This is a genomic window from Paraburkholderia sp. FT54, from assembly GCF_031585635.1.
In the GTDB taxonomy this organism is placed as follows: Bacteria; Pseudomonadota; Gammaproteobacteria; order Burkholderiales; family Burkholderiaceae; genus Paraburkholderia.
Genome location: NZ_CP134195.1, coordinates 685986 through 743270, shown reverse-complemented (window position 1 = coordinate 743270; position 57285 = coordinate 685986). Strand labels below are relative to the sequence as shown.

Here is a 57285-nt window from a genome sequence, read left to right as displayed (position 1 = left end):
GAAACCGGTCGACGCCAAGGTCGCCGAGCTGCATGGCCGCTACGCGGGCGCGCCGGTCACGGCCACCGAGCCGGTATTCGGCTACATGTCCGACGCGGTGGGCCTGACGATGCGCAATCTGCGCTTCCAGCTCGCCACCATGAACGACACTGAAGCCAGCGCGGCCGATATCGCCGCGTTCGAACGCGATCTGCGCGAAAAGCGCGTCCGTGTTCTGATCTATAACAGCCAGGCAACCGAGGCCTTGACCAAACGCATGTTGAAGCTCGCGCAGCAATCGAAGGTGCCGACCATGAGCGTCACCGAGACCGAACCGGCAGGCAAGACCTATCAGACGTGGATGCTGACGCAGCTCGACGCGCTGGGCACAGCGCTGGCCGCGGGCGATGCGAACGGCGCAAATGCGGCCGCGGCTTCAGGCGCGAAAGGAAAAACCCAATGACTCAGACTGGCCGCAGCGCGCCAGCGCGTGTGCCCAGCACCGCACCCGTGCTCGAACTGGAGCACGTGACGCTCGAACTCGGCGATCGCACGATTTTGCGCGACACCGGCTTCGTGGTGAACCAGGGCGAATTCATCGGCGTGCTCGGGCCGAACGGCGCGGGCAAGACGACGCTGATGCGCGCCGTGCTCGGTCTCGTGCCCGCCGCCCAGGGCGCGATCCGCGTGCTGGGACAACCGGTCGAGCGCGGCAATGCGTCGATCGGCTATATGCCGCAGACGCGTAGTGCCCTGGCCGGACGCCGCGTGCGTGGCCGCGATTTCGTCGCGATGGCCGCCGACGGTCATCGTTGGGGCTTGCCGCATGCAGACGCGGCCACGCGCGCCGATGTCGAGCGCGTGCTCGATCTGGTGGGCGGCCGCAAGCTGGCCGAGCGGCCGTTGTCGGAATTATCGGGCGGCGAGCGTCAGCGGCTGTTGCTCGCGCAATGCCTGCTCGGCAACCCGAAGCTGCTGCTGCTCGACGAACCGCTGATCAGTCTCGACCCGCATCATCAAAAGAGCGTGGTCGAACTCGTGCGGCGTGTGCAGCAGGAGCTCGGCATCGCCGTGCTGTTTTCGGCGCATGAACTGAACCCGCTGCTGCATGCGCTCGACCGCGTGCTGTATCTCGGCAGCGGCGTGGCGGCGCTCGGCACCGTCGACGAAGTAATCACCCGGCCGGTCCTGTCGCGCCTGTACGGCTCGCCGATCGACGTCATGCGCGTAAATGGCCGCATCTTCGTGATGTCGGGCGACGTCGAAGTGGAAAAGCACGATCACGAGCACGAACACGACGAAAACGGCGGCCACAGCCACTCGCATTCACAGTCGCATGGCCACTCACATCAGCACGACTCACGCGACGGACACACGCACGATGTTTGAATACGATTTCATGGTGAACGCATTCGCGGCGTCCGGGATCGTCGCGGTGCTGGCCGGCGTGGTGGGTTATTTTCTGGTGATGCGCGGACAGACCTTCGCGGGCCACGCGCTTTCGCACGTCGGCTTCACCGGCGCAACCGGCGCGGTGCTGATCGGCATCTCGCCGATCTGGGGGATGATCGGCTTCACGCTCGCGGCGGGCGTCGGCATGGGCGCACTCGGTGAGCGCCTCGCCGGACGCGATGTGGCGATCGGCGTGATCCTCTCGCTGTCGCTCGGCTTCGGCTTGCTGTTTCTACATTTCTTCACCGCGTACGCGACCCAGGTCACCGCGCTGCTGTTCGGTAACGTGCTCGGCGTGAATGCATCGACGCTCGGTGTGCTGGCAGGTCTGGGGGTCGTGAGTCTGCTGGCGCTCGCGGCGATCATGCGGCCGCTGCTGTTCGCCTCGTTGCAGCCGGAGCTGGCCGAAGCCAAGGGCGTCTCGTTACGCCTCGTGTCCGTGCTTTTTCTCGCGATTGCCGCGCTGGCCGTGGCGGCATGTACGCAGATCGTCGGCGTGTTGCTGGTGTTCACGCTGATGGTCGGCCCGGCCGCCGCCGCGCAAAACATGACGACGCGGTTGTCAGCGGGCCTTGTGCTCGCCGCTGTGTTCGCGCTGCTGCAGGCATGGCTCGGTCTGACGCTCGCCTTCTACACCGATTGGCCGACGAGCTTCTGGATCACCGTGCTGTCGGCGGTGGTGTATGGCGGGAGTTTGTTGAAACGGCATTGAATCTTCAGGGACGATGACGGCATCGCATCTGCACACCGCCATCGTCCTGTGAGACTTCAGCCCAGCAGCACCTTCGCGTGATGCGCGAGATGATCCTCGATGAACGTCGAGATGAAGTAATAGCCGTGGTCGTAGCCTGCATGACGGCGTAGCGTCAACGGCTGACCCGCGGCTTTGCAGGCGGCTTCGAACACGTCGGGATTCAGTTGCTCCGCGAGGAACTGATCCGCGAGCCCCTGATCGACCAGAATCCCCGCCGAAAACTTGCGCGACACATGCGCGACCAGTTCGCTCGCGTCGTACTGCTTCCACGCTTCGCGGTCTTCGCCCAGATAGCCGCCGAACGCCTTCACGCCCCACGGGCATTGTGAGGGCGCGGCAATCGGCGCGAACGCCGACACCGACCGATAAATCTCCGGATTGCGCAGCGCCAGCATCAACGCGCCGTGACCACCCATCGAATGCCCGAAGATGCCCAAGCGCGCGCCGTCCACCGGCAGATTCGCGAGCACCGTTTCGCGCAGTTCGTCCCGCACATACGAGTACATCCGGTAGTGCTGCGCCCACGGCTGCTGTGTGGCGTCGACGTAAAATCCCGCGCCCACGCCGAAGTCCCACGCCGCGCTTTCGCCCGGCACGCCCGCACCGCGCGGGCTGGTATCCGGCGCGATCAGCGCAATGCCGTGCCGCGCCGCGAAGCGCTGCGCGCCGGCTTTGACCGGAAAGGTCTCTTCCGTGCACGTGAGACCCGCAAGATAGAACAGCGCGGGCACGTTCGCGTTGGGCTGCAAGGCCTGCGGCGGCAGGTAGATGGAGAAGCGCATCGGCAGACCGATGGTCTGCGAGTCGTGCCGATAGATGCGCTGCTCCCCGCCATGACAGGCGTGCGACGACAGAAGTTCAAGCATTGCCATGCTCCTCGCTGTGCCGCATTAGTAGAGCACGACCGAGCGGATCGACTCGCCCTTCTTCATCAGATCGAAGCCTTCGTTGATGCGCTCGAGCGGCAGACGGTGCGTGATCAGATCGTCGATATTGATCTTGCCTTCCATGTACCATTCGACGATCTTCGGCACGTCCGTGCGCCCGCGTGCGCCACCGAACGCCGAGCCCTTCCACTCGCGGCCCGTCACCAGCTGGAACGGACGCGTGCTGATCTCCTCGCCCGCCGCCGCCACGCCGATGATGAACGACTGGCCCCAGCCCTTGTGCGTGCACTCCAGCGCCTGACGCATCACCTTCGTGTTGCCGATGCACTCGAACGAATAGTCCGCGCCGCCATCGGTCAACTGCACGATGTGATCGACCACGTTCTCGACTTCGTTCGGGTTGATGAAGTGCGTCATGCCGAATTTCTTCGCCAGTTCGACGCGGCCCGGATTGATGTCGACGCCGATGATCTTGTCCGCGCCCACCATCTTCGCACCCTGGATCACATTCAGGCCGATGCCGCCAAGGCCGAACACCACGACGTTCGCGCCCGCTTCGACCTTCGCCGAATACACGACAGCGCCGACGCCCGTTGTCACGCCGCAGCCGATGTAACAGATCTTGTCGAACGGCGCGTCTTCACGCACCTTCGCGACCGCGATTTCCGGCACGACGATGTAGTTCGAAAACGTGGACGTGCCCATGTAGTGAAACAGCGGCTTGCCGTCCAGCGAAAAGCGCGAGGTCGAGTCGGGCATCAAACCCTTGCCTTGCGTCGAACGGATTGCCTGACAAAGATTGGTCTTGCGCGACAGACAGAATTTGCACTGACGGCATTCCGGCGTGTAAAGCGGAATGACGTGATCGCCCTTCTTCAACGTGCCGACGCCAGGACCGGTATCGACGATCACCCCCGCGCCTTCGTGGCCGAGAATCGCCGGAAAAATGCCTTCGGGATCAGCGCCCGACAGCGTGTAGTAGTCGGTGTGGCAGATGCCCGTGGCCTTCACTTCGATCAGGACTTCACCGGCGCGCGGACCTTCGAGGTCCACTTCTTCGATCGTCAACGGCGCGCCGGCTTTCCATGCGATTGCTGCTTTGGTCTTCATCGTGAATGCTCCTGTGAGTCTGTCAATGCAAAGCGCGTCGCGGCGGACCAAGGTGCGGCGCGCATGTGTTGCGATTCGGTGCTGCGGTTGATTCGCGTGCCTCAATGAGGCGCGTCATTGTCAATCGGCGCAGTACGCCGGGTCATACGTTAGCGGGCGAAAAACGTCATGGTATTGCAAAGTGCGTCAAGGCATTGTCTGAGCCTGACATGGCTTCGCTTACCGCGACGACGTGTCGGCGAACCAGGTCTCGACTCGTCCGTAGAGATCGAGAAAACGCGCGTAGCGCTCGGCGAGCGCCGCGTCGCCTTGCGGACCGGCGACGCGCGTCGCTCCCGGCGCGAGCGCGGCGAGATCGCGCGCGTGCCAGTGTCCGCTCGCAAGGCCGCCGAGAATGGCCGCGCCACGCGGCGCCGCGTTCGGACAATCTACCGCATGCAACTCGGCGTTCAGCGCATCGGCGAGCAACTGACGCCAGCGGGCGTCGACGGAACCGCCTCCTGCCAGCTTCAATGCCGTTACCGTCGCGCCGCTCGCGCGAACCGCGTCGAGGCCGGCGCGCAGCGAAAACGCGACGCCTTCGAACGCGGCGCGCATCATCGTCCCGCGCGTGTGATCGAGGGCAAGGCCGAGCCAGCCGCCGCGCGCCATCGGATTGAGCCAGGGCGTACGTTCGCCCGTGAGATACGGCAAGAACGTGAGGCCGGATGCCGCAGATGCATCGCCGAATGCGTCCTGATACGCGTCAGCCCACTCATACGACAGCCACCCGCGCGCACGTTCGAGCGCGATGCCGACGTTCTGCATCGCCGCCATCCGATACCAGTGATCGCTCGCCGCCCGATAGCGATGCAAGCCCTTGACCGCCGCGGGCGCCTGCTCGGCCAGCACGACGATCTGTCCGCCAGTGCCGGTGGTGAGCAACGCGTCGCCATCGTGCGCGAGGCCACTGCCGAGTGCGGCGCAAGGCGTATCGGCAGCGCCGGTCGCAAGCACGATGCCGGCGCGCAAACCCAGCGCCTGCGCCGCCACCTGCGACAACACGCCGCCCGCGGCATAGGATGGCGCCAGCGGCGCGAACCACTCATGGGGAATTTCGAGCCGCGCGAGCAGCGCCTCGTCCCACACGCCCGCTGGATCGGCGAGCGCGGTTGCGCAGGCGTCGGACGGATCGGTCACCACCGCGCCGCCTAACGCAACGCGCAGCCAGTCTTTCGGTTGCAGCGCCCAGCGCGTGCGGCTCGCGGACTGCGGTTCATGCAACACGATCCAGCGCAGCAGCGGACCGGCCATGCCCGGCGCAACCGGATTCGGTTGCGGCTCGGGCCACGCGTCGAGCAAGGCGAGCGCGCGCGTGTCGGGCCATAGCATGGCGGGCCGCACGGCCTCGCCCGCTGCGTCGATCAGCACGACGCCGTGCATCTGTCCGGAAAAGCCGATGGCCCGTACGCCGCGTCGCATTCCATCAGGCAAACGCGCGGCGGCTTCGCATAGCGCGCGCCACCATGTTTGCACCGAGGTCTCCGCCCAACCCGCATGCGGCGTTTCGATTGGATAAGCGACGCTCGCCACCGCCTGCTCGCGACCGTTTTCGTCGACGATTGCTACTTTGAGGGAACCGGTGCCGAGGTCGATGCCGAGAAAACTCATGGGCGATAGAGCGTCAAATTGAGGATGGTATGACCAGGCGAAAGCTGTCCGAAAAGCGTATTTGTCCGCGCCCGGCGCAGCGCTTGGGAACCGCGCCCAAGCGCACGCCAAAAATCGCGAATCGCGGGTTAACCCGCTCGCGCCGCGAGCCACATCAAAACAGGACTATGCGGTGAGCGAGATACACCTCATCGATTCTCACACATATCGCGTCAAGCTGGATTCGCGCGCCGCACAGCCTTACATCGCCACTGCAAGGGGCTGTCCGCCGATGGACGTGGTGCGCACATTTCTTTTGGCTTTCAAACGGCCCGCACGCATATCGTTACCGGGAATGCCGGAATAGGCCCCAGTGGTCTTGTTGTGCTTTTTCGTCCCCGATACCTTGGAGCCATCCCAAATACCAGATGGTGGAGACAGACGATATGCAATCGAACACGGTTCACCCGTGCGACGAGCGACTGCCCGCAGGCCAGTTGCTCACGCTCGGCATTCAGCACGTTCTGGTGATGTATGCCGGCGCAGTCGCGGTGCCGCTGATCATCGGCGCGGCGCTCAAGCTGCCGAAAGACCAGATCGCGTTCCTGATCAGCGCCGATCTGTTTTCCTGCGGCATCGCCACGCTGATTCAGACGCTCGGATTGTGGATGTTCGGCATTCGTCTGCCGGTCATCATGGGCTGCACGTTCGCGGCCGTCGGTCCGATGGTCGCGATCGGCACCAATCCCTCGCTCGGTATTCTCGACATCTTCGGCTCGACGATCGCGGCGGGCGTGGTCGGCATTCTGCTCGCGCCCGCGGTCGGCAAGTTACTGCGCTTTTTCCCGCCGGTCGTGATCGGCGTGGTGATCTCGGTGATCGGTTTGTCGCTGATGGAAGTCGGCATCAACTGGGCGGCCGGCGGCGTGGGCAATCCGGATTACGGCAATCCGGTCTATCTTGGCCTCTCGCTGATCGTGCTGATGCTGATTCTGCTGATCAACAAGTTCGCCAAGGGCTTCCTCGCCAATATCTCCGTGCTGCTCGGTATCGTCGCGGGCTTCGTGATCGCGCTGGCGCTCGGGCGCGTCAACATGGAAGGCGTGACGCACGCGCCTTGGGTCGGCTTCGTCATGCCGTTCCACTTCGGCCTGCCGCACTTCGATCCGCTGTCGATCGCGACGATGGTCACCGTGATGTTCGTCACCTTCATCGAATCGACCGGCATGTTCCTCGCGGTCGGCGACATGGTGGACCGTCCGGTGGATCAGAAGACGCTGGTGCGCGGTCTGCGCGTCGACGGCCTGGGCACGTTGATCGGCGGCATCTTCAACTCGTTCCCGCATACCTCGTTCTCGCAGAACGTCGGCCTGATCGGCGTGACCGGCGTGAAGAGCCGCTTTGTCTGCGCCATGGGCGGCGTGATCCTGGTGCTGCTGGGCCTGTTTCCGAAGATGGCGCAAGTGGTCGCCTCGGTGCCGGCGTTCGTGCTCGGCGGCGCGGGCATCGTGATGTTCGGCATGGTCGCGGCCAACGGCATCAAGGTGCTGTCGAAGGTCGACTTCGTGAAGAACCACCACAACCTGTTCATCGTCGCGGTCAGTATCGGCCTGGGTCTCGTGCCGGTGGTGTCGCCGCACTTCTTCTCGAAGCTGCCGCCCGCGCTCTCGCCGCTGTTGCATAGCGGGATTCTGCTGGCTTCGGTGTCGGCGGTCGTGCTTAACCTGATCTTCAACGGCGTGAAGAGCGAGAAGAAGGCGCAGTGCGAAATTCGCAGCGCAGGGCATGATTTCGACGGACGCGGCGGCAACGAACCGCGCGGCGACGAGATGTTGCGCGCAGCGGATCTGCACTGAGCGGCACGCAACTCTTCGGCGCCCGCGCGAAAGAGATCGCGCCGGCGCTGCGAAAAAAAACGCCACGGCATGCCGTGGCGTTTTTTTACGACCGGCTGCACAAGGCGGTTTTCGTTGAAACTGAAACCGCCCTACGCACCTGAAGCTACGACACGTCTTAACCCGCCGTGGCCGCCGAAGCCGCCACCGGCGCGCTCGCCGCACCGTAGTCGACCGGTGCGTCGGCCGCACGCGGCTGCTCTCCGTTGTGTTCGATCCAGCCGCCGCCGAGTGCCTGATACAACGTCACGAGGTTCTGCAGACGTTCCATGCGGGCAACCACCAGCAACTGCTGCGCCTGATACAGATCGGTCTGCGCGATCAACACCGCCAGATAACTGTCGACGCCGTTCGTGTAACGCAGATTCGACAGATCCAGCCGGCGTTGTTCCGCAAAGGTATTGCGCTCCAGCGCCTCGATCTGCTGATCGTACGTACCGCGTGCCGCCAGTCCGTCTGCCACATCGCGGAAGGCCGACTGGATCGCTTTTTCATACGTGGCGATCTGGACTTTCTTCTGGATGTTGGCGAGATCGAGGTTGGCGAGATTCTGTCCGCCCTCGAAGATCGGCAACGTGATCGACGGCGCGAAGCTCCACGCCGCCGAACCCGGCTTGAACAGACCGCCGAGCGTCGGGCTCAACGTACCGAAGCTGCCCGTCAGCGAGACCTTCGGGAAGAACGCCGCGCGCGCCGCGCCGATGTTCGCGTTGGCGGCCAGCAGATTCTCCTCGGCCTCCATGATGTCCGGACGACGCGTCAACAGATCGGACGGCAGACCCGCCGGAATATCCGTGAGGAGATTCTGGTTGTCCAGCGACATGCCCGGCGGCAGATCGTCCGGGAACGGCTCACCGATCAACAGCACGAGCGCGTTATCCGCCTGAGCCCGCAGACGTTGCTGCTGCTGCAGGTTGGCCAAAGCCTGCTCGACCACGGTTTGCGACTGACGCAGATCCAGTTCCGAACCCGTGCCGTTGTCGAACTGCAGCTTGGCGATTCGATACGATTCCTGCGAGGTCCTCAGCGTGTTCTGCGTGACCTTCAACAGATCTTCGAGCTCGAGCACCGTCATGTACTGGTTCGCCACCTGCGAGACCAGCGAGATTTCCGCTGCCTTGCGCGCCTGAGCCGTGGCCAGGTACTGCGCCAACGCCTGATCCTTCAGGCTCTGAATCCGCCCGAAGAAGTCGATTTCCCACGACGCGTTCAGACCGACGGAATACGAGTTGGTAATCGTCTGGTCGAAGAACGACAGGTCTTTCGGCGTACGCGATTTGCTTTGCGAAGCGGCGGCGTCGAGCGTCGGCAGCAGACCGGCGCGAACGATTCGGAACTGCGCCGCCGACGCCTGCATGTTCAGCACCGACACGCGCAGATCGCGGTTGTTCTTCAGCGCGATTTCGATCAGCCGCTGCATGCGCGGATCGACGAAGAAATCGCGCCAGCCGATATCCGCCGCGGCCTGGCCGTTGGCGCTACGCGCGGCATTTGTCGCACCGGGCGGTTGGTTGCCCGACTGGGTCGCGTCCGACTGGCTCGCGCCCGGTTGGGTCGCGCCCGGTTGCGTGTCGTACACGCCGCCGGTCGGGAAGGTGCTCGTCGTGGGCACGGCCGGGCGCTCGTACTTCGGCGCCATCGTGCAACCCGCGGCGAACAGCGCGACCGCCACTGCAATCAGAGAGTGTTTTTGCATCTCAATGTCCGTCCTTGCCCGAGCCTTCGTCAGCAGAACCGCCGCCCTGGTCGTCATGCGGATGGTGCTGGTTGTAGTGTGCGAGCGCCTCATCCGGATCTTCCTTCTCACCGCCGAATTTCGCGCGGATCACGACGAAGAACATCGGGATCATGAAAATGGCGAGGAAGGTCGCCGTCAACATCCCGCCGATCACGCCCGTACCGATTGCGTGCTGGCTGGCCGAACCCGCGCCGTTACTGATGGCAAGCGGCATCACGCCGAGAATGAACGCGAGCGAGGTCATCAGAATCGGGCGCAGCCGCAGACGCGCTGCTTCCAGCGCGGCCTCGATCGGCCCCATGCCTTCACCCTGCTGCAGCTCGCGGGCGAATTCCACGATCAGAATCGCGTTCTTCGCCGACAGACCCACCGTGGTCAACAGACCCACCTGGAAGAACACGTCGTTCTCGAGCCCGCGCAGCGTAGCGGCCAGCAGTGCGCCGATCACGCCGAGCGGCACCACCATGATCACCGAGAATGGGATCGACCAGCTTTCATACAGCGCCGCGAGACACAAGAACACGACCAGGATCGAGATGCCGTACAGAATCGGCGCCTGCGAACCGGACTGGCGTTCCTGCAACGACAGGCCCGTCCATTCGTAGCCGACACCCGCCGGCAGCTTCGCCACGAGCGCTTCCATGGCGGTCATGGCCTGACCGGTCGACTTGCCCGGTGCCGCCGCGCCCTGGATTTCCACCGCGGAAATACCGTTGTAGCGTTCCAGCTTCGGCGAACCGTAGGTCCACGTGCCGCTAGCGAACGACGAGAACGGCACCATGCCACCCGCGGTATTGCGCACGTACCACGCGTTCAGGTCTTCCGGCTTCATCCGGAACGGAGCATCGCCTTGCAGATACACCTTCTTGATCCGGCCATCGGTATCGAGGAAGTTGTTCACGTATTGCGACGCCCACGCGATCGAGAATGTCTGGTCGATCGCGGCCAGCGACACGCCGAGGGCCGAAGCCTTCTCGTGGTCGATGTTCACCTTGAACTGCGGCGTGTCGTTCAGGCCGTTCGGACGCACTTGTGCCAGCGTCGGATCTTTCGCCGCCATGCCCAGCAACATATTGCGTGCTTCCATCAGCTTTTCGTGACCGATGCCCGCGCGATCCTGCAATTCGAAGTCGAAGCCCGCGGCCGTTCCGAGTTCAGGAATCGACGGCGGATTCACCGGATACACCAGCGCGTTCTTGTAGCTGCCGAAGTGCATGAAGAGACGGCCCACCAGCGCCTGCACCTTCTGATCCGAGTGCTGACGTTGCGAGTAATCCTTCATCCGCACGAACACGAGACCCGCGTTCTGGCCGCGACCGGCGAAGCTGAAGCCGTTCACCGTGAAGGTCGATTCGACGATGCTCTTCTCGGTATTGAGCAGGTAGTCGGAAACGTCCTTCAGCGCGCGCGCCGTGGTTTCCTGGGTCGAGCCCGACGGCGTTTGCACCAGCACGAACATCGTGCCCTGGTCTTCGTCAGGCAGGAACGACTTCGGCAACTTCACGAACAGCAGACCGACCGCGAAGATCACCACCATATAGATGATCAGCCAACGGCCCGAGCGCTTGATCACGTGGTGCACGCCCGAGTGATACTTGTCGCGGCTCCTGTTGAAGGTGCGATTGAACCAGCCGAAGAAACCGGTGGTCTTTTCCTGGTGGCCCTTTTCGATCGGCTTGAGGATCGTCGCGCACAAGGCCGGCGTCAGAATCAACGCGACCAGCACGGACAGCACCATGGCCGCCACGATGGTCAGCGAGAACTGCCGGTAAATTGCGCCGACCGAACCGCCCGAGAACGCCACCGGCACGAACACCGCCGACAGCACGAGCGCCACGCCGACCAGCGCGCCGGTAATCTGGTCCATTGCCTTGCGGGTTGCATCACGAGGCGATAAACCCTCCTCCTGCATCACCCGCTCGACGTTTTCCACCACCACGATCGCATCGTCCACCAGCAAGCCGATGGCTAGCACGAGCCCGAACATGGACAGCGTGTTGATCGAGAAGCCCACCAGACCCATGATCGCGAACGTGCCCAGCAGCACCACCGGCACCGCGATCGTCGGGATCAGCGTGGCGCGCAGGTTCTGCAGGAACAGGTACATGACCAGGAACACCAGCACGATACCTTCGAGCAGCGTCTTGACCACTTCTTCGATCGACAGGCGCACGAACGGCGTGGTGTCGTACGGATACTGGACCACCAGACCGTGCGGGAAGTACTTCGACAGTTCGGCGACCTTCGCGCGTACCGCCTTGGCGGTGGCCAGCGCGTTCGCGCCGGTGGCGAGCTGAATGCCGAAGCCTGCCGTCGGCTGGCCGTTGTACTTGGTGTCGAAGTTGTAGTTTTCGCCGCCCAGCTCGATGTGCGCCACGTCCTTGATACGGACTTGCGAGCCGTCCGGGTTCACCTTCAGCAGCACGTTGCCGAACTGTTCAGGCGTGTTGAGCAGCGTGGCTTCCGTGATGGTGGCCTGCAGCACCTGACCCGGCACCGACGGCGTGCCGCCGAGCGAGCCGCCCGCGACCTGGACGTTCTGCGCCGTCAGCGCGGCTTCCACATCCACCGGCGTCAGGCCGAAGTTGGTCAGCTTGTTCGCGTCCAGCCAGATCCGCATGGCGTACTGCGAGCCGAACAGCGTCACCGTGCCCACACCGTCGATACGGCTGACCGGATCCTGAACGTTCGACGCGACGTAGTTCGCCAGGTCGTACTTGCTCATGCTGCCGTCTTCGGACACGAACGCCATGACCAGCAGGAAGCTGCTGCTCGACTTCGTAACCTTGGTGCCCAACTGCTGCACGGCTTGCGGCAGCAGCGGCGTGGCGAGCTGCAGCTTGTTCTGCACCTGCACCTGCGCAATGTCAGGATTGGTGCCGGCCGCGAACGTCAGCGTGATGGTTGCCGTACCCGAGTCGTCCGAGGTGGACGACAGATACAGCAAGTGGTCGAGACCACTCATCTGCTGCTCGATCACCTGCGTGACGGTGTTTTCCACCGTCTTCGCCGATGCGCCCGGGTACGTTGCGCTGATCTGCACGGCCGGCGGTGCGATGGTCGGATACTGCGCGATCGGCAACGTGAAGACCGACGCGATACCCGCGAGCATCAGAATGATGGCGATCACCCATGCAAAAATCGGGCGATCAATGAAGAACTTTGCCATGAGGCGGGCTCCCTGTTATTACGCGCCCGATGCGGCGGAGGCAGGCTGTGCCGTCTGCGCAGGACCGCTGGCGGCCGGCGCGTTCTGAGCAGCTGCGCCGGAAGCGGGGGTGGCGGGAAGTTGCGCGGCAACGGCCTTGACCTGCATGCCGGGTTTCGCCTTGTCGGTGCCCTGCACGATCACGCGGTCGCCCGGGTTCAGGCCGCTTTCGACCACCCAGTTCGAACCGTACGTGGCCGAGGTGGTCAGCTGACGCAACACGACCTTGTTGTCGTTACCGACGACCAGCGCGGTCGGCTGACCCTTCTGGTCATGCGTGACGCCCACTTGCGGCACGACGAGCGCGTGGTCATTGACGCCTTCTTCAATGCGCGCGCGCACGAACATGCCCGGCAGCAGCACGTTGTCCGCGTTCTTGAAGAGCGCGCGCACCGTGACCGAACCGGTGCCCTGGTCGACCGTCACGTCGGTGAACTGCAGCTTGCCCTTCTCCGAATAGGTGCGGCCGTCTTCGAGAATCAGCGACACTTTGGCGGCGTCCGGCCCCGTGGTCTTCAGGCGCCCTTCCTGCATGTCGCGGCGCAACTTCAGTCCGTCGAGGCTCGATTGCGTCAGGTCCACATAGACCGGATCCAGCGTCTGCACGGTGGCCATCAATGTGGCGGCGCTTGCTTGCACGTAAGCACCCGGCGTGACCTGCGAGATACCGACCTGGCCGCTCACCGGCGACACCACATCCGTATAGCCGAGATTGATCTGCGCCGTGTCGACCGCCGCCTTGCCCGCGGCGACGTCAGCCGCGGCCTGGCCTTGCGAGGCCACCGCGTTGTCGTAGTCCTGCTTGCTGACCGCGTTGGCGGCAACCAGCACCTTGAAGCGATTGGCCTGCGCGGTGGTCGACACGAGGTTGGCCTGCGCCTTCGCCAGCGTCGCCTTGGCGTTATTCAGCGTGGCGATGTACGGTGCCGGATCGATCTTGTACAGACGTTGACCCGCTTTGACCTGGCTGCCTTCCGTGAACTCGCGGCGCAACACGATGCCGTCGACCCGTGCGCGCACTTGCGCGACGAGGAAGGCACTGGTGCGGCCCGGCAGTTCGGTGACGACGGGCACGGCCGTCGGCTGGACGGTGACAACCCCAACTTCGGGCGTTTGTTGCGGCGGGGCAGATTGTTTTGGTCCGCACGCTGCCAGCAATACGGCAGCCGTCGCGGCACTGATTAAGCGGAATGGAATCCGTTCGACGCGCATGGAGCGACCTCTGTCAAAGACTGAGAATGAAAAAGTGCGCGCATCCCTACCCCGGGGATGACAGCGCACACATGCGTCTTGCGACGCGTGACCGGACACCCGCGGACGCAAACCGGACCTGCAGGGCATCCTGAGAGAAATGCGCCATACCGGGGAAATGCCGCGCGGCGCCGCCCGTCTGGGCACGGCGCGAAGAGCGTTTTGAAAGGCAACAGTGACGGATATTAACGTTTCGTCACGGCTTGGGCTATCCGATCGTGGGATGCTATTATATATACATTCACGAATGCATGTAAAAGTGCGTTTATATCTCTTGCTGGCGGGGGGCTTGCAAGATCGCTTCGCAAATCGATCAAAGGTAGACGGATTGTCATCGAGCGTACTTAAAAACGCTCGGGAAAACCCCACAATCAGAGCAGGTCATTCCAACATGGTCAGAAGAACCAAAGAAGAGGCGCTGGAGACGCGCAACAGCATTCTCGACGCGGCCGAACGGGTCTTCTTCGAGAAAGGTGTGTCGCGCACGTCGCTCGCCGACATCGCGCAGGCCGCCGGTGTCACACGCGGTGCGATCTACTGGCACTTCGCACACAAAAGCGATCTGTTCACTGAAATGTTCGACCGCGTGCTACTGCCGCTGGACGAACTCAAAGCCGCCTCGCAAGATCCCAACGAGCCTGATCCGCTTGGGCGTCTGGTGGAAATTTGCACAGTCTGTTTGCGCGACACCGCCAACGATCCGCGTCGCCGGCGTGTGTTCGACATCCTGTTTCTGAAATGCGAGCTGGTCGAGGAAATGGGCCCGGTGATGGTCCGCTATCAGACCAACATGCGCGAAGGGCTCAAGAAAATCGAAGGCGGTCTGCGCAACGCCATCTCCAAAGGGCAACTGCCCGCGGAGCTGGATACGAAGCTGGCGGCGGCCATGGTGCATGCGTTTGTCAGCGGTTCGCTGCGCGACATGCTGTTCCTGCCCGACGCCACGGATTTCGGCGCCCATGCGGTGCGGATGGTCGAAGGCATCTTCGACGCGCTGAAGCTGAGCCCGGCGTTGCGCAACGGGCATGCAGAGCGGACATCCGGCGGTTAGCAATCTGTCTGCGGAGGACGCTGACGCATAAAGGCGGACGGGATCGGCAGCCCGGTCGCCTTTGTTTTATGCGCAGTGGCGCGGGCCGCATCGTCATACAGCAGCCACTCGACGCAACCGCCGCCCGCCACCTCTTTACGCAGCGGCCCGCGTGGCCCGCGCCTTCTGGTTTGACGCATAGATATTGCCGCGCTCCAGCGGCGCCCCGCTCTGCACCGCCGCAATCCACTCGTCCGTGCTCGCCACCGCCGCGAAGCGCGACTGCAGCACCACGCTGAACACCCGGTGGATGTCCTGCGCGCTGGCGAAACCCGCGCTGTTCTCATACGGCACCGAACCCGTCGCATCGTGCAGAAATTCCACCGCAAGCCCTGAGTGAACCGCGTGGTTGATGGTGGACGCGTCGCAGTTGTGCGTCATGTAGCCGGTGACCGTCAGCGTGTCGATCTGGCGCGCGGCGAGCCAATCAGCAAGATCGGTGCCGGTGAAAGCGCTCGGCAGGGATTTCTCCACGTAATGATCGCGAGCCCGCTCGCTTACCACCGGATGCAGCTCCGCGCCGTGGCTGCCGCGCGCGAACAACGGCGAACTGGCCGGCGCGAAGTTCTGCACGACCACCACCGGCACGCCGGCGGCCCGCGCCGCGTCCATCGCGCGGCCGACGTTGGCGAGCGAGCTTTGCACGTCCGGGTATTCGATCGGCAAGTCGCCGGTGACGTATTCGTTTTGCACATCGATGACGATCAACGCACGGCGCGGTGTGGTCATGGCAAGACTCCTCGGTTCGAGTAAAGGGGATGGCTGGATGCCCGGACTGATCCGGGTTGGCCGCCGAACGAGTCACGGCGATGACTGCATTGTTCGCCCGCGGCCCACTTCACGACAGCGACCCGAATGACAAGATTCGCTAGAATCGGGCCATCGTCGTATTTCACAAGGTGACCGATGGCCACGACCGCTTCCCCCGCCGCGGCACGCGGCGAACCGCCCCGCCACGTCGTCGCGGTGGTCGCGTTCGACCGCATCAGTCCGTTCCATCTTTCGGTGCCGTGCGTGGTGTTCGGCGAAGACCGCAGCGGCAGCGGCGTGCCGGACTTCGACTTTCGCGTCTGCGCCGCCGAAACGGGAGCGCTCACCACCACCGCCGGCTTTTCGATCGCCGTCACGCATGGACTCGAAGCGCTCGCCGATGCCGGCACGATCATCGTGCCGAGCTGGCGCGACCCGGCCGAAACGCCGCCCGCCGCGCTGCTCGACGCGCTGCGCGCCGCCCATGCGCGCGGCGCGCAACTGGTCGGGCTCTGTCTGGGCGCGTTCGTGCTAGCCGCCGCCGGCATCCTCGACGGCCGTCCGGCCTCGACGCATTGGGCGTGGGCCGACGACTTCGCGCGCCGCTACCCGCGCGTGCGCCTGGACCCCGACGTGCTCTATGTCGACGACGGCAACGTGCTGACCTCGGCCGGCACCGCCGCCGGCCTCGACTGCTGTCTGCATGTGATGCGCAAGATGTGCGGCGCCGAAGTGGCGAATCACGTGGCACGCCGGCTGGTGGTGCCGCCGCATCGGCAAGGCAATCAGGCGCAATACGTTCAGCAGCCGCTGCCGCCGAATGTGCGCGGCGACCGACTGTCGGGCCTGCTCGATTGGGTGAGCGGCAATCTGGCGTTGCCGCATACGCTCGACACGCTGGCCGGGCGCGCGCTGATGAGCCGCCGCACCTTCACGCGACGCTTCCGGCTCGCCACCGGCACGACCGTCGGCGCATGGCTGCTGGCGCAGCGGCTCGCTCGCGCGCAGCAATTGCTGGAGAGTACCGACGAGTCGGTGGAAGCGATCGCGGGGATTGCGGGCTTCGGGTCGACCGCTTCGTTACGGCAACATTTCACGGAGGCGTTCCGCACGTCGCCGTCGGCATGGCGTAGGGAGTTTCGCGGCGTGTGAGTGCGCGAGGGCGACGCTGCTCAGTCGACGACGTTTCGTAGCAAGCCACCGGAATTTCGTAGTCGCATCGACGCGACAGCGGCGCAAGCCGACGCACGCGCCCTGACGACGAAATCACGAAAATCAATGCTCGCTGATCCAGCGCGCCACATACAACAGCAGCGCGACCAGAAAGATCATCGCCGCCCAAGCCCAGTTCGGGACCGCGTGCGGACTAGGCTCGTGATGCGGGACCCCATGCGACACACCTTGCGCGGCTCCGTGCGACGCGCTCGCCGCGCGCCCGGGCAGCGCATTGCCGTGATCCGCACGCACGCGCCGCGCCATGCTGCCGAGCGTGATCGGTCGCAAGAACACATGCTGGCGGCGCACCGCCGAGCCCCGCGCACGGTTCGGACCTTGCCCATGCTTGGCTCGCACGACAGCGTCGAACTCGGTGAAAAAGTCGTCGGCCAGTTGATGCAATGCGTTTTCGAGTTGACGCGTCGGCAGTTCGGCGAGCGGACCGGACGAGGTCGCCCAGATCGTGTAGTCGATCCGCGTGCCACGCTCCCTGTCGGCGCCGTGCGCGCTTTCGTCCGCGCGCAAGCGCACTTCGATCTGTCCGCGCAATGCGCCGATGCCCTCGGCCCGGGCCTTGAAGTTGATGGTGCGGCGTTGCGCGTCCGCCGGTCCGGAATCCTGGCCGGCCACGTGGGCACGCGCCTGATAGCGCGCGCGCAGCGGACCGAGCGGCACCGTCATGATCAGTTCGTATTCGCCGTGCGCAAACCGCGTGAACGACTCACAGTTGTCGAGGCTGGCGCGCAATAGCGCGAGGTCTTGCAACGCGTCCCAAACGTCGGACGGCGCAAGCGGAATCCGTAACGCGTCGTTCAGTTCCATGGCAGCCTCCCCGATGAACGCGCGACAGCGGGATCAGGACGTCTGATCGATACGGTCGACGCGCGATGCGTAAAACGCGAGATACCCTTTGATCTGGATCGCCGACTCGAGCGGCGTTTCATAACTCCACACGGCGTTCTCGACCAGGCCGTCTTCCGTGCGCAGATGGAAGTACGACGCGACGCCTTTGAACGGACAGTGCGAAGTGTGTTCCGAGCGTTCGAGCCGGGCCATGTTCACGTCCGAACGCGGAAAATAGAACACATCCGGCAGACCGGTTTCCGACAGTGTCAATCCCGCCTGCGTATCGGCCATGGTCACGCCGCCATGTATCACGCGCACCCGGTGATTGTTGCCGGTGATTCCGATGATGTGCCCGCCCGTGCTCGCGCCGGGGCTCCCGTGAGGTGTCAAGGCATCGCTCATGTCTCGGCTCCGTGATGGTGTGCGGTCGTGCAAACAGTAAAGCCACGGGGTACGCCCGTGGCTTCATTATCGGCCAAAGTCCGGCCGAGTGCGCGGCCTTCCTGCACGGAGTGCGGCGTGGACCACAACGCCGCGCAGAACGGCGCCGCGCTTATTGCGTGTTCCAGTAGAACGCGGCCTTGGCGGTGCCCTTGGCCGGGATCGTCACCGGTTTGGACTGGTCGCGATCCTTGTATTGCGCGTGCACCGTGTAGCGGCCGGGGCGTAATTTCACCAGCATGTACGGCCCACGCGACGTGGTGCTCAGCACCTCGCCGTTGTGCGCGTCGACCACGCGCACGCGGACGTCGGCGAGAAAGTCGGAACCCGGTCCCGTGAAGCGCAGCGACAGCGGCCACTGGCTTTGTGCCTGCTGCAATGCCTTCGATTCGTCGAGACCGACGCCGCCCGATACGAACGAGACGTCGCCTTGCTGCTGGATTTGCGGCAAGCCGCCGCCATTGGCGTTGCCCGCACTGGTTTGATCGGTGGTCGTGCCGCCGGTCGTATCGCTTGCCTGCTGTGCAGACGCACCACCCGCCAGACCGAGCGTGAGCGCTGCGCATATCGCAGCGGCTACGATCCTTCGCTGATTGCGTTGGGTTTTCATCGGTTCGCTCCTTATTGAGGTCTTATCCCTGCTGATCCGGTATCCCGCGGTGGGCCCGGATCAAGGCAGACGCAACCTGCGTGCCAAGCCGCCGGCCGCGTCATCCGGAAACCGCCGCAGGCCACGCCGGGTGGCGCACAACGCCCTTCTTCGTTGCCAGGATCCAAATGAGAAATGCCGATCCGCTGGCAGTAAATGCAACGGACCGGCAAGCATTACTTCAATTCGCGGGCGGATCAGCGGACCGTCGGCCAAACTGCCAACGGACCGGGCGATGGAGCCGTTCGCCCCGCATAACTCGTCAGCCGAGATCGACCGGTACGAAGATCTGCGCGTTGTCGCGCTGGATCAGCAACGCGATGCTGTTGCCGGCGCTGGCGATCATCTGCTTCAACTGATCGACGCTCGAAATGGGCCGGCCGTTGACGGCGAGAATCACGTCGCCCGGCTGAATGCCGGCGCTTTCCGCCGCGCCGCCCGATTGCTGCACCAACAACCCGTGCGACACCGACGCGCCGCTCTTCTCTTCGGGCGTCAGCGGCCGCACCGCCACGCCGAGCCGGCCTTGCAACTGGGTCGGCTGATCGGCCTTGTCCGAAGCGACCTTCGCATCCGACAACGAGCCGATGGTCACCTTCAGGTCCTTGGTGGACTTGTCGCGCCAGACCTGCACGGTCGCCGAGCTGCCCGGCGCCAGACCCGCGACCTGCGCCGGCAGATCGGACGAGTCGCCGACCGGTTCGCCGTTCACCGACAGAATCACGTCGCCCGGCTGCAAACCGCCCTTGGCCGCCGGGCCGCCCGGATCGACCGAGCTGACGAGCGCGCCTTGCGGCTTCTGCATGCCGAACGAATTGGCGAGCGTCTGGTTCATGCCCTGCACCGCCACGCCGAGACGGCCGCGGCTCACGTGGCCGGTCTTGACGATGTCGTCCTTGACCTTGATCGCCTCATTGATCGGGATGGCGAACGAAAGGCCCTGGAAGCCGCCCGTCTGCGAATAGATCATCGAGTTGATGCCGATCACCTCGCCTTGCAGATTGAAGAGCGGTCCGCCCGAGTTGCCCGGGTTCACCGGCACGTCGGTCTGAATGAACGGCGTGTAGTTTTCGTTGGGCAGCGAGCGCGACTTCGCGCTGATGATGCCCGAGGTCACCGTGTTGTCGAAACCGTAAGGCGAGCCGATCGCGACGACCCACTGCCCGACCTTGCTCTGACGCGGATCGCCGATCTTCACGGTCGGCAGATTGCTCGCGTCGATCTTCAGCACGGCGACGTCGGACTGCTTGTCGGCGCCGACCACCTTCGCCTTGAATTCGCGCTTGTCGGTGAGCTTCACGGTGACGACGTTGGCGCCGTCCACCACGTGCGCGTTGGTCAGGATGTAGCCGTCATTGCTGACGATGAATCCCGAGCCCAGGCTCGCGCTCGGCTGATCGGACGCATCGCCGCCACCGTCGCCGCCGCCTTGCATGCCCGGCATGCCGCCGAAGAAGTGCTTGTAGAACTGGTAGAACGGATCGCTAGGATCGATCGGCAACTGATTGCCGCCGCCATTGCCGTTGCCAGGATTGCCGCGCAGCGCCGTCTGCTTGACGACGTGCTTCGCGCTGATGTTGACCACAGCCGGGCCGTAGGTTTCGACGAGGCCCGAGAAATCGGGAATGCCTGTTTTGGCGGCGGCTTCAGCGGGCATCATCGCGGCTTGCGCCGGCGAGATCACCTGCGGCGCGGGCACGTCGCGATGCCCCGCCACATAGCCGGCGGAAAGCGCAACGGCGACGGCTACTGCAACAGCACTGCGGGACAAGGTTTTCGCGTTCATCGTGTACTCCTGACTGGGAGAAAGAGACTTTGGATGTCTCGAAGCGTACGTGGCATCGCTTAAAAGAGTCTTAAGCAGCGACAGATCGCTTCCATCCCGTTTTTTTAGGGCCGTTTAAGCCTCGTTTAAGTCCCTTTTATGAACAGAAAGCCTTGACCTTCAAAAACGCACGCTGACCTGCAAGCCGCCCGCGGGCGATTCGTCGAGCGACACGGCGGCATGATGCTGAACGGCGATGCGGCGCACGATCGCCAGGCCCAGACCGCTGCCCGCCACGTCGGTGCGAGCACGGTTCGCGCCTGCGCCCGCGCGATAGAACCGATCGAACACGCGGTCGCGCTCAGCCGGTTCGATCCCCGGTCCGCTGTCGGCGATCCGCACGAGCGGGTGCCCCTCTTCCACATGCAAGCCGACATCCACACGCCCACCGCGTGGCGTGTATTTGGTTGCGTTATCCACGAGGTTGTTGAACATCACGCGCAGCGCGTCGGCGTCGCCGATCACGGTGGCGGATTCCGTCGCCTCGATGCCGAGATCGACGCCGCGATCCAGCGCAAGCGGCGCGTAAGCCGCCACGCATTCCTGCAGCAACGCGCGCAGATCGATCGCGTCGGTGGCGGCGAGGCCGTCCGGTTCGGAACGCGCGAGCGCCAACAGTTGTTCGGCAAGACGCGTGGCGCGCGTCACGCCGGCTTGCAGATCGGCGAGCGCTTCGCTGCGGCCGGTGTCGTCTTTCGCGCGCGCCACCAGTTGCGCCTGGATCTGCACGGCCGCGAGCGGCGTGCGCAACTCATGCGCCGCGTCGGCGACAAATGCTTTCTGAATATCGAGCGCGGTGGCGAGCCGTTCGAGCAGACCGTTCAGCGCGCGCACAAGCGGCTGCACTTCGAGCGGCAGACGCTGATCCGGTAACGGATCGAGCGCCTCGGGGTGACGCGCGTCAAGCGCGCTGGTCACGCGCCGCAGCGGCCTCAGTCCGCGTCCGACGATCACCCACACCGCGAGCCCGAGCAACGGCAGCAGCACGATCAACGGCCACAACGTACGCAGCGCGACATTCGCGGCGAGCCGGTTGCGCACGGAAACCGGCTGCGCCAGCTGCACCACGTTGTCGCCGACGATCGCGCCATACACGCGCCACACGCCGCGATCCGTGTGCTCAGTCGAAAAGCCGAGCTCGGCGCGCGGCGCGAGCGGCGCACGCGGACGCGAGTAGTACATCAGCACGCCGTTGCGATTCCAGATCTGCAGCACGATGCCTTCGTCGCCGGTGTCGCGCGAACCGAGCACCTGCGAGAACGGTTCCGACGGCAGCGCCGCGGCGATCTGCTCCAGCTGGTAGTCGAAGAGTTCGTTGGCTTCGGCAAGCGCTTGCCGGTAGATCAGCCAACCCGCGATGCCGACGCCGAGCAGCACCAGCGCCAGCAGCCAGACCAGCAATTGACGGCGAATCGAACGCATCGGCTCAGGCGTCCTTCGCGATCATGTAGCCCAGACCGCGCACGTTGCGGATCAGATCCGCGCCGAGTTTCTTGCGCAGCGCGTGAATGTAGACCTCGACGGTATTGCTGCCGATCTCCTCGCCCCAGCCGTACATTTTTTCTTCGAGCTGGCTCTTCGAGAGCACGGCGCCAGGACGCGCGAGCAGCGCCTCGAGCAGCGCGAATTCACGCGCCGACAACGCGACCGGCGCGCCGTCGAGCGTGACCTGATGCGACGCGGGATCGAGCGTCAGGTTGCCGTGGCGGATGGTCGAATCGCTGCGCCCCGACTGACGCCGGATCAGCGCGCGCATGCGGGCGCCGAGTTCGTCGAGATCGAAAGGTTTGACGAGGTAGTCGTCAGCGCCGGCGTCGAGGCCTTTGACGCGATCCGCCACGGCGTCGCGCGCGGTGACGATCAGCACCGGCAGCGCATGACCGCGCGCGCGCAGCGTGCGCAGCACGTCGAGACCGTCGCGTTTGGGCAGGCCCAGGTCGAGCAGCACCAGATCGTAAGGCTGGCTGCCCGCCGCGCTGAGCGCGGCTTCGCCGTCTTCCACCCAGTCGACCGCGAAGCCTTCACCGCGCAGCGCCTTGCGCACGCCTTCGGCGATCATCCGGTCGTCTTCGACTAGCAAGATGCGCATGGTTATCTGTTCCGAATCGTTCGATGATGCCGCATTCTAGCGCCCGCTCCCAGCATGCGCGTCGCGTGGCGCTTTTTCCACCGCAGCCTGGCGGCAACTCTCTACAATGGGCGCTTTGCTTCGCGCGGCCGGCGTTTTCGTCCGCGCGCCAACGCGATCCATCGGCACCGCGTGGATTGCCGCGTGCCCCACGCCCTGACATTTTGCTTTTTCGCCCGTTCATGACGCACGCTTTTCTGTCTTCCCTGGCACGCCACCTCAACACTGTCGCACTGCGTCCGCGCTCCGCTTCTGCCTTGACCGCTGCCGCCGCTTCCACCGCTTCCACCGTTCGGCTAACTCGGTTTGCGCCGCGCGCGAGCGCCTGGCTGCTCGCCTGCGCCGCGCTCGGCTGCGGCGCGTCGCTGCCGCTTGCCGCGCAGGCTCGCGTCAAGGCCACGCGTCCGAGCGTCAACGTCACCACGGTATTGCCACAGTCGGTCATGGTCGGCTTGCAGCGCGCGCACGTGCCTTTGTCGGCGATCAGCGTGGTGGTGGAGAAAGTCGGCGACCACACACCGCTCCTCGCACTGAACGCCGGCAAGCCGATGATGCCCGCCTCGACGATGAAACTCGTCACCACCTACTCGGGCCTCTCGATACTCGGCCCTGACTACCGCTGGCGCACCAGCGCCTATGCGGACGGCACCATCGACGCCAACGGCGTGCTGCACGGCAATCTCTACATTCAGGGCACGGGCGATCCGAAGCTCGTGCCGGAAGAACTGATCGACCTCGTGCAGAAGATTCACAAGGCGGGCATCACCGGCATCGACGGCGCGCTGGTGCTCGACAAGCGCTACTTCGATCCGTCCACGCGCGACCTGCCGCCATTCGACGACGACGCCACCGCGCCGTACAACGTCGGCCCCGATCCGCTGCTGTATGCGTTCAAATCGCTGTCGTTCACGCTGACGCCGTCGCCCGACGGCAGCGTCGCGATCGATGTACTGCCCGCGCTCGCGCAATTGCAGATCGACAACCAGATGCACGCCGTGACCGGCCCGTGCCGCGGCGACGCGGCCTCGGTGTCGCCCACCGTCACGCCGGAGCCGAACGGCACCCTCGTGGCCTCGTTCAACGGTGACTATTCAATGCGCTGCGGCCCGCGGACGATCAACGTCGCGGTGCTCGATCACTCGGCATTTTTCGCCGGCGGTTTTCTCGCGCTGTGGCAGCAAACCGGTGGCACGTTCAGCGGCGCGACGCGTGAAGGCGCGGTGCCCGTCGGCGCCAAACTGGTGGCGACGCATCAGGGGCCGATGCTGTCCGACATCGTTCGCGACATCAACAAGTTCAGCAACAACACGATGGCGCGCAACCTGTTCCTCACGATCGGCGCCGCCGAGGAAAAGGGCCCCGCCACGCCCGCCAAAGCGGCGCGTGCGATCGAGGCATTTCTGCGCCGCGACAGCATCGACATGCAATATCTGACGCTCGACAACGGCTCGGGCCTGTCACGCGACGAGCATGTCACCGCGCTCGCGCTCGCCGATCTCCTGCAGCGAGCCAACGCAAGTCCGGTCGCCCAGGTGTTCGTGGAGTCGCTGCCGATCGCGGGCGTCGACGGCACCATGCGCAACCGCTTGACCAACCTGGGCGCGGGCGGCAACGCGCACATCAAGACCGGCACCTTGCGCGACGTGCGGGCGATCGCGGGCTACGTGGCCTCGGCGGACGGTAACAGTTACGTGGTGGTCAGCCTGATCAACGATCCGCATTCAGAAGCCGCGCGCGCCGCGCACGACGCGCTGCTCGAATGGGTGTATCAAGGACCGTCGCAGGGCTTCACCAAGGTGTCCGATCCCGTCGTCGAACCGCGCATCAGCAAGCCCAGGAAAAACCCGCACAAACGCGGCGCTCACTGAGTGTTCCTTCTAGCGAAGCCGCGCGCGGCAACGTGCTCAAGCGTGTACGCTGTCGGGCAGTGTTTGAGGCGCGCGTAAGACGCTGAACGTGACGCCGGGACCGTGCACCGGTTGCGGTCCCGCTCGAACAATAACGACAACACCCGCTGCGCAGAGCGCGGCGGCCAGGGACCACGGAGGAAGACACCATGCAATTCGATGCCGAATTGCTGCTGCTCGCCATGGCGCCAGTCTTTCTCGCATGCATCGGCTGGGAGGCGTGGCACCTGCGGCGCACGCACCCGGGCGCGCAACTCTATAGCTGGCGCGACACGCTCTGCAACGCCGCGCTCGCGCTGCTGCAGCAAGCCGCCGACAAGCTCGCGTGGCTCGCCATCATTCCGTTCTACGCGTTCTTCTACGATCACTATCGCATCTACACATGGCAAGCGAGTTGGGTCTCGTTCGTCGTGCTGTTCGTCGCGCAGGATCTGCTCTACTACGTGTTCCATCGCTGCAGCCATCGCGTGCGCTGGCTGTGGGCCGCGCATGTCGTGCATCACTCGTCGGAGCGCATGAATTTTTCGACCGCGTTCCGCCAGAGCCTCATGTATCCGATCGCGGGCATGTGGCTCTTCTGGACGCCGCTTGCCGTGCTCGGTTTTCCGCCGAAGCAGATCGTCGCGATCGTGCTGATCAATCTCGGCTTTCAGTTTTTCGTGCATACGCAGGCCATCGGCAAACTCGGCTGGCTCGAATATGTGTTCAACACGCCGTCGATTCATCGCGTGCATCACGCGCGCAACGACCGCTATATCGACCGCAACTATGCCGGCGTGCTGGTGATCTGGGATCGCCTGTTCGGCAGCTATGTCGACGAAGATCCGCGCGATGCGCCGGTCTACGGCATCGTCGAGCCGCTTCACACTTACAACCCGCTGAAGGCGACGTTTCACGAATGGGCGTCGATGGCCGCCGATTTCGCGAGCGTGCCCGGCTGGCGCGACAAGCTGCGCGCGCTGTTTGCGCCGCCCGCGTGGGCTACCGATTATCATGCGCGGCGCGCCGCCGGTTCATCGGTATCACGCGCGGATGCAAACGACAATTCGGGCGAAGCGATTCGCGCGAGCAAAGACCATACGGCAGCGTTTCAAACACCGCGCAGGCCGTAGAAGATTCTGTAAGCTGTCGCCACGCCGCCTAAGCGGTGGGCGCTGCCTGCAACACATGGCATAGGGCCACACATACGAGGAGATGAAGTCAACATGAAGCACACAGCATCGCGGAAACAAGAACATTGGCTGCGCGTGACGCAGATCGCCATTGCCAGCACGGCATTCGCCCTGCTCGCGGCTTGCGGCGGGGGCAGCGATAACAACAACAATGCGAGCAGCACGCCCGCAGGCGGGGTGAAATTGCAGGTCGTGTCGTTCGGCGACAGCCTGTCGGATGTCGGCACGTACGCGCCGGTGATTCAGGGGAGCTTCGGCGGCGGCCGCTTCACGACGAACCCGGGTGAAGTGTGGACGCAGAAGGTCGCGGAGTACTACGGCGACACGTTGACGCCGGCGTACCTCGGCGGCTTTGGCCAACCGCTGGTCGCAGCGGGCGGCTTCGGCTATGCGCAAGGCGGCTCGGACGTCGTCAACGCCCAAGGCAAAGGTTGGGCGCCTAATAGCATGGCCGCGACGACCGTGCCGGTGGTGACGCAGGTGGCCAACTACCTGGGCGCGCATACGAGCTTCAACGCGAACCAGCTCGTGCTGATCAACGGCGGTGCGAACGACATCTTCCAGTTCGCGGAGGGCAGCGGCAATCTGGCGGCGCTCGGCGCCGCGCTGCAGACGCAATACCCGGTGCTCGTGCGGACCGGCAAGCTGCCGAACTCGCAGGCGGGCCAGGTGGCGTTTATCGTCGGCTACCTGCAGCGGTTGGCCAACCCGCAGATCGCGCAGGCCGCCACGCAGCTCGCCGCGCAAATCCAGACCATCGTCAACTCGGGCGCGACCCATGTGGTGGTGTCGACGGTGCCGGACATCGGCAGTGCGCCGCTCGGCGTCGCAGCCGACGTGAGCACGCCTGGCAGCGCTGCACTGCTGTCTGGGATTTCCGCGGCGTATAACTACCTGCTGGTCCAGAACCTGACGGCCCTCGGCTTGGTGGGTACGGGCAAGGTCATCGTGGTCGATGCGTTCACGTGGATCGATCAGCAGGTGCAGAACTACCAGGCGCTAGGCTTCACGGTGTCCAACACGGGCACGGCTTGTAACCTGACGTCGATGCAGAACAATGCAACCGCGTACGCCACCGCCAATCCGAGCGCGACGAACGGGTTGACCCCGGCGCAATACGGCGCGCAGTTCGGCTCGTCGCTGTTCTGCTCGCCGCAGACTTATACGGTAGCCGGCGCTGACCAGACTTACATGTTTGCGGATACGGTTCATCCGAGCACGCATCTGAATGCGTTGTTCGCGCAGTACGTGCAGCAGCAGATCGCGGCGACGGGGTTGGGGAAGTGAATTGAGGGGGGCCGGGCTTTGGTTTTGGCCTTTCCTTGATTTGTTAGTGGTTTATTAGCGTTGCCCCTGTGCGGGGCGGCACCTACTTTTCTTTGCCGGCCGCAAAGAAAAGTAGGCAAAAGAAAGCGGCTCACACCGCTAATTCTTAAGCGGGTCCCTCGCACAGCCGCGGTAATGGTGCATCTGGAATCTGTGTTCTCGCGCATTCGGCGTGACTGACAAGGCGCTCATCAGCTCCCACTCCGCGCTGCGCGCGTCGCGGATGGATATGCATGGGAAAGCGGGGCTTCGCTGGTTTTGCGTCGTGGGCGATCGGCTTCGCCTCGCCGAATCGGTCGCCAGAGAAAAAACAGCAGATGGTTTTATGAGTGCCCTTCGGCGCGCGCAGCGCCGCCGGAAGTATGACGCCCTTGTCACTCGTGTCGAATGCGCGAGAACACGGATTCCAGATGCTCCACTACCGCGACTGCGCGGGGGACCCGCTTAAGAATTAGCGGTGTGAGCCGCTTTCTTTTGCCTACTTTTCTTTGCGGCCGGCAAAGAAAAGTAGGTGCCGCCCCGCACAGGGGCAACACTAATAAACCACTAACAAATCAAGGAAAGGCCAACACCGCCGCCAACCAGAAAAGGGCACCGCACAGGCAAAAAAAACCCCACCCCATCACCCTTGCGCTTCAAAAGCAGCCGCCGCCCGCCCCAACCGATCATTAACAGCAATCCACTCAATCGTATCCGGCAGCTTCTCGATCAGAATCCGCGTGACATTTGCGCGATCAAGAGCCCTCAGCAAACCATACAATTCACGAGCATAGACATGCGGATCCTCAGGCGCGGCGATGAAATGCACACCTTCGGCATCGGCCCAATGTCCGGCACGCGACGCCCGCGCCACCAACGCCACGCGCTCATCCGCTTGCCGCGCGGCAAGCAAAGGCTCCAGCGCGACGAAGGGCAATAGCGCCAAAGGCGTACGCGGCGCGTAGTGCGCCTTCAACGTGCCGGAAGCCCGCGGCGCGGTCGCATCCGAGCCGTCCGGCAAACGCGGCGCCTCGCCGAGCACGTCGGCGATATCTTGCGGACTCACACGCCCCGGCCTCAAAAGCGCCGGAAAACCGCGCGACAAATCCACAATGGTCGATTCGATACCAACGTCCGACGCGCCGCCGTCCAGCACATGAATCGCATCGCCGAATTCGTCGCGCACATGTTGCGCCGTGGTCGGGCTCACATGACCAAACCGGTTCGCCGACGGCGCCGCGACACCGCCATGTCCGCTGCGCAATGCGCTGAACGCCTCGAGCAACGCTTGCGCGACAGGATGCGATGGGCAACGTAGTCCCACTGAATCCTGACCGCCGCTCACCGCCGCCGGAATGCGCGCGGCGCGCTTCAGGATCAACGTGAGCGGTCCCGGCCAGAAGGCGTCGATCAACCGTTGCGCCTCCGCGGGCAATTGCTCGACCCAGTAGTTCGGATCGCCTTGCGGCGCGAGATGCACGATCACCGGATGATTCGCCGGCCTGCCCTTTGCCGCGTAGATGCGCGCAACCGCATCGGGACTCTCGGCGTCGCCACCCAGGCCGTACACCGTCTCCGTGGGAAACGCGACCAGATCTCCCGCGTCGAGCAGCGCCGCCGCGTGTTCGATCTGCGCGGCGCTGACTGGCAAGGCACCTTCGGCGGGTTTCTGTTGATCCGGCATGGCGCTCGTGTCAGCTCGTGATGATGTGCAAGAGCCGTGCGCAATCGCGTCCGGCCGTGCGGGCTTCTTCGAGCGTGGCCGCCGTGAAGTTCACGTGGCCCATCTTGCGCCCACAGCGTGCCTCTTCCTTGCCGTACAGATGCAGACGCGCTGCCGGCATCGCGGCGACTTCGTGCCACGGCGGCGTGACGGCCGCGCGCTTCGGGCCGTCCGGGAACCACACGTCGCCGAGAATGTTCAGCATGACGGCCGGCGAATGCTGGCGCGTGTCGCCGAGCGGCATGCCGGTCATGGCGCGCACCTGTTGCTCGAACTGGCTGGTCGCGCAGGCGTCGACCGTGTAGTGGCCGGAATTGTGCGGGCGCGGCGCCATTTCATTGGCCACCAGCGAACCGTCTTCGAGAATGAAGAACTCGACGCACAGCACGCCCACATAGCCGAGCTTGTCGGCGATTTGCAGCGCGGCCTGCTGCGCCTGCTGGACGAGCGTGGGGCTCGCGTCCGGTGCCGGGACGATGGTGTGCGACAGCACGCCGTCGCGATGCGTGTTCTGCGCGAGCGGATAGACCACCGACGCGCCGCTCGCCGCCCGCGCGATCAGCGCGGACACTTCGAACTTCAACGGCAAACGCTTTTCGAGCACGCACGGCACGCCGGCCAGCGATGCATGCGCCTCGCGCACTTCCTCTGCATTGCGCACGCGAATCTGGCCTTTGCCGTCGTAGCCCATGCGGGCAGTCTTGAGAATGCCCGGCAGCACGGCTTCGAGCTTCGCGTCGTCGAGCGTGGCCAGCGCATCTGACGATTCGATCACCACATGCGGCGCGACCGCCACGCCCGACGACGCAATGAAGCGCTTCTCGGCAATGCGGTCCTGAGCCACGGCGACGCAGCGTCCAGCCGGGCTCACGAAGGTAGTCCGCGCGAGAAAGTCGAGGCTCGCGGCCGGAACGTTCTCGAATTCCGTCGACACCGCCGCGCACAGCCGCGCGAGTTCGGTCAGCGACGCTTCGTCGTCATATGCCGCGCGCAAATGGCGATCGGCGACGGCGCCCGCCGGACTGGTTTCGTCCGGATCGAGCACGGCGACGCGATAGCCCATGGCCTGAGCGGCGAAACAGAACATGCGGCCGAGCTGGCCGCCACCGACCATGCCAAGCCATGCGCCGGGCAGAATCGGTGAAACCGGTGTGTTGTCTGGGTTCATCTTAGTGGTCGGTCGCGGCCGGGTGCTGTGTGCAGTGCGTGCATGCAATGCGATGGCAGGCACCCGGCCGGGGGTCGGACAGGGGGACTTCTTCAAGCAAGCAATCAGTCTGTGCGCTTACAGCGCCGGCAACACCATGGCGTGGGCCGCTTCATTCTGGCGCACGCGGAACGCCGCCAGTTTCTCCGCATACTCGTCGCTCGTGCCGCTCAGAAGCGACACGGCGAACAGCGCCGCGTTCGCCGCGCCTGCTTCGCCGATGGCAAACGTGGCGACCGGCACGCCCTTGGGCATCTGCACGATCGAATGCAACGAATCGACGCCCTTCAGGTACTTGCTCGCTACCGGCACGCCGAGCACCGGCACCGTGGTCTTGGCGGCCAGCATGCCGGGCAGATGCGCCGCGCCGCCCGCGCCGGCAATGATCGCGCGAATGCCGCGCTCGCGCGCGCTTTCAGCATAGGCGAACATTTCGTCGGGCATGCGGTGCGCGGACACGACCTTCGCTTCGTAGGGCACGCCGAATTCCTGCAGAACGGCCACGGCGTTCTTCATGACTTCCCAGTCGGAACTGGAGCCCATCAGCACGCCAATAACCGGCGCGCCATGCGTATGGGCGGTTTGAGCTTCACTCATCTTACGGCTTCCTTGTTTCTCGAGAGCGCCCCGGACCTGTCGCTTCGCGCCAGGTCCGGCGTAGTCTCATGCAATGCGAATCCAGCGGATGCGCGTAATCAGGCGAGCTTATGCCCGGTCAGGCGTTCGAGCGCTTCCTGGTACTTCTCGCCTGTCTTCGTGACCACGTCGTCCGGCAGCTTCGGCGCCGGCGGCTCTTTCTTCCACGGCTGGGTTTCGAGCCAGTCGCGCACGAACTGCTTGTCGAACGACGGCGGATTGGTGCCGACCTGATACTGGTCGGCCGGCCAGAAGCGCGACGAGTCCGCGGTCAGCGCCTCGTCCATCAGATACAGCTTGCCGTGATTGTCCAGACCGAATTCGAACTTCGTATCCGCAATGATGATGCCGCGCGTGGCCGCGTAATCAGCGGCTTCCTTGTACAGCTTGATCGAGATGTCGCGGATCGTGGCCGAGAGTTCGGTGCCGATGCGGCGTTCCATCTCGTTGTAAGTGATGTTTTCGTCGTGATGGCCCATTTCGGCCTTGGCTGCCGGCGTGAAAATCGGCTCAGGCAGCTTTTGCGCGTTCTGCAGGCCCGGCGGCAGTTCGACGCCGCACACCGAACCGGTTGCCTGGTAGTCTTTCCAGCCGCTGCCGGCCAGATAGCCGCGCACCACGGCTTCGACGAGGATCGGTTCCAGGCGCTTCACGACGACCGCGCGGCCCTTGACCTGCTCGACCTCGTCCGCCGCCACCACGGATTCGGGCGCGACGCCCGTCAGGTGGTTCGGCACCACATGCTTCAGTTTCTCGAACCAGAAGTTCGCCATTTCGTTGAGCACGCGTCCCTTATTCGGAATCGGCTCGCCCATGATGACGTCGAACGCCGACAGACGGTCGGTCGTGACGATCAGCAACTGGTCGTTGCCCACCGCATAGTTGTCGCGGACTTTACCGCGGCCGAGCAGCGGCAGCGAGCGGAGCGTGGATTCGTAGAGGGTAGACATCGTCGTGGTTCGCTAAAAGTGAGGCAAAAAGTGTGACCGGAACAAAAGGGAAACGCCGTTCCCCGGATGATGCGGGAACGGCGATCTAACGACAACCTGGCCAAACGGCCAGGTGCGGAGCCTATAGATAGCTTAGCGGACGACTTGCGCGAGCTCGCCTGCTTTGTACTTCTCCGCGATTTTATCAAGCGAAACCGGCTTGATCTTGCCAGCCTGGCCTTCGCAGCCGAATTGCATGTAGCGCTCGACACAGATCTTCATCGCCGCTTCGCGCGCCGGCTTCAGATAATCGCGCGGATCGAACTTGCCCGGATTGGTCGCCATGTAGCGGCGGATCGCGCCGGTGATGGCCAGACGCAGGTCGGTGTCGATATTGACCTTGCGCACGCCGTTCTTGATGCCTTCCTGGATTTCCTCGACAGGCACGCCGTAAGTTTCCTTCATGTCGCCGCCGAATTCGCGGATTTCAGCCAGCAGTTCCTGCGGCACCGACGACGAACCGTGCATCACGAGGTGCGTGTTCGGAATGCGCTGGTGAATTTCCTTGATGCGCTGGATCGACAGAATGTCGCCCGTGGGCTTCTTGCTGAACTTGTACGCGCCGTGCGACGTACCGATCGCGATGGCCAGCGCGTCGCATTGCGTCAGCTTGACGAAGTCGGCCGCCTGCTCCGGGTCGGTCAACAGCTGCTCGCGCGTCATAGTGCCTTCCGCGCCGTGGCCGTCTTCCTTGTCGCCCTTCATGGTTTCCAGCGAACCGAGCACGCCCAGTTCCGCTTCCACCGTGATGCCGATCGAGTGCGCTGCTTCCACGACCTTGCGCGAGACCTCGACGTTGTATTCGTACGAAGCGACCGTCTTGCCGTCCGCTTCGAGCGAACCGTCCATCATCACGCTGGTGAAGCCGCTGCGGATCGCCGCCATGCAGACCGCCGGCGACTGCCCGTGGTCCTGGTGCATCACGACCGGAATATGCGGATACGACTCGACCGCGGCTTCGATCAGGTGACGCAGGAACGCTTCGCCCGCGTACTTACGCGCGCCGGCCGACGCCTGCATGATGACCGGTGCGTTGACCTTGTCGGCCGCCGCCATGATCGCCTGCACTTGCTCCAGATTGTTCACGTTGAATGCCGGAAGGCCATAGCCGTTTTCAGCGGCGTGGTCCAGCAGTTGACGCATTGATACGAGAGGCATGCTTTAACTCCATAGATTGAAACGAATTCTTGTGCCGTCGGCATCTTTTGGGCGATTTTATCGCGAAGCAAGCTGCACACCCGTTCACACATTCTCTAAAGCGCGGAGCGGTCCTTGCCGCTGCAACGCGCGATCCGAGCCTGTGCGCCGCCTCTCGCGGGGCATGGCAGCCTGCTTCGCACAATCAGACCTGTGTCGGCCAGAGTTGGCGCTTCGGCGCTTTGTCGATCCGGAGTTGGTGCTTCAGCGCTTGCTCCGGTCCCACGCAGCGCACTCTGGCCCGACGCAGTGCGTGCCGATCGAGCCGACTTCAGTGTCGACCAGCGTCGGCGCTTTTAGCGCTAACGCTGGTTGCACGCAGTGCGATCAATACGGTTCGCCGACCCGTACGATCTTCAGCGTATTCGTGCCGCCGGCCTGACCCATCGGCTCGCCGACGGTCAGCACCACCATGTCGCCGTGCGACGCATAGCCCTTGCTGACCACGGTCTCCAACGCCTGCTGCAACGCGGTGTCGCGGTCGGTGTTGGTGTCCAGATGCAGCGAGGTCACGTTGCGATACAGCGCCATGGCCCGTTCACTGCCGACCCGCGGCGTGAGCGCGAAAATCGGCACATGGGTCCAATGACGCGACATCCACAGCGCGGTCGAGCCGGATTCGGTCAACGCCACAATCGCCTTCGCGCCGAGATGGAACGCCGTGAACAGCGCGCCCATCGCGATCGACTGGTCGATCCGCGTGAACGTGCGGTCGAGGAAATCCTTGTCCAGCTCCGACTGCTCCGACTTCTCAGCTTCGATACAGATCGCCGCCATGGTCTCGATGGTCTGCACCGGATACTTGCCCGCCGCCGATTCCGCCGACAGCATCACCGCGTCCGTGCCATCCAGCACGGCGTTGGCGACGTCCGACACCTCGGCGCGGGTCGGCACCGGCGCGTGGATCATCGACTCCATCATTTGCGTGGCGGTGATCACGAACTTGTTCGATTCGCGCGCCATACGAATCATCCGCTTTTGCAGCGCGGGAACTGCGGCATTCCCCACCTCCACGGCCAGATCGCCGCGCGCGACCATGATGCCGTCCGACGAGTCGAGGATGCCTTGCAGCGCCGGAATGGCTTCCGCACGCTCGATCTTGGCGATCATCTTCGGCTTGATGCCGAACGGCGCGCCGGCGATGTTCGCCAGCTGGCGGGCCATTTCCATGTCGGTGGCGTTCTTCGGGAACGACACAGCGACATAGTCGACGCCGAGCGACATGGCGGTGCGAATGTCTTCCATGTCCTTGGCGGTCAGCGCTGGCGCGGTCAGGCCGCCGCCCTGGCGGTTGATGCCCTTGTTGTTCGACAGCTCGCCGCCGATCTTGACGATCGTGTGGATCTCGTTGCCGATCACACGCGAAACGTTCAGGACGATCAGGCCGTCGTTGAGCAACAGCACGTCGCCCGGTTTCAGGTCGCGCGGCAGGTCTTTGTAGTCGAGACCGGCGCGCTGCTCGTTGCCGAGTTCGCAATCGGCGTCGAGAACGAATGGCTCGCCGGCGACCAGCATGATCTTGCCGTTTTCAAATTTGCCGACCCGGATTTTCGGGCCTTGCAGGTCCGCCATGATGGCGACTTCGCGGCCGGCCTGGCGGGCCGCCTCGCGCACGAATTCGGCGCGCTGGCGGTGGTCGTCGGCGGTGCCGTGCGAGAAATTGAGCCGCACCACGTCCAGCCCTGCCTGAATCATTTGCAGCAGGATTTCCGGCGTATTGGAAGCCGGGCCGATGGTGGCGACAATCTTGGTGGCGCGATGCATGAGTCTCCTCGTCTGGGTGAGATCGCTGGAAAGAGCGCTGCGAGTCGGATGCGGAGGCTGCGCACCGAAGGATGCTGCCGGGGGCTGCGCGCCGGTTGAAACCAGCGTCGCTTTATTGAGTGAAGCGGTGTTCGATACCAGCACGGGGGGTGCCGGTGGAGGGGCGAGTTCCTCGTCGGGGAGTTCCGCGGACGAGGCGATTTGCACAGTGTCCGCGCCGGACAATTCCGCTGCCTCGCCGGCGGTGCTCAACTCCGCGAGCACGAGGGGCGCCCCGGATTCTTCTTGCTGATGGTCGGCGCTAACTGGGCCGGTCGCGAATTCAAGCGCGGGGTCGGCCGCTGCCGGAGTGGCGGCGGAGCGCGCCGCGCGCTCCCCTGCCGATGCTGCCGCGGTGTTACGCGGCTTGCCGCCGCGTGCTTTTGCAGACTTTGCCGTTGGGGAGCGCGTCGCCACGTTAAGCCCGCGATTCCAGAACTTCGACGGCAGGTAGCTTCTTGCCTTCGAGGAACTCGAGGAAGGCGCCGCCGCCTGTCGAGATGTAGCTGACCTTGTCGTGGATGCCGTACTTGGCGATCGCTGCAAGCGTATCGCCGCCGCCGGCAATCGAGAACGCAGACGACTTCGCGATGGCGTCCGCCAGCGTCTTCGTGCCGTTGCCGAACTGGTCGAATTCGAACACGCCGACCGGGCCATTCCACACGATGGTGCCGGCCTTTTCCAGTTGCGCGGCGAGCACCTTGGCCGTTTCCGGTCCGATGTCGAGGATCATGTCGTCGTCTTGAACGTCGGCGACGGCCTTGATTTCGGCTTTGGCGGTCGGCGAAAACTCCTTGGCCGTGACCACGTCGGTCGGGATCGGCACCGAGGCGCCGCGCGCTTTCGCGGCGTCGATGATGGCTTTGGCTTCGTTCACCAGATCGGCTTCGGCGAGCGACTTGCCGATCTTCAGGCCGGCAGCCAGCATGAACGTGTTGGCGATGCCGCCGCCCACGATCAGTTGATCGACCTTGTCGGCCAGCGACTTCAGAATGGTCAGCTTGGTAGACACCTTCGAGCCGGCGACGATCGCCACCAGCGGACGCTTCGGCGCGCCCAGCGCCTTGCCGAGCGCTTCGAGTTCGGCGGCCAGCAGCGGGCCGGCGCACGCGACGGGCGCGTATTTGGCGATACCGTGCGTGGTCGCTTCAGCGCGGTGCGCCGTGCCGAACGCGTCGTTCACGTAGATATCGCAGAGCTTCGCCATTTTCTGCGCGAGCTCGTCGGAATCCTTCTTTTCGCCCTTGTTGACGCGGCAGTTTTCCAGCAGCACGACCGAGCCCGGCGCGACGTTCACGCCGTTTTCAACCCAGTTCGCCACCAGCGGCACGTCACGGCCGAGCAGTTCGGCCAGACGCTTCGCGACCGGCGCCAGCGAATCTTCCGGCTTGAAATCGCCCTCGGTCGGACGGCCCAGGTGCGACGTGACCATCACGGCGGCGCCCGCGTCGAGCGCGGCCTTGATGGCCGGTACGGAGGCGCGGATGCGCGTGTCTTCGGTGATGTTGCCTTGATCGTCCTGCGGCACGTTCAGATCGGCGCGGATGAACACGCGTTTGCCGGATAGCTTGCCTTCGGCGATCAGATCGGAGAGACGCAATACCTTGTTCATGGGCGTGTGTGTGCGAGTTGATGAGAAGGCGGTGGCGGACGACGCGCGGCACTCAAGCGCGGTGAACTCCAGCGCTCAGGCACGGCAGCGGCTCCACGGAAGCGGGTGCCGGCGGCAAGGCCGCGGCGGCGCGCGCCCTGCAGCGGCGCGGCTATCCCGGAAGCAAGCATTTTAACTGATCCACACAGCCTTCTGACCCGCGACCGGGCGAATGTCCCGTATTTGAACGATACGGTGTGCGTGCCGCAATGCACCATTTCCTGTTTCTTCAATCACATGAAGAGGCGCAACAACGTGAACACGACCATCCCGACGACAATCGTGCCGAGCATGGTGCGCCGCCACAAAAACCACGCAAGCCCCGACAGCGTGGCATAGAACTCATGGTTCGACGGCGCGAACGACAGGCCGTCGGGCGTTGCCAGCACATCCGGCAGGACCACCGCAGCGAGCGCCGCGGCCGGCGCATAACGCAGCATACGCTGGACCCGCGCCGGCAAAACCGTGCGCTCGCCGCCGATTAGAAACATCGCGCGTGTCACGGCGGTGACGAAGGTCATGCCGAAAATGGCCAGCCAGATCTGTGTGGACGTCATCGGGAATCTCCGGCGCTGTTACGGATGCGACGCAAGTCGGCGCGCTCGACCATCAGGTCGGCGGCACTGCCGGCAATGATTGCCGCGATCACCGCGAGCGGCAGCGCGAGCCGGTACGGCAGGTCGAAAGCCAGCAACGACACCACGCCGGCGATGCTGACCGCGACCAGCGTGGAGCGCGTCGCGATCGCCGACACCATGATGGGCAGCAGGGCCAGCGTACCCGCCAGCGCGAGACCCCAGTTATCGGGAATCAGGCTCGCCAGCAGAATCCCGGCAATCGACGACACCTGCCACGACAGCCAGCTGCACACCGCCATGCCCCAGTAGTACGCCTCCTTGCCCGCCACATAGCCGGTCGGGAAGCTCTTTTTCTGGAACAGCAGGTAAATCACGTCGCCGTTGAAGTAGCCGAGCACGAGGCGCCGCCACATCGACAGATAGGAAAAATGCGGCGCGAGACCGACGCTGAAGATGACGAAACGCGTATTGACCATCGCGGCGGTGAGCAGCACGGTCCAGACCGGCAGCTTGGCGGCAAGCAGCGGCAGCACCGCCAGTTGCGACGACCCGGCGTAGCACAGCAGCGACATGGTGAGCGCCTGCGGCAACGTGAGTACCGATTTGCTCATGGCAATGCCGGTGACGAGGCCCCAGGAGAAAATCGCCATCAGCGTGGGCGAATAGTCGCGCGCGCCTTCGCGGAAGGCACGGCGATCGATATCTGACAGGCGAGCGAGCATGGGGGCGAAACGCGGGCGCCCGAGGGCGCTGCAACGATGTGAAGTCGGCGCCAGGTCGTCAAGCACCCGCTGGCGCATTCGGATTTGAATTATGCGTGTGCCGGATTATAGCGTCCGGAATGCGGCCAAATGCCCGTTCCGTGTGCAAAAGACGTTAAAATGCGGGTCCTGGCTATGCCTGATATAGCTACGCTTAACAACGCACCCGCTGGAGAATCGTATGTCAATGGCCGACCGCGACGGCAAGATCTGGATGGATGGCAAGCTCATCGACTGGCGCGACGCCAAGATCCACGTGCTCACCCACACGCTGCACTACGGCATGGGCGTCTTTGAAGGCGTACGCGCCTACAAGACGGCGGACGGCGGCACCGCGATTTTCCGGCTGCAGGAACACACCAAGCGTCTGCTGAACTCGGCCAAAATCTTCCAGATGGACGTGCCGTTCGACCACGAAACGCTCGCCGCCGCGCAATGCGAAGTAGTCCGTGAAAACAAGCTCGAATCCTGCTACCTGCGCCCGATCATCTGGGTCGGCTCGGAAAAGCTCGGCGTGTCCGCCAAGGGCAACACCATCCACGTGGCAATCGCCGCCTGGCCGTGGGGCGCTTACCTCGGTGAAGACGGCATCGCCAAGGGCATCCGCGTGAAGACTTCGTCGTTCACGCGCCATCACGTGAACGTGTCCATGGTCCGCGCCAAGGCGTCGGGCTGGTACGTGAACTCGATCCTCGCCAACCAGGAAGCGATCGCCGACGGTTACGACGAAGCGCTGCTGCTCGACGTGGACGGCTACGTGTCGGAAGGCTCGGGCGAGAACTTCTTCCTCGTGAACAACGGCAAGCTGTACACGCCGGACCTGTCGTCGTGCCTCGACGGCATCACGCGCGACACGGTTATCACGCTGGCGCGTGACGCGGGCATCCAGGTGATCGAAAAGCGCATCACGCGCGACGAGGTCTATACGTGCGACGAAGCGTTCTTCACCGGCACCGCCGCCGAGGTCACGCCGATCCGCGAGCTCGACAACCGCACGATCGGCTCGGGCACGCGCGGCCCGATCACTGAGAAGCTGCAAGCGGGCTTCTTCGACATCGTGAACGGCAAGAGCGACAAGTACGCGAACTGGCTGACCAAGATTTAACGCGCGCCGCGCCGGGCCACACTGGCGCAACGCACGCACCCTGCATACAACGAGAAACGTCTCATGAGCGAAATCAAGGAAATGCCGCTGGTCGAACTGTCGGCAAAAGACCTGCCGGCGTACTGCCCGAATCCGGCCATGCCGCGCTGGAGCGCGCATCCGCGCGTCTTTATCGACGTCACGCACGGCGAAGCCAAGTGCCCGTACTGCAGCACGCGTTATAAGCTGCGCGACGGCGAAGTGGTCAAGGGCCATTGAACACGGCGCACTGAAAACTGATTGCTTGTGGCGCCGCTCGCGGGCTTGGCTGCACGCTTCGTTGCGGGGTTCGCTTCGTGATTGACTGGCTGTCGTTGCGCAGCGAGGTTCTTCGTTCGACGATCCGGCGCCGGTCGTGCAGCAGACGGTGATCATGCCGACGCAAGCGCGCAGCCCGCTCCGAAAGCAGGCACGTCACAGCAGGGCCGCCACCGCGGCGCGTCCGGCCATGCCGGAATCACGCCACGCGGCTTGCGGCTTTTCCCCATTTACCTATCCGAATGCCCCGCGCAAGGCTTGCGCGGGGTTTCGTTTCGACACCGGACACTCACTCTGATGCGTCGCGCGTTGGTTATCGCACCGAACTGGATCGGTGACGCATTGATGGCGCAGCCGCTGTTTGCGCGCCTCGTGAAATTGCATCCGCGCATCGTCATCGACGCGGTCGCGCCCTCTTGGGTCGCGCCTGTCCTCGAACGCATGCCGGAAATCCGCGACGTCTACGCCACGGATCTCGCGCACGGCAAGCTGCAAATGCTGCGCCGCTGGCAGCTGGCGAGCGACCTGCGCGACATCGGCTATGACGGCGCGTACGTGCTGCCCAACTCGCTCAAGTCGGCGCTGATTCCGTGGATGGCGGGCATTCCCCTACGCATCGGCTATACCGGCGAAAGCCGCTACGGCCTGCTGAACGTGCGTCACGCGAATCCGCGCAAGGATGAGCGTCCGCCGATGGTCGGCCAGTACGCCGCCCTCGCCTACGCGCCTGGCGCCAAGGTGCCCGACGACCTGCCGATGCCGCGCCTCGACGCGGATCTGAACGAAGCGTCGCGCGTCTCGGCGCGCTTCAATCTCGATACGCGCGTGCCGCTGCTGGTGTTCTGCCCGGGCGCCGAATACGGGCCCGCCAAGCGCTGGCCGCCCGAACACTTCGCGTCGCTCGCGCAGATGGTCGGCCAGTCGTTCCCGTACACGCAGATCGTCGCGCTCGGATCGCCGAAAGACGCGCCGCTCGCGCAGGCCATCGCGGAGCGAGCGCCGAACGTGCGCAACCTGTGCGGCCAGACCGCGCTGGGCGAGGCGTGCGCGCTGATCTCGCGCGCCAACGCGGTCGTCACCAACGATTCCGGCTTGATGCACGTGGCCGCCGCGCTGCGCCGGCCGCTGGTGGCCGTGTACGGTTCGACCGATCCGCGCCACACGCCGCCCTTGTCCGAGCTTGCGAAGGTACAATGGCTCCATCTCGAATGCAGCCCCTGTTTTGAGCGCGAGTGTCCGCTTGGTCATCTGAACTGCCTGAAGCAGTTGAGCGCCGAGCAGGTATTCGGCGATTTGCGCGGCATGTTGCTGGCGCAACGCTGAACCGGCCGATACTCGCACGCAACACCGCACGCACCTCAGCGCGTCGCGTCATGTTCGCGCCTTGCGGCGCGGGCATGCTGGCGCACGGGTGCGATCGTCCGGTGCTCCGGACTGTCCCGCTGACCGCTGCCCCGCAACCGCGCGCCGCGCACAAGAGACTGACGAGCCATGCCACGTTTTGCCCATATCTTCGAAGCCGCCGCCGATACTCTGAACGCCTATTACCAGGCCGTCGCCGAGGTCAATATCGACAGCTTGATGGGTCTGTGGATCGATGAAGAGTTCGTCAGCTGCATCTGCGCCGACGGCTCCCACCTGCACGGCCTCGAGAGCATTCGCGCCGGCTTGCAGATTCAGCTCGAAATGGCGCCCGTTTCCATCGAGCCGCTCGACATCCGCGTCTACGACAGCCTCGGCACCGTGGTCTATGCGATTGCCGAAGCGCACCGGCCGGCTGACCCCAAGGCCACGCCCGCCATGGTGTTTGCGACTTACGTGATGGTCCACGAACGCGGCGAATGGCGTATCGCGCACATCCACGCGAGTCCGATGCCCAACGAGGCCGCCAGCCAGTTCGCCACGAAGATGCGGCATGGCCAGGGGTCACTGCACTGACGCGCGCCGCGCGTCTTACTTTTTAGTTTTGAAGCAGGCATGAGCACGCCCCGCAGGAAGTCCCCCGCCTTGACGGAAGTCCCTTCGCGGGATCTGGGAACGCCGCACGAAAAATCCGCTTCTTCCGGCACGGCACGCGCCGCGGCCGCCATCGAGGCTACCGTCGACGCAACCATCGAGTTGCTCTACCGTGCGCCGCTCTGGCTGCCGAATCGGCACGTACAAACCATCGTCCCGTCGCTGTTTGCACGCCGCCCCGCCGTCTCGTTTCGACGCGAGCGCTGGGACACGCCCGACGGCGATTTCATCGATCTCGACTGGGTGCAGCACGACGGTCCTCAGGCCGTGTCGTCGCTCACGGCCGGCGCTATGCCGCACATTCCCGCCGACACCGCCCCGCTCTTCGTACTGTTTCACGGCCTCGAAGGCAGCTCGGGTTCGCACTACGCCGCCTCGTTGATGGCGGCCGCGCGCGAGTACGGCTGGCATGGCGTCGTGCCGCACTTCCGCAGTTGCAGCGGACCGCTGAACCGGATGCCGCGTTTCTATCATCTCGCCGACAGCAACGAAGTCGATTGGGTGCTGCGGCGTTTGCGCGCCGCGCATCGCGGGCCGATCGTGGCGGCCGGCGTGTCGCTCGGCGGCAATGTGCTGCTGCGCTGGCTGGGTGAGCGGCAGGAGGACGCGACGTCGGTGATCTCGGCCGCCGCGGCGATTTCGACACCCATCGACGTGCATGCCGGCGGCCGCGCATTGTCCCAGGGCTTCGGCCTCGTTTACACGCGTAGTTTTCTGAGAACGCTCAAGCAGAAGGCCGAACAGAAGCTGGTGCAGTTTCCAGGCCTGTTCGACCGTGACGCGATGCTGGCGAGCCGCACCATGTACGAGTTCGACAACGTGGTGACCGCGCCGCTGCACGGCTTTCGCGATACCGACGACTACTGGAGCACGGCGACCACGCGTCCGCTGCTGCCGCACATTCAGGTGCCGACGCTGGTGCTGAACGCGCGCAACGATCCGTTCCTGCCGGCTGAGGCGTTGCCGTCGCGGCATGAAGTCTCGGCGGCAGTGGAACTCGACCAACCCAAGCATGGCGGCCACGCCGGCTTTATGACCGGGCCGTTTCCGGGCCGCCTCGACTGGCTGTCGCGGCGCGTGTTCGGCTATCTGGAGCGACACGTCGATCATGGATGACATCGTCAAGCAGGCCTTGGCCAAGTGGCCGAATGTCCCGAGTTGCACTGGCTGGCTGATGCTGGACAGGCGCGGCAACTGGCGCATGCGTGACGAAGCCGCGCAGGCCGGCGGTTCGCCGGGCACGCCGATCCGCCACGAAGCGTTGCTCGGGTTCATCAACCGGAATTACGACGCCGACGAGCGCGGGCAGTGGTTTTTCCAGAACGGTCCGCAGCGTGTGTATGTCGAGTTGGGCTATACGCCGTGGGTGGTGCGTTTGTCAGCCGACGCCGATGCTGGCGGCGCACTCGCGTTGCAGGATCAGGGCGGCGGCGCCTTCGAGCCCGCAGCCGTGTTCGTGGATGAAGAAGGCGGGATTCTGTTTACCGACGATTCGGCGCCGCCGCGAATCGCGGTCCTGCACGATCACGACCTGGAGGTGTTCTCCGATCATACAACGCTGGCGGACGACTCGATGAGCGGTGAGTTTCGCTGGAACAACGAGCTTGTGTTGCCGCTGCAGGCATTGCGGCGAGGCGACGTTGCTGCGCGGTTTAAATTTGTGCCCAGTCCGGCAGCCGCTGGCACTTAAGCACCAGCCTGCGCGCTGCGTTGCTCCATCGAGGCCGGCTCGCAAACGCAGCGAAGCTGCGGACAAGACTTAGCTCTTCTCGTCCAGCCGCTCCTCCTTGTAGCGGCTTTCCATCTCATGCAGCCTCGCGTCGACGGTCGCGAGGTCGTAGTAGCCAATCGCCTTCAGATCGCGTGCGTCCTTCAATTGCCGGATCGCCGAAGGCCACGCTCCCTCCAGCGCGAACTTCTCGGCCATCGCACGATGCTGTGTCAACGCGTCGCCCGTGCCCGCGCTAGCCTGGGCGAGATACAGCCACCAGGCAGGCTGATCCGGCTCGGCACGTGTCTCTTTTTGCGCAAGCGCCTGAGCATTGGCAAAGCGGCGCAGGGTCAGCAAGGTGCGGATATGCATGTCGATGGCGGCATTCGACTGCGGCCAGCGCTTTTGCGCAAGCTCGGCCAGACGCGCGGCCTCGTCGTCGCGGCCGGCTCGCCGCGCGATGTCGGCGGCGAGCACATCGAGGCTCGGCGAACTGCGCGCGGTGCCGCCTTCGGCCTGCTCGCCCGCGGCGAACGCGGCGCGCGACGACGCCAGCGACGCCGCCGCGTCGTCGTAACGCTCGAGCAGCATCTGCCCGTAGGCAATGCCGTACCAGTTCGCCGCGACGTTCACCGCCGTGCGGTCCTCGATCTCAGAGCGCAAGCGCGAAATCTCGTCGCCGTACTCGCTGCGCGAGCGATCCTGCAACAGACGCGCCCGCGCCCGCACAAAACCATATTCGGCCGATTGATGCGGTTGCCGGTAAGGCGCGCGGCGCGCACGGTCTTCCATGTCGGCGATCCGTTCGCCGGTCAGCGGATGGGTGCGCGCGTATGCCGGAATGCCCGTGTCGCTCATCGCGGCACGATCGAGGCGGCCGAAGAAGGTCGTCATCGCGTAAGGATCGTAGCCGGCGCCAGCGAGCAGCAGAAAGCCGACGCGGTCCGCTTCGTGCTCGGCGGAACGCGAGAAACGCAACTGGTTGTCGACCGCATACGCCTGGCCGCCGATCGCAATCGCGCTGCCCAGATCGCCGCTATGCGCGAGCACGCCGGCGAGCACACCGAACAACAGGCCGGCGAGCGCCGCATAGCCGCTGTGTTCGCCGGTCGTGATCATGCGCGAGATGTGCCGCTGCAGCACGTGGCCCATTTCGTGACCCAGCACCGATGCCAACTCGGACTCAGTCTGCGTGGCCACGATCAGACCGGTGTTCACGCCGATAAACCCGCCCGGCAGCGAGAAGGCGTTGATCTGCGGGTCGCGCACCGCGAACAGATCGAAGTCCGGACGATATCCGCCGATGTAGAGCGCGCTCGCCGCGGCGGCGAGCTTCGCGGCAACCGAGTTCAGATAGTCGCGCACCAGCCAGTCGTCGAGATAGTCGGGGTCGCGGCGCACCTCGCCCATCACGCGTTCGCCGAGTTTGCGCTCGGCCTGCGGCGTGAGTGAGGCTGAGCCGCCGTTGCCTAGGTCGGGTAGCTGCTGCGTGACGATCGGCGCGCGCCAATTGGTGTTCACACCGGTATTGCCGGAAAAGCGGCTCTGCGCGCCGCCGTACACGCCGAACACGCCTTGCGCGATCTCGGGCGGCACGAGTGGATCGGCGCAGGTATCGGCCGGCCCGCTTACTAGCGGCGGCTCCGCTGGCAACGTGTTGAGCGCCATGCTCGACGCGCCGTGCGATTGCGCGAACGCGCCCGGCGGCGTTGCCAGCGCGATACACAACAATGCAGCAAGGAACCGTTTCGGACGCATCGCGAAGTCGATATGACGAAGTCGAAAGCGACGCCCGCCGCTCGGACTAAGATAGCGGGCATAGGGCAATTGTAATCAGTCGTCGCGGGATTTCATGTGATTCGCGTCACGGCGATTCGAGCCCACCCGGCGATTTGCCACGCCGCCTGCGCAGACGGCGGACGCGGGCGGCGCTTTGGTCGTCGCAAACGCAGTGCGCACGCCGCGCGGCTTTGCCGCGCTGCTATGATAGGCGCCCTCTGAAGGAGCCCAACCATGCCTGAACTCACTCATTTCGACGCCGCCGGCCAGGCGCATATGGTGGACGTCGGCGGCAAGCAGGAGACCAAGCGCATTGCGATTGCGCGCGGCTCGATTCGCATGCTGCCGGAGACGTTCGCGCTGATCCGCGACGGCAATGCCAAGAAAGGCGACGTGATCGGCATCGCTCGGATTGCCGCGATTCAAGGTTCGAAGCGCACCGCCGATCTGATCCCGCTGTGTCATCCGCTGGCGCTGACGCGCGTCAAGGTGGATTTCGAGCTCGATGACGCGCTGCCGGGCGTGCATTGCACGGTTCAGGTTGAAACGCTGGGTCGAACGGGGGTGGAGATGGAAGCGCTGACGGCCGTGCAGGTCGGGCTGCTGACGGTGTACGACATGTGCAAGGCGGTCGATCGCGGGATGACGATCACCGATGTGAAGGTGCTGGAGAAGCACGGCGGGAAATCGGGGGATTGGGTGGCGGGTTGATGACTGTGTGTGTCATCGCCCCGCTCCACCCGTCAAGCTTTGAAGCGAACGCGGCGGCTCATTCGTCGTCGCTGTCGTCGTCCTCATTGACGTCGCCCGGCGGCATGCCGTAGCGCTTGACCAGTTCCGCCTTGAAACCGGTCAGCGTTTTCTGCTCGTCGCAGAGCTGGTACAGATAGCTCAGTTGCGACGGCCAGTCCTTGAGTTCCACGGCGAAGATCTTCAGGCGTTCAACAGTATCGAACGCCGCTGCCTGGTCGCCGCTCAACGCCTGCAGCACCGCATAGCGGCGCAGCACCGTTTCGCCCGGCAGCAGCGCCATTGCCTGTTTGTGCATGGCGAGCTTGTGTTGAAGATCCATCGAATTCATCGGCAAAAGCGTCGCTAGGCCGTATTCGCCCCACGCCTGGAACAGGAACGACGGGTCCGCGCGATACTGTTCGGCGGGACGCTGGCCGTAGTACAGCACCTCGGCGCGCGCGTAGTCGCGATACACCGGATACAGCGCGGCCAGACCGCCGAACACCACCACGGCAAACGCGCCGAACGACAGGCGTGCCGGCACGAGGCGCAGCGGCCGCGTTTCCAGCAGCCCGAACACGAACATGGCCGGCAACAGGAAGAACATGTACTGCTGCGGATATTCGACCAGCGCGTGCATGACCAGCACACCGATCAACGCAATGCCGAACACCCGAGCCGAACTTTGCGGCGCGCGCACCACGCGTATGAGCCAGGTAATCAGGCCAAACAGCACGATTGCGAGGCCGATCAAGCCGGTCTTCGCGAGCAGGTCGATGAAGATATCGTGCGAATTGTTGGCGATCTCGACGCCGCCGAGCGACTTTGCAAACTCGTACTGATAGCTCGGAAATTCGCCCCAGCCAACGCCCAGCAACGGATGCGTCTTGAACATCGTCCAACCGTACTTCCACAGCGCGAGGCGCGGCGCGATCTGACCGGCATCCTGAAAACGTTCGGCGGCGGACTGACCGAGCTCAAGGTGATAGTGAACGTTGGCCCAGCGAATCAACGCGTTGATCACGAAAAACAGCACGGCCAGCGCGATCGGAATGAGCCAGTCGCGGTTGCTGCGACGCAACTGCAACTGATCGCGGGTCTGCGCGAATGCCATCCAGAAACCCGCCACCACGATCACGCCCATCTGCAACCACGGACCGCGCGACACGGTCAGCGCGAGGCCCACCGCGAAAATCGTCGACACGAGGAACCAGATGCTGACCGCGATCCGTCGCGTCTGCACGAGGAATAGCGCGCCCGCCATCGCAAACGCGATATAGGTGGCGAGGTGGTTGGCTTGAGCCATATTGCCGAACGGCCGTCGCTCGACGGTCACGTTATAGGCGACCACGAACGGCGCCACGCGCACTTCGAGGTGAAACAACTGGATGATCTGGCAGAACACCGCAAACAGCCCGCCGACGATCAACGCCCCGGCCGCCCAACGCAACGCGGTCTCGTTGAGCTTGGCGCGCGTAAAGCCATAGCCAGCATGCGTCGCCATCAAGGCTGCCAGCAGATAGCCACCGCCGAGCCAGTTCATCGACGGCTGCGTGACCGGCAACAGCACCGACTGCGCCACCAGCAGCAGCCCGAACAGCAACGGCACCAGCGCGACCACCGGCGACGCGAACGCCACACGCGGCTTGGCGCTCGCCACCAGCAGCACGACGCCTGCGCCGGTCAACAGATACAGACCGAGCGCGGTGAATTCAGCGTAAAAGGTCGGAATCGGATACGTATGGTTGACAACTGCATAAGGCAGCACCAACGCGAGAGCCAACAGAATGAAAGACAGATAGCGCGCGAAAGGGGTGGGCATCGAGGAACCGGTGGGCGTCAGCAACCGGCGCACTATACAAAAAAATTCTCCTGCTGTGCGCCGGCCGGGCTGAAATATCCCGAAAATCAGCCTTTTACGTGCGGACGACTGCGACTTCGCCCGCTCTCGCGATCATCGTGCGCTTATCCCGCATACATCTCGCGATCGTTCACGAACGGCACTCCGGTGGCGCAAGATTCGACGGCAACGTGGGCGCATCGGCAGGGGCCGGCCCGGCGCCCGGCGCCGGCAGCGAGGACGCGGATTTGCCGCCCGTGAAACATTCCCAGGTGAGCGCGCCAGCCTGCACTCCGCCCTTGCTCAACGCGATGCGCGCAGTCGGCGCATCGACATTGTCTGGCACCGACGGCACCAGCGTGAGCGTGTTCGAGCCCGCGGGCGCGACGCGCGTCGTGAAGGCGACGGTGATCTGGCCGGTGTCGTCGTCGACACGAATGGACTCGACGTTGCGGGTAGCAGGCGGCGACGCATAACCGCCGCTGAATGCATTGCCGCTCGCGGCGTTTTCGGACACGGCCAGCCGCGCGGACGCCGCCAGTGACAACCCTTCGCCGACGCGGCTACGCGCCAGATAGTCCTGATAAGCGGGAATTGCATAAGCGGCGATCACGCCGACGATCGCCAGCACGATCATCAGTTCGATCAGCGTGAAACCGAAGCCGAGGCGTCGGCAGGCACGCGCGAGCCGCGCCGACCAGCCCGCTCGGCAAAATCGTGTACGCGTGGACAGCGAGGCGTGGGAGTAAGGAGGATAAGGCAAGGTAACGATCATCGACAGGCTCCTGGAACGAAAAACGCCTGCCCCACGGATCGGGAACAGGCGTTTCAATCGTAGCCAGCGGCGCTCGTGTCATACAGTCAGCCGAACGGCTAACGTTGCGGCATGGTTCGGCTCAGGTTCGCGCCGGCGCTTGAGACGCCGTCATGCCGGCGCCGCATCCTGTCTCAAGCCGCCGCGCGATGGGCATTGCGGCGCTTGAACAGATACCCGAGGATCACGACGAACAACGCGCCCGCGATACTCATGCCGTATTCAGCCAGCGGCGTGTCGAGGATCGGCCAACGGTCGCCGGCCGGGTCATTGATGATCAGGCCGCCCGCGATCCAGCCCAGCAACGCGGCGCCGAGCGTGATGACGATGGGAAAGCGGTCGAGCAGTTTGAGAACCAGCTGGCTGCCCCACACGATTAGCGGAATGCTGACCACCAGGCCGAAAATCACCAGCGCGATCCGGTGTTCGGGGTCGGCGGCCTCAGCCGCGCCCGCAATCGCGATCACGTTGTCGAGGCTCATCACCGCGTCCGCGACGATGATGGTCTTGATCGCCGCCATCAGCTTGTCGGCCGGCTTGACGTTCTCATGCGGGTCGTGCGCCGGCGCCATCAGGCGCACGCCGATCCACAGCAGCAACAGGCCGCCCGCGAATTTCAGCAACGGCACATCGAGCAAGGCGACCGCGAACGCAATCAACGCCACGCGCAGCGCGATGGCGCCCGCCGTGCCCCACAGCACGCCTTTCGTGCGTTGGGACGGCGGCAAATTGCGGCAGGCCAGCGCGATCACGACAGCATTATCGCCACCCAACAGAATGTCGATGACGATGATCTGAATGACAGCGCCCCAATGGAGCGTGGCGAAGAACTCGAGCATGATTGAAAGAATAAGAAGAAATCCGACGCGCGGCCAATAAAAAAAGCGGGGGAGTCTGCACTCCCCCGCTTTTTGAACCGCACGCTCACGAAAGGGTTTCGTAAGCGTATCAAAAACGCGCCGACACTGCGCGCGAATTTCGACTTACAGCATCGCCTTCAGAAGACGCGCCATTTCCGACGGGTTCTTCGTGACCTTGATGCCGCATGCGTCCATGATTTCCAGTTTCGCTTCAGCCGTATCCGCACCGCCCGAGATCAGCGCGCCGGCGTGGCCCATGCGCTTGCCCGGAGGCGCCGTGACGCCGGCGATGAAGCCGACCACCGGCTTCTTCATGTTGTCCTTGATCCACTCGGCAGCGTTCGCTTCGTCCGGACCGCCGATCTCGCCGATCATGATGACGGCGTCCGTTTCCGGATCGTCGTTGAACATCTTCATCACGTCGATGTGCTTCAGACCGTTGATCGGGTCGCCGCCGATCCCGACCGCCGACGACTGGCCGAGGCCGATCGCCGTCAATTGACCGACTGCTTCGTACGTCAGCGTGCCCGAACGCGACACGACGCCGATGCGGCCCTTGCGGTGGATGTGACCCGGCATGATGCCGATCTTCAGCTCGTCCGGCGTGATCGTGCCCGGGCAGTTCGGTCCGAGCAGCAGCGTCTTGCGGTTTTCGGCGCGCATACGAGCCTTGAGCTCGATCATGTCGCGGACGGGAATGCCTTCCGTGATACAGATCGCCAGATCCAGATCGGCCTCGACCGCTTCCCAGATCGCGGCAGCAGCGCCTGCCGGCGGAACGTAAATCACCGACACGGTCGCGCCCGTTTCAGCCTTGGCTTCAGCGACGCTTGCGTAGATAGGAATGCCTTCGAAGTCTTCACCTGCGCGCTTCGGGTTCACGCCCGCAACGTACGCTTCGCGGCCGTTTGCATATTCACGGCAAGCACGCGTGTGGAACTGACCGGTCTTGCCGGTGATGCCCTGCGTGATGACCTTGGTGTCTTTGTTAATCAGAATCGACATGTATTGACCTCTGTTCGTTTGGCGTCGCGTCGTTGCGCCGCGCGGCGGGATGTTCTTCGCCCGCGCCGCTCATGCGCCATTCCCGCGCCGCCATTCGTAATCCTGGTTACCTGGAAAAAGCGTCTCGCAAAAGCTCGCGGACTCGGCTTACGCCTTGCCCGAAGCAGCCGCGACGACCTTCTGAGCCGCTTCTTCCATGCTGTCTGCCGCGATGATCGGCAGGCCGGATTCAGCGAGCATCTTCTTGCCGAGGTCTTCGTTCGTGCCCTTCATGCGGACCACGAGCGGCACCTTCAGCGAAACGGCCTTCGACGCCGCGATCACACCTTCCGCGATCACGTCGCAGCGCATGATGCCGCCGAAAATGTTGACCAGAATCGCGGTCAGGTTCGGATTCTTCAGCATGATCTTGAACGCTTCCGTGACCTTCTCCGTCGTGGCGCCACCGCCCACGTCCAGGAAGTTCGCCGGTTCGCCGCCGAACAGCTTGATGGTGTCCATCGTTGCCATTGCGAGGCCTGCGCCGTTCACGAGGCAGCCAATGTTGCCGTCGAGCGAGATGTACGCGAGGTCGAACTTCGACGCTTCGACTTCAGCCGGATCTTCTTCGTCCAGATCGCGATACGCGACGATTTCCGGGTGACGGAACAGTGCGTTCGAATCGAAGTTGAATTTCGCATCCAGCGCGATCACTTTGCCGTCGCCGGTCAGGATCAGCGGGTTGATTTCGGCCAGCGATGCGTCGGTTTCCCAGAATGCCTTGTACAGGCCTTGCAGGATCGCGCGCGCTTGCGGGATCGATGCGTCGGGCACGCCGATTTTCTTCGCGAGGTCGTCAGCTTCGGCGTCCTTCAGGCCGGTCGTCGGGTCGACGGCAACCTTGTGGATCAGCTCGGGCGTCTTTTCCGCGACTTCTTCGACGTCCATGCCGCCTTCGCTCGATGCCATCACGACGATCTTCTGCGACACGCGATCGATCACGAGGCCGACATACAGTTCCTTCTTGATGTCAGCGCCTTCTTCGATCAGCAGACGATTCACCTTCTGGCCTTCAGGGCCGGTCTGGTGCGTGACGAGCTGCATGCCGAGGATCTGGTTCGAGTATTCGCGAACCTGTTCCAGCGACTTGGCGACCTTCACGCCGCCGCCCTTGCCACGGCCACCCGCGTGGATCTGAGCCTTCACGACCCATACCGGGCCGCCGAGCTCTTCCGCGGCCTTGACCGCATCATCCACCGAGAAGACCGGCTTGCCGCGCGGTACCGCGACGCCGAATTTCCGCAGGATTTCCTTACCCTGGTACTCGTGAATCTTCATGCGTGATTCCCTTCAGTCTGAGAGTTGGATTGAACTTCGTTTCCGCTGCCGTCGTTCATGCCAGACGCGTTGCCACCCTCGCCTGTCTGGCGGACCGCCCCGTCGCCTGACGATGCCGCGCGATCCGCTGTATACGGAGCGCGGCCATACCAGCGCGGATAAAACTGCTGCACCGCCTCGCCGTCGAAACGCAGCGCGTGGCAGCGTCCCAGCTGGAATGGCGGTTTGTCGTTGGAATGCTCGCCCGTGCTGTTAGACGATCCGTCTCCCGAACCTGCGTTCGCGCCCGACGCGCTGTCACCGGTGTTCCACACTTCGCCGGCGAATGCCTGAATCGCGGCGGTCGGCAGGATCGCGCACAACTCGGTGAGATGCGTGCAACCCGCCGTGCCGCCCAGCAAACGGGCAGACTCACGACGGAAGTTTTGACGGAGATTAAGCCCGATGAGGGCACGGTAGGCGGGATTGCTGGCTTGGCACAAACCAGGATAGGGCACCCAGTCGGACGACGCCTCGGCGTCGACGACATTGAGCTTGCGATCGATGGTGATGCGAAGCCAGAGTTCATGGATCGGCTGACCATTGGGCCGGACGCCCGACGCAAGCACCACATCGCGCGGTTTTTCGTCGGTCAAGCACGCTTCCACATCCCACAGGCCATCGGCTCGCTCATAGGCTTCCGCTCTGATTGCGCGACGATGGCGCAACTGACGGGACACTGGCGGGGAGAGCGGCATGCGGGAAGGAAAGGCCGGATTTGGAAAACCCACGAATTTTAGCATACTGGGTATTTGGGACAGGTCCGATTGCGCATGGCCGCGCCATGCGTGGCTGAGAGCGGAAGACGTTGTCCCAAAGGGGTTTGCACGCAAACCAAGCATGACGCGCTTACTCGCCGCCCTACTCGTCGTCCATTCCCTTAAGAATTTTGCCGATCGTGGCGCCCGAAAATCCACGCGAGGCCAGAAAGCGCTGCTGTTTTGCCCGTTCGGCGGGCGTTTCGGGAAGCCGGCCGAATTTCTTTTGCCAGACAGCCTGCGCACGCGCGAGTTCGGTTTCGCGCAGTTGCGCGCTGGCCTCCTCGACGAGCGTCTGGTCGACCGAATGCTGCTTCAATTCCCCGACGATCCGGCTCGCGCCCAAGCGCGACGAGCGGCGATGAATCAGGCTTTCGGCGAAGCGCGAATCGGACAGCCAGTTTTCGGCTTCCAGCGAGTCGAGCAAGGTGTCGAGCGAGTCGGTTTCCTCGACGAACGGCTTCAGCTTGCGCGCGAGTTCGGTGCGACTGTATTCACGGCGAGATAAATAGCCGAGCGCGCGGCCTTTTAGTGACCGTGCCGGACGCAGGGATTTTTTGGCTTCGTCTTGCCCGGGTTTCGCTTCGCCAGGAACGCGACGCGAACGGGTGTAGGTGGTTTCGGAGGGATCCGGGCCTGCCGGCGGGGAGGATTCAAACTGCGCGCGCTGCGGATTGCGGCCCGCAGCACGATCGTGTGCGTCGAACGATTCGAATGGATCGAACGACTCGTCGTCTTCATCACGCGGGCCGTCCGCGTGGCGTCCTGAATCGGACAACGGCCGGCCCTTGCGTATCACGTGAGGGTTACTCTTCTTCGTCCGCGACTTCAGCGCCTGCGCCAGTCACGGCTTCAGCCATGGCATTCACGCCCAGCGACTCACGGATACGATTTTCGATCTCGCGAGCGATATCCGGATTTTCGCGCAGGAATTCACGCGCGTTGTCCTTGCCCTGACCGATACGTTCGCCGCTGTAGCTGTACCACGCGCCGGCCTTGTCGACGATCTTGGCCTGCACGCCCAGGTCGATGACTTCGCCCTGACGCGAAATACCTTCGCCGTACAGGATGTCGAAAATCGCTTCGCGGAACGGTGGAGCAACCTTGTTCTTCACCACCTTCACGCGCGTTTCGTTGCCGATCACTTCGTCGTTTTTCTTGATCGAACCGATACGGCGAATGTCCAGTCGCACCGACGCGTAGAACTTCAGCGCGTTACCGCCTGTGGTGGTTTCCGGATTGCCGAACATCACGCCGATCTTCATGCGGATCTGGTTGATGAAGATCACGAGGCAGTTCGTGCGCTTGATCGTGCCGGTGAGCTTGCGCAGCGCCTGCGACATGAGACGCGCTTGCAGACCCGGCAGCGAGTCGCCCATTTCGCCTTCGATTTCAGCCTTCGGCACGAGTGCCGCGACCGAGTCGATCACGATCATGTCGATCGAGCCCGAACGCACCAGTGCGTCGGCGATTTCGAGCGCCTGCTCACCCGTATCCGGCTGCGAAACCAGCAGGTCGTTCACGTTCACGCCGAGCTTGCCCGCGTACTGGATGTCCAGCGCGTGTTCCGCGTCGATAAACGCCGCCGTGCCGCCGAGCTTCTGCATTTCGGCGACGACCTGCAACGTCAGCGTGGTTTTACCGGACGACTCCGGACCATAAATTTCGACCACCCGGCCACGCGGCAAACCGCCGACGCCCAACGCGATGTCGAGGCCGAGCGATCCGGTTGAGACCACCTGGATATCTTCGACCGCCTCACCTGCGCCGAGCCGCATGACCGACCCTTTGCCGAACTGCTTTTCGATCTGCGCGAGTGCGGCAGCGAGTGCCTTGCTCTTTTCAGCCGTCAGTCCAGCCGAGCCTTTCTTGCTTTCTTCCATGAATCGTCCTTTGCTATGATGAACGGCGTCTGAGGCAGATGTGCAGCCCACTTTTAAAGGACAGCACACGAAACCCAGACACTGTATAAAAAAACAGTAGTTTTGGCAAGCACGATTCTCATGCGAACGCGCATTTTTACCGTCGCGCTGCCCAACTACCCACGATAATTTTTGGAGACCGCTGTGCGCCGGGGGACACCCCGCGGTGCCGGCAAGGCCAGGCTGGCGCACCATGCGAATTCTGATTGCCGAAGACGACAGCATACTCGCGGACGGTCTGGTTCGATCACTCCGCCAATCGGCCTATGCCGTCGATCACGTGAAGACCGGCGTCGAGGCCGACACCGCGCTGTCGATGCAAAGTTTCGACCTGCTAATTCTCGATCTGGGCCTGCCGCGCATGTCCGGGCTCGAGGTGCTGCGCCGCCTGCGCGCGCGCAATTCCAACCTGCCAGTGCTGATCCTGACCGCCGCGGACAGCGTCGACGAACGCGTCAAGGGTCTCGACCTCGGCGCCGACGATTACATGGCCAAGCCCTTCGCGCTGAACGAACTCGAAGCGCGCGTGCGCGCCCTGACCCGGCGCGGCGCGGGCGGTGGCCCGACGGTCGTGCGGCACGGGTCGCTGTCGTTCGACCAGGTCGGCCGGATCGCCTACGTCAATGAGCAGGTGATCGATCTGTCGGCGCGCGAACTGGGTTTGCTCGAAGTGCTGCTGCAGCGAATCGGCCGGCTGGTCTCGAAGGAACAACTCGTCGACCACCTGTGCGAATGGGGCGAGGAAGTCAGCAACAACGCGATCGAGGTCTACGTGCACCGCCTGCGCAAGAAAATCGAACCGAGCGGCGTGCGTATCATCACCGTGCGCGGTCTCGGCTACTGCCTCGAGAAAGCGGCGTCATCAACGAGCACAAGCGCGAACGCCATGACGACGACGCCACCCGCCGAGCCTGAGCCACCTGCCTCGCCGCCGTCCGGCACGATGCCGGCGAGCCATCACTACAAATAGAGGACACCCATGTCCGTGCGCGCAGACCGCGCTACGGCGCACGCGGCGGACCTCGACGAAGCGCGCGACGAGCGCTACGCCAATCCGTTCGCCCCGCCCGACGAAACCGAAGCCGCGGCCGAGGCGCGCCCGCGCTCGCTGTTCGGCGAGATTCTCGACTGGATGCTGGCGCCGTTGCTGCTGCTTTGGCCGATGAGCCTCGCTGTCACTTACCTGGTCGCCAAGTCGATCGCGAACAGCCCGTTCGACCGCGCGCTGGAAACCGACGCGTACGTGCTCGCGCGCCAGATTCATCCGGTCAACGGCGTGGCGGAATTATCGTTGCCCGACTCCACGCGTGATTTTTTGCGCGCGGACAATGTCGACAGCGTGTTCTATCAGGTGCTCGGCACGCGCGGCGAACTGGTGGGCGGCGAGCGCGACATGCCGTTGCCGCACGAGGAAGACCGGCCGCAGCCGGGTCTCGTCGAATTTCGTGACGACGTGCTGCGCGGCAACGATATCCGCGTCGCCTACACGACCGTCGAGTTTCCGCAGACGCCCGGCGCCCAGCCCGTGCTGGTGCAAGTCGCCGAAACGCTCGATAAACGCAGCCAGCTCGCCAACGACATCATCAAAGGCGTGATCCTGCCGCAGTTCGTGATCCTGCCGCTCGCGATCCTGCTGGTGTGGTTCGGCCTCTCGCGCGGTCTTGCGCCGCTGCACGCGCTGCAAGCGCATATCCGCGCGCGCCGCCCAGACGACTTGTCGCCCCTCGAAGCACGTCGCGCGCCGCCGGAAATCGAGCCGCTCGTGACCTCGTTCAACGATCTGCTGACGCGCCTCGAACAGAATATGGAGTTGCAAAAGCGCTTTATCGCCGATGCCGCGCATCAGATGAAAACGCCGCTAGCCGGCCTGCGCACTCAGGCCGAACTGGCCCTGCGCCAGGACGCCTCCGCGGAAGTGCATCGCTCGCTCGAGCAGATCGCCACCAGCTCGGAGCATGCGGCGCGGCTCGTCACGCAGTTGCTGGCGCTGGCGCGCGCGGAGAACCGCATGTCGGGACAGATTTTCACGCCGGTCGAGGTGGCGGAACTCGCGCGCCACGCGGTGCGCGACTGGGTTCAGGCCGCACTCGCCAAGCAGATGGATCTGGGCTACGAAGCGCCCGAGGAACCCGTGGAAGTGGACGGCAATCCTGTCATGTTGCGCGAAATGCTGTCGAACCTGATCGACAACGCCATCCGCTATACGCCGCCGGGCGGCCGTATCACGGTCAGGGTGCGGCATGAAGCGCCGGCGCGGCTCGTGTATCTGGAAGTCGAGGATACCGGGCTCGGCATTCCGGTGGCCGAACGTTCGCGGGTGATCGAGCGCTTCTACCGGATTCTCGGCCGCGAAGGCGATGGCAGCGGCCTCGGACTCGCGATCGTCCGCGAGATCGCGACCATGCACGGCGGCGAACTGACGATCGACGACAACGTCTATCAGACCTCGCCGCGGCTTGCCGGCACGCTCGTACGTGTCAGCTTGCACGTGCACGAAAGGGGGCGGGACTTACCCTAACGCGACTTGAGCGCACAAAATTGCAATGTCGATATTGGGATAACTTGAGAGCACATTAGGCGGCCTTGACGCCAGATCCGCGCGTGTTGAACAAAAACCCCACCACACACGCCAAACTGCAATTTCACCCCACCGCGTCAGTACGCCGTAAGTTTCCACTCCAATAATCGGTTCCACGGGAACGCCGTTACCGGCGAACCGCGTGCATATCAATATTGGAGACGACATATGGCTACCGTTGGCGGGCAAATCTCGCACGTGCCGATGACGCGCGAAGAGAAGCGGGTGATTTTCGCATCGTCGCTGGGTACGGTTTTCGAGTGGTACGACTTCTATCTGGCCGGCTCGCTCGCGGCCTTCATTAGCAAGAGCTTTTTCTCCGGCGTCAATCCGACGGCCGCCTTTATCTTCACGCTGCTCAGCTTCGCGGCCGGCTTCGCGGTCCGGCCGTTCGGCGCGATCGTGTTCGGGCGGCTCGGCGATCTGGTCGGGCGCAAGTACACGTTCCTCGTGACGATCGTGATCATGGGCCTGTCGACGTTCCTCGTAGGCTTTCTGCCGGGCTACGCGTCGATCGGCTTCGCTTCGCCGGTGATCTTCATCGCGATGCGGATGCTGCAAGGCCTCGCGCTCGGCGGCGAGTACGGCGGCGCCGCCACCTACGTGGCCGAACATGCGCCGCCCGGACGCCGCGGCTTCTACACGGCCTGGATCCAGACGACCGCCACGCTCGGCCTGTTTCTGTCGCTGCTGGTGATTCTCGGCGTGCGCACGGCCATGGGTGAGGATGCATTCG

Annotated in this window: 50 protein-coding genes (2 of these 50 running past the window's edge); 19 read left to right on the top strand and 31 right to left on the bottom strand. The window is 64.1% G+C overall.

Annotated features, from left to right (window positions below; translation table 11 throughout):
• The 3 genes in view from RI103_RS03445 to RI103_RS03435 are tightly spaced (each overlapping or abutting the next) and all read left to right on the top strand, a layout consistent with a single transcriptional unit that may run on beyond the window.
• Positions 1–442 carry the 3' end of a metal ABC transporter solute-binding protein gene (locus tag RI103_RS03445; protein ID WP_310814021.1) on the top strand. Its footprint begins 527 nt before the window's first position, so the window shows 442 of its 969 coding nt (coding positions 528–969); the start codon falls outside the window, past its left edge; it ends in the stop codon at positions 440–442.
• Positions 439–1368 carry an ABC transporter ATP-binding protein gene (locus tag RI103_RS03440; protein WP_310814020.1) on the top strand — a complete coding sequence of 310 codons (930 nt, stop codon included), beginning with the start codon at positions 439–441 and terminating at the stop codon, positions 1366–1368. The genes RI103_RS03445 and RI103_RS03440 overlap by 4 nt, the downstream gene beginning before the upstream one ends.
• The gene (locus RI103_RS03435) at positions 1361–2143 is read left to right on the top strand and encodes a metal ABC transporter permease (protein ID WP_310814019.1); all 783 of its coding nucleotides are present in this window, start codon (positions 1361–1363) and stop codon (positions 2141–2143) included. Before RI103_RS03440 ends, RI103_RS03435 begins: the two co-directional genes overlap by 8 nt.
• A gap of 56 nt (positions 2144–2199) precedes the next feature.
• Here the strand turns inward: RI103_RS03435 and fghA are convergent, their stop codons facing one another.
• From fghA to RI103_RS03420, 3 genes are all read right to left on the bottom strand, one after another.
• A complete protein-coding gene (gene fghA / locus RI103_RS03430) occupies positions 2200–3051 on the bottom strand; it encodes an S-formylglutathione hydrolase (RefSeq protein ID WP_310814018.1) in 852 nt (283 codons plus the stop codon).
• A 24-nt stretch (positions 3052–3075) separates the two neighbouring features.
• Positions 3076–4182 carry an S-(hydroxymethyl)glutathione dehydrogenase/class III alcohol dehydrogenase gene (locus tag RI103_RS03425; protein WP_310814017.1) on the bottom strand — a complete coding sequence of 369 codons (1107 nt, stop codon included), beginning with the start codon at positions 4180–4182 and terminating at the stop codon, positions 3076–3078.
• A gap of 219 nt (positions 4183–4401) precedes the next feature.
• Positions 4402–5832, bottom strand: a complete 1431-nt coding sequence (locus tag RI103_RS03420; RefSeq protein ID WP_310814016.1) for an FGGY family carbohydrate kinase — start codon at positions 5830–5832, stop codon at positions 4402–4404.
• A gap of 425 nt (positions 5833–6257) precedes the next feature.
• Here RI103_RS03420 and RI103_RS03415 point away from each other — a divergent pair, with 425 nt between their 5' ends.
• Positions 6258–7667 (top strand): nucleobase:cation symporter-2 family protein, encoded by a 1410-nt coding sequence (locus tag RI103_RS03415; RefSeq protein ID WP_310814015.1) that lies wholly within the window; start codon positions 6258–6260, stop codon positions 7665–7667.
• Positions 7668–7824: 157 nt separating this feature from the next.
• Here RI103_RS03415 and RI103_RS03410 read toward each other — a convergent pair whose 3' ends face one another.
• From RI103_RS03410 to RI103_RS03400, 3 genes are read right to left on the bottom strand one after another with little or no spacing between them, the layout of a single operon-like run.
• Positions 7825–9402, bottom strand: a complete 1578-nt coding sequence (locus RI103_RS03410; RefSeq protein ID WP_310814014.1) for an efflux transporter outer membrane subunit — start codon at positions 9400–9402, stop codon at positions 7825–7827.
• A 1-nt stretch (position 9403) separates the two neighbouring features.
• Positions 9404–12613 (bottom strand): efflux RND transporter permease subunit, encoded by a 3210-nt coding sequence (locus tag RI103_RS03405; protein WP_310814013.1) that lies wholly within the window; start codon positions 12611–12613, stop codon positions 9404–9406.
• A gap of 18 nt (positions 12614–12631) precedes the next feature.
• Entirely contained in the window at positions 12632–13864 is a 1233-nt protein-coding gene (locus RI103_RS03400; protein ID WP_310814012.1) for an efflux RND transporter periplasmic adaptor subunit, read from the bottom strand.
• A gap of 430 nt (positions 13865–14294) precedes the next feature.
• On the opposite strand from RI103_RS03400, the gene RI103_RS03395 reads away from it, so the two are divergent.
• Positions 14295–14954: a TetR family transcriptional regulator gene (locus RI103_RS03395; RefSeq protein WP_310815162.1), complete on the top strand. Its 660-nt coding sequence runs from the start codon at positions 14295–14297 to the stop codon at positions 14952–14954.
• Between the two features lie 135 nt (positions 14955–15089).
• On the opposite strand, the gene RI103_RS03390 is transcribed toward RI103_RS03395, so the two are convergent.
• The gene (locus tag RI103_RS03390; RefSeq protein WP_310814011.1) at positions 15090–15722 is read right to left on the bottom strand and encodes a cysteine hydrolase family protein; all 633 of its coding nucleotides are present in this window, start codon (positions 15720–15722) and stop codon (positions 15090–15092) included.
• A 177-nt stretch (positions 15723–15899) separates the two neighbouring features.
• Between RI103_RS03390 and RI103_RS03385 the strand changes: the two genes are divergently transcribed.
• On the top strand, positions 15900–16895 hold the full coding sequence (locus RI103_RS03385) for a helix-turn-helix domain-containing protein (RefSeq protein ID WP_310814010.1): 996 nt from the start codon (positions 15900–15902) through the stop codon (positions 16893–16895).
• A 123-nt stretch (positions 16896–17018) separates the two neighbouring features.
• Here the strand turns inward: RI103_RS03385 and RI103_RS03380 are convergent, their stop codons facing one another.
• The 6 genes from RI103_RS03380 to RI103_RS03355 form a co-directional block, all read right to left on the bottom strand.
• Positions 17019–17780, bottom strand: a complete 762-nt coding sequence (locus RI103_RS03380) for an SRPBCC domain-containing protein (protein WP_310814009.1) — start codon at positions 17778–17780, stop codon at positions 17019–17021.
• Positions 17781–17813: 33 nt separating this feature from the next.
• The gene (locus RI103_RS03375) at positions 17814–18206 is read right to left on the bottom strand and encodes a DUF427 domain-containing protein (protein ID WP_310814008.1); all 393 of its coding nucleotides are present in this window, start codon (positions 18204–18206) and stop codon (positions 17814–17816) included.
• 151 nt (positions 18207–18357) lie between these two features.
• Positions 18358–18855 carry a carboxypeptidase regulatory-like domain-containing protein gene (locus RI103_RS03370; protein ID WP_310814007.1) on the bottom strand — a complete coding sequence of 166 codons (498 nt, stop codon included), beginning with the start codon at positions 18853–18855 and terminating at the stop codon, positions 18358–18360.
• A gap of 301 nt (positions 18856–19156) precedes the next feature.
• The gene (locus RI103_RS03365) at positions 19157–20680 is read right to left on the bottom strand and encodes a DegQ family serine endoprotease (protein ID WP_310814006.1); all 1524 of its coding nucleotides are present in this window, start codon (positions 20678–20680) and stop codon (positions 19157–19159) included.
• A 159-nt stretch (positions 20681–20839) separates the two neighbouring features.
• Positions 20840–22141 (bottom strand): ATP-binding protein, encoded by a 1302-nt coding sequence (locus RI103_RS03360; RefSeq protein ID WP_310814004.1) that lies wholly within the window; start codon positions 22139–22141, stop codon positions 20840–20842.
• A gap of 4 nt (positions 22142–22145) precedes the next feature.
• A complete protein-coding gene (locus RI103_RS03355; protein ID WP_132373262.1) occupies positions 22146–22808 on the bottom strand; it encodes a response regulator in 663 nt (220 codons plus the stop codon).
• Positions 22809–23029: 221 nt separating this feature from the next.
• On the opposite strand from RI103_RS03355, the gene dacB reads away from it, so the two are divergent.
• The 3 genes from dacB to RI103_RS03340 all read left to right on the top strand — a co-directional run bounded on the left by dacB (position 23030) and on the right by RI103_RS03340 (position 27213).
• Positions 23030–24715, top strand: a complete 1686-nt coding sequence (gene dacB, locus RI103_RS03350) for a D-alanyl-D-alanine carboxypeptidase/D-alanyl-D-alanine-endopeptidase (RefSeq protein WP_310814003.1) — start codon at positions 23030–23032, stop codon at positions 24713–24715.
• 188 nt (positions 24716–24903) lie between these two features.
• Positions 24904–25866 carry a sterol desaturase family protein gene (locus RI103_RS03345; RefSeq protein ID WP_310814002.1) on the top strand — a complete coding sequence of 321 codons (963 nt, stop codon included), beginning with the start codon at positions 24904–24906 and terminating at the stop codon, positions 25864–25866.
• A gap of 93 nt (positions 25867–25959) precedes the next feature.
• Positions 25960–27213 (top strand): SGNH/GDSL hydrolase family protein, encoded by a 1254-nt coding sequence (locus RI103_RS03340; protein WP_310814001.1) that lies wholly within the window; start codon positions 25960–25962, stop codon positions 27211–27213.
• 661 nt (positions 27214–27874) lie between these two features.
• Here the strand turns inward: RI103_RS03340 and RI103_RS03335 are convergent.
• The 9 genes from RI103_RS03335 to RI103_RS03295 all read right to left on the bottom strand — a co-directional run bounded on the left by RI103_RS03335 (position 27875) and on the right by RI103_RS03295 (position 37737).
• Positions 27875–28915 carry an L-threonylcarbamoyladenylate synthase gene (locus RI103_RS03335; RefSeq protein WP_310814000.1) on the bottom strand — a complete coding sequence of 347 codons (1041 nt, stop codon included), beginning with the start codon at positions 28913–28915 and terminating at the stop codon, positions 27875–27877.
• 10 nt (positions 28916–28925) lie between these two features.
• A complete protein-coding gene (locus RI103_RS03330) occupies positions 28926–30122 on the bottom strand; it encodes a 5-(carboxyamino)imidazole ribonucleotide synthase (RefSeq protein ID WP_310813999.1) in 1197 nt (398 codons plus the stop codon).
• A gap of 117 nt (positions 30123–30239) precedes the next feature.
• The gene (purE, locus tag RI103_RS03325) at positions 30240–30758 is read right to left on the bottom strand and encodes a 5-(carboxyamino)imidazole ribonucleotide mutase (RefSeq protein WP_310813998.1); all 519 of its coding nucleotides are present in this window, start codon (positions 30756–30758) and stop codon (positions 30240–30242) included.
• A gap of 98 nt (positions 30759–30856) precedes the next feature.
• Positions 30857–31747, bottom strand: a complete 891-nt coding sequence (locus RI103_RS03320) for a phosphoribosylaminoimidazolesuccinocarboxamide synthase (protein WP_012434235.1) — start codon at positions 31745–31747, stop codon at positions 30857–30859.
• Positions 31748–31879: 132 nt separating this feature from the next.
• A complete protein-coding gene (gene fba, locus RI103_RS03315; protein WP_310813997.1) occupies positions 31880–32944 on the bottom strand; it encodes a class II fructose-bisphosphate aldolase in 1065 nt (354 codons plus the stop codon).
• A 366-nt stretch (positions 32945–33310) separates the two neighbouring features.
• On the bottom strand, positions 33311–34747 hold the full coding sequence (gene pyk, locus RI103_RS03310; protein ID WP_310813996.1) for a pyruvate kinase: 1437 nt from the start codon (positions 34745–34747) through the stop codon (positions 33311–33313).
• A gap of 457 nt (positions 34748–35204) precedes the next feature.
• The gene (locus tag RI103_RS03305; RefSeq protein WP_310813995.1) at positions 35205–36398 is read right to left on the bottom strand and encodes a phosphoglycerate kinase; all 1194 of its coding nucleotides are present in this window, start codon (positions 36396–36398) and stop codon (positions 35205–35207) included.
• Positions 36399–36670: 272 nt separating this feature from the next.
• Positions 36671–36994, bottom strand: coding sequence for an AzlD domain-containing protein (locus tag RI103_RS03300; protein ID WP_310813994.1), 324 nt, complete (start codon positions 36992–36994; stop codon positions 36671–36673).
• Positions 36991–37737 carry an AzlC family ABC transporter permease gene (locus RI103_RS03295; RefSeq protein WP_310813993.1) on the bottom strand — a complete coding sequence of 249 codons (747 nt, stop codon included), beginning with the start codon at positions 37735–37737 and terminating at the stop codon, positions 36991–36993. Before RI103_RS03295 ends, RI103_RS03300 begins: the two co-directional genes overlap by 4 nt.
• A gap of 220 nt (positions 37738–37957) precedes the next feature.
• Here RI103_RS03295 and RI103_RS03290 point away from each other — a divergent pair, with 220 nt between their 5' ends.
• From RI103_RS03290 to RI103_RS03265, 6 genes are all read left to right on the top strand, one after another.
• Entirely contained in the window at positions 37958–38881 is a 924-nt protein-coding gene (locus RI103_RS03290; RefSeq protein ID WP_310813992.1) for a branched-chain amino acid transaminase, read from the top strand.
• Between the two features lie 63 nt (positions 38882–38944).
• A complete protein-coding gene (locus tag RI103_RS03285; RefSeq protein WP_007180502.1) occupies positions 38945–39139 on the top strand; it encodes a zinc-finger domain-containing protein in 195 nt (64 codons plus the stop codon).
• 336 nt (positions 39140–39475) lie between these two features.
• A complete protein-coding gene (gene waaF, locus RI103_RS03280) occupies positions 39476–40501 on the top strand; it encodes a lipopolysaccharide heptosyltransferase II (protein ID WP_310813991.1) in 1026 nt (341 codons plus the stop codon).
• 168 nt (positions 40502–40669) lie between these two features.
• The gene (locus tag RI103_RS03275; protein WP_310813990.1) at positions 40670–41116 is read left to right on the top strand and encodes a nuclear transport factor 2 family protein; all 447 of its coding nucleotides are present in this window, start codon (positions 40670–40672) and stop codon (positions 41114–41116) included.
• Positions 41117–41155: 39 nt separating this feature from the next.
• Positions 41156–42310 (top strand): alpha/beta fold hydrolase, encoded by a 1155-nt coding sequence (locus RI103_RS03270; protein ID WP_310813989.1) that lies wholly within the window; start codon positions 41156–41158, stop codon positions 42308–42310.
• Complete coding sequence (locus RI103_RS03265) at positions 42303–42884, top strand: DUF2946 family protein (RefSeq protein ID WP_310813988.1); 582 nt, start codon at positions 42303–42305, stop codon at positions 42882–42884. The genes RI103_RS03270 and RI103_RS03265 overlap by 8 nt, the downstream gene beginning before the upstream one ends.
• A 69-nt stretch (positions 42885–42953) precedes the next feature.
• Here the strand turns inward: RI103_RS03265 and RI103_RS03260 are convergent, their stop codons facing one another.
• Positions 42954–44663 (bottom strand): M48 family metalloprotease, encoded by a 1710-nt coding sequence (locus RI103_RS03260; RefSeq protein WP_310813987.1) that lies wholly within the window; start codon positions 44661–44663, stop codon positions 42954–42956.
• A 255-nt stretch (positions 44664–44918) separates the two neighbouring features.
• Here RI103_RS03260 and moaC point away from each other — a divergent pair, with 255 nt between their 5' ends.
• Positions 44919–45395 (top strand): cyclic pyranopterin monophosphate synthase MoaC, encoded by a 477-nt coding sequence (gene moaC / locus RI103_RS03255; protein WP_310813986.1) that lies wholly within the window; start codon positions 44919–44921, stop codon positions 45393–45395.
• 58 nt (positions 45396–45453) lie between these two features.
• On the opposite strand, the gene RI103_RS03250 is transcribed toward moaC, so the two are convergent.
• The 8 genes from RI103_RS03250 to recA all read right to left on the bottom strand — a co-directional run bounded on the left by RI103_RS03250 (position 45454) and on the right by recA (position 53932).
• Positions 45454–47238 carry a Wzy polymerase domain-containing protein gene (locus RI103_RS03250; protein WP_310813985.1) on the bottom strand — a complete coding sequence of 595 codons (1785 nt, stop codon included), beginning with the start codon at positions 47236–47238 and terminating at the stop codon, positions 45454–45456.
• A gap of 169 nt (positions 47239–47407) precedes the next feature.
• Complete coding sequence (locus tag RI103_RS03245) at positions 47408–48031, bottom strand: pilin (RefSeq protein ID WP_310813984.1); 624 nt, start codon at positions 48029–48031, stop codon at positions 47408–47410.
• A 173-nt stretch (positions 48032–48204) separates the two neighbouring features.
• Positions 48205–48909, bottom strand: coding sequence for a TerC family protein (locus RI103_RS03240; RefSeq protein ID WP_310813983.1), 705 nt, complete (start codon positions 48907–48909; stop codon positions 48205–48207).
• A 144-nt stretch (positions 48910–49053) separates the two neighbouring features.
• The gene (gene sucD, locus RI103_RS03235; RefSeq protein WP_091799342.1) at positions 49054–49935 is read right to left on the bottom strand and encodes a succinate--CoA ligase subunit alpha; all 882 of its coding nucleotides are present in this window, start codon (positions 49933–49935) and stop codon (positions 49054–49056) included.
• A 147-nt stretch (positions 49936–50082) separates the two neighbouring features.
• A complete protein-coding gene (gene sucC / locus RI103_RS03230; RefSeq protein WP_310813982.1) occupies positions 50083–51252 on the bottom strand; it encodes an ADP-forming succinate--CoA ligase subunit beta in 1170 nt (389 codons plus the stop codon).
• Entirely contained in the window at positions 51249–51989 is a 741-nt protein-coding gene (locus tag RI103_RS03225) for a DUF2889 domain-containing protein (protein WP_310815161.1), read from the bottom strand. The genes sucC and RI103_RS03225 overlap by 4 nt, the downstream gene beginning before the upstream one ends.
• A gap of 163 nt (positions 51990–52152) precedes the next feature.
• On the bottom strand, positions 52153–52848 hold the full coding sequence (gene recX, locus RI103_RS03220; protein WP_310813981.1) for a recombination regulator RecX: 696 nt from the start codon (positions 52846–52848) through the stop codon (positions 52153–52155).
• Between the two features lie 7 nt (positions 52849–52855).
• Positions 52856–53932, bottom strand: a complete 1077-nt coding sequence (gene recA, locus RI103_RS03215; RefSeq protein WP_132373216.1) for a recombinase RecA — start codon at positions 53930–53932, stop codon at positions 52856–52858.
• Between the two features lie 232 nt (positions 53933–54164).
• Here recA and RI103_RS03210 point away from each other — a divergent pair, with 232 nt between their 5' ends.
• The 3 genes from RI103_RS03210 to RI103_RS03200 all read left to right on the top strand — a co-directional run.
• The gene (locus RI103_RS03210) at positions 54165–54941 is read left to right on the top strand and encodes a response regulator transcription factor (protein WP_310813980.1); all 777 of its coding nucleotides are present in this window, start codon (positions 54165–54167) and stop codon (positions 54939–54941) included.
• A gap of 9 nt (positions 54942–54950) precedes the next feature.
• On the top strand, positions 54951–56489 hold the full coding sequence (locus RI103_RS03205) for a sensor histidine kinase N-terminal domain-containing protein (RefSeq protein WP_310813979.1): 1539 nt from the start codon (positions 54951–54953) through the stop codon (positions 56487–56489).
• A gap of 228 nt (positions 56490–56717) precedes the next feature.
• A protein-coding gene (locus RI103_RS03200) for an MFS transporter (protein WP_310813977.1) crosses the window boundary here: on the top strand, positions 56718–57285 show its start. The gene runs 1091 nt beyond the window's last position; only the first 568 of its 1659 coding nucleotides appear in the window; the start codon lies at positions 56718–56720; its stop codon lies beyond the right edge, outside the window.

Bases quoted from the DNA above. Each gene is read 5' to 3' on its own strand.
- RI103_RS03440 (WP_310814020.1), top strand. From the start codon at position 439: ATGACTCAGACTGGCCGCAGCGCGCCAGCGCGTGTGCCCAGCACCGCA.
- RI103_RS03435 (WP_310814019.1), top strand. From the start codon at position 1,361: ATGTTTGAATACGATTTCATGGTGAACGCATTCGCGGCGTCCGGGATC.
- fghA (WP_310814018.1), bottom strand. From the start codon at position 3,051: ATGCTTGAACTTCTGTCGTCGCACGCCTGTCATGGCGGGGAGCAGCGC.
- RI103_RS03425 (WP_310814017.1), bottom strand. From the start codon at position 4,182: ATGAAGACCAAAGCAGCAATCGCATGGAAAGCCGGCGCGCCGTTGACG.
- RI103_RS03420 (WP_310814016.1), bottom strand. From the start codon at position 5,832: ATGAGTTTTCTCGGCATCGACCTCGGCACCGGTTCCCTCAAAGTAGCA.
- RI103_RS03415 (WP_310814015.1), top strand. From the start codon at position 6,258: ATGCAATCGAACACGGTTCACCCGTGCGACGAGCGACTGCCCGCAGGC.
- RI103_RS03410 (WP_310814014.1), bottom strand. From the start codon at position 9,402: ATGCAAAAACACTCTCTGATTGCAGTGGCGGTCGCGCTGTTCGCCGCG.
- RI103_RS03405 (WP_310814013.1), bottom strand. From the start codon at position 12,613: ATGGCAAAGTTCTTCATTGATCGCCCGATTTTTGCATGGGTGATCGCC.
- RI103_RS03400 (WP_310814012.1), bottom strand. From the start codon at position 13,864: ATGCGCGTCGAACGGATTCCATTCCGCTTAATCAGTGCCGCGACGGCT.
- RI103_RS03395 (WP_310815162.1), top strand. From the start codon at position 14,295: ATGGTCAGAAGAACCAAAGAAGAGGCGCTGGAGACGCGCAACAGCATT.
- RI103_RS03390 (WP_310814011.1), bottom strand. From the start codon at position 15,722: ATGACCACACCGCGCCGTGCGTTGATCGTCATCGATGTGCAAAACGAA.
- RI103_RS03385 (WP_310814010.1), top strand. From the start codon at position 15,900: ATGGCCACGACCGCTTCCCCCGCCGCGGCACGCGGCGAACCGCCCCGC.
- RI103_RS03380 (WP_310814009.1), bottom strand. From the start codon at position 17,780: ATGGAACTGAACGACGCGTTACGGATTCCGCTTGCGCCGTCCGACGTT.
- RI103_RS03375 (WP_310814008.1), bottom strand. From the start codon at position 18,206: ATGAGCGATGCCTTGACACCTCACGGGAGCCCCGGCGCGAGCACGGGC.
- RI103_RS03370 (WP_310814007.1), bottom strand. From the start codon at position 18,855: ATGAAAACCCAACGCAATCAGCGAAGGATCGTAGCCGCTGCGATATGC.
- RI103_RS03365 (WP_310814006.1), bottom strand. From the start codon at position 20,680: ATGAACGCGAAAACCTTGTCCCGCAGTGCTGTTGCAGTAGCCGTCGCC.
- RI103_RS03360 (WP_310814004.1), bottom strand. From the start codon at position 22,141: ATGCGTTCGATTCGCCGTCAATTGCTGGTCTGGCTGCTGGCGCTGGTG.
- RI103_RS03355 (WP_132373262.1), bottom strand. From the start codon at position 22,808: ATGCGCATCTTGCTAGTCGAAGACGACCGGATGATCGCCGAAGGCGTG.
- dacB (WP_310814003.1), top strand. From the start codon at position 23,030: ATGACGCACGCTTTTCTGTCTTCCCTGGCACGCCACCTCAACACTGTC.
- RI103_RS03345 (WP_310814002.1), top strand. From the start codon at position 24,904: ATGCAATTCGATGCCGAATTGCTGCTGCTCGCCATGGCGCCAGTCTTT.
- RI103_RS03340 (WP_310814001.1), top strand. From the start codon at position 25,960: ATGAAGCACACAGCATCGCGGAAACAAGAACATTGGCTGCGCGTGACG.
- RI103_RS03335 (WP_310814000.1), bottom strand. From the start codon at position 28,915: ATGCCGGATCAACAGAAACCCGCCGAAGGTGCCTTGCCAGTCAGCGCC.
- RI103_RS03330 (WP_310813999.1), bottom strand. From the start codon at position 30,122: ATGAACCCAGACAACACACCGGTTTCACCGATTCTGCCCGGCGCATGG.
- purE (WP_310813998.1), bottom strand. From the start codon at position 30,758: ATGAGTGAAGCTCAAACCGCCCATACGCATGGCGCGCCGGTTATTGGC.
- RI103_RS03320 (WP_012434235.1), bottom strand. From the start codon at position 31,747: ATGTCTACCCTCTACGAATCCACGCTCCGCTCGCTGCCGCTGCTCGGC.
- fba (WP_310813997.1), bottom strand. From the start codon at position 32,944: ATGCCTCTCGTATCAATGCGTCAACTGCTGGACCACGCCGCTGAAAAC.
- pyk (WP_310813996.1), bottom strand. From the start codon at position 34,747: ATGCATCGCGCCACCAAGATTGTCGCCACCATCGGCCCGGCTTCCAAT.
- RI103_RS03305 (WP_310813995.1), bottom strand. From the start codon at position 36,398: ATGAACAAGGTATTGCGTCTCTCCGATCTGATCGCCGAAGGCAAGCTA.
- RI103_RS03300 (WP_310813994.1), bottom strand. From the start codon at position 36,994: ATGACGTCCACACAGATCTGGCTGGCCATTTTCGGCATGACCTTCGTC.
- RI103_RS03295 (WP_310813993.1), bottom strand. From the start codon at position 37,737: ATGCTCGCTCGCCTGTCAGATATCGATCGCCGTGCCTTCCGCGAAGGC.
- RI103_RS03290 (WP_310813992.1), top strand. From the start codon at position 37,958: ATGTCAATGGCCGACCGCGACGGCAAGATCTGGATGGATGGCAAGCTC.
- RI103_RS03285 (WP_007180502.1), top strand. From the start codon at position 38,945: ATGAGCGAAATCAAGGAAATGCCGCTGGTCGAACTGTCGGCAAAAGAC.
- waaF (WP_310813991.1), top strand. From the start codon at position 39,476: ATGCGTCGCGCGTTGGTTATCGCACCGAACTGGATCGGTGACGCATTG.
- RI103_RS03275 (WP_310813990.1), top strand. From the start codon at position 40,670: ATGCCACGTTTTGCCCATATCTTCGAAGCCGCCGCCGATACTCTGAAC.
- RI103_RS03270 (WP_310813989.1), top strand. From the start codon at position 41,156: ATGAGCACGCCCCGCAGGAAGTCCCCCGCCTTGACGGAAGTCCCTTCG.
- RI103_RS03265 (WP_310813988.1), top strand. From the start codon at position 42,303: ATGGATGACATCGTCAAGCAGGCCTTGGCCAAGTGGCCGAATGTCCCG.
- RI103_RS03260 (WP_310813987.1), bottom strand. From the start codon at position 44,663: ATGCGTCCGAAACGGTTCCTTGCTGCATTGTTGTGTATCGCGCTGGCA.
- moaC (WP_310813986.1), top strand. From the start codon at position 44,919: ATGCCTGAACTCACTCATTTCGACGCCGCCGGCCAGGCGCATATGGTG.
- RI103_RS03250 (WP_310813985.1), bottom strand. From the start codon at position 47,238: ATGCCCACCCCTTTCGCGCGCTATCTGTCTTTCATTCTGTTGGCTCTC.
- RI103_RS03245 (WP_310813984.1), bottom strand. From the start codon at position 48,031: ATGATCGTTACCTTGCCTTATCCTCCTTACTCCCACGCCTCGCTGTCC.
- RI103_RS03240 (WP_310813983.1), bottom strand. From the start codon at position 48,909: ATGCTCGAGTTCTTCGCCACGCTCCATTGGGGCGCTGTCATTCAGATC.
- sucD (WP_091799342.1), bottom strand. From the start codon at position 49,935: ATGTCGATTCTGATTAACAAAGACACCAAGGTCATCACGCAGGGCATC.
- sucC (WP_310813982.1), bottom strand. From the start codon at position 51,252: ATGAAGATTCACGAGTACCAGGGTAAGGAAATCCTGCGGAAATTCGGC.
- RI103_RS03225 (WP_310815161.1), bottom strand. From the start codon at position 51,989: ATGCCGCTCTCCCCGCCAGTGTCCCGTCAGTTGCGCCATCGTCGCGCA.
- recA (WP_132373216.1), bottom strand. From the start codon at position 53,932: ATGGAAGAAAGCAAGAAAGGCTCGGCTGGACTGACGGCTGAAAAGAGC.
- RI103_RS03210 (WP_310813980.1), top strand. From the start codon at position 54,165: ATGCGAATTCTGATTGCCGAAGACGACAGCATACTCGCGGACGGTCTG.
- RI103_RS03205 (WP_310813979.1), top strand. From the start codon at position 54,951: ATGTCCGTGCGCGCAGACCGCGCTACGGCGCACGCGGCGGACCTCGAC.